Source organism: Neptuniibacter sp. 1_MG-2023 (assembly GCF_030547185.1).
Classification (GTDB): Bacteria; Pseudomonadota; Gammaproteobacteria; order Pseudomonadales; family Balneatricaceae; genus Neptuniibacter.
This window is the reverse complement of record NZ_JAUOQR010000013.1, coordinates 1-57,671: the sequence shown is the minus strand read 5'-3', so window position 1 is coordinate 57,671 and position 57,671 is coordinate 1. Positions and strand designations below refer to the sequence as shown.

Genomic DNA, 57,671 nt, shown 5'->3' with positions numbered 1-57,671 from the left:
TGCCTTGATACTAGATCGTCAATAATTGGACTGTTCATGGGGGTTCCTTGATATAAACCGGGTTTGAGATTAGAGGATTAACCCTCTCAAAAAACCTTTAACGATAATTAAGCGATAAGGGTTATTTCATTCAGTGATAGGGATCATAGGCTTTTTTTAATATTAATAAACAGGGTAGTTTTTGATTAATTATCAAATAATATTTGATAATTAAACGGTGAAGGGCAAGTCCCTGTAAGGTGCTATAGGGTGGGATTTGGTATTTTTGTAGAGAACTCAAAGGTATAAGATGAAAGATTATCGCGCATGGCTTGGCTTCCTGTAGAGAACGCTTCCAAATGATTTTTATAGTTCTGCTTTCCATACCTCTAGTGTCGTTTGCATATTTAACTCATTTTCCAGGCGGGTGTAGTGAGGCTTTCTAGATAAACTCCAAGTTTTTAATAGAGTGTGTCGATTAAGTTTCTGCTAAGTCGTTTAGTTTTATTATTCATTTCTTATTGGTTTTTCTGCGTTGGTGGCAATAGGTTGCCGCTTTGTGTGGTTATTCAAGGTGGTCTGAGTTACAGGTGTTGTTATTTTTAATGCTGGGTAGCTGTATTTTCTTCGTTTTATGTAAAGTTGTGTAAAGCTAAGTTAAGAAATATTAAGCAGTCAAAAGAACTGTATCTATAGAGTGATAGGGCATGGCCTTTGCAGATTTATCGAAGCTTTATACAAAATTATGTTTAAGGAGAAGGTTATGAACGTTACGGGTACACAGCCCATGGGATCTCCTCAGCAGATGGGGAAACCACCCTCTGCGGATGAGATGGCGCTCAATATGGTCTCTGCTGTTGAAGATGGGAATATTTCTGCTGAAGAGTTAGTGGAAAACCTTGAAAGCCGTTTTGGCGTCGATGCGAGTAGTGTATTGGCTGATGATGGCACCATCGATGAAACGGCGTTGACTGAATTGCTCAGTAGTTTTGACCCAGCAAACCAAGCGGCTGGAGCTGGTGCTATGCCACCCCCTCCGCCACCACCAGGTGGCGCTGTGTCGAGCGAAGAGCTCCAAGCAAAGTTAACTGAAGATTATGGTGAAGACGCAATTTCTGCTGTGTTTAATGATGATGGAACGGTTAACTTTGATGAGCTTATGACGCTGTTATCGTCGAATCAAGGTAGTACTGAAACGGGGTTACTTATCAACGCTAGTGCGTAGGTTAAAGTAACTTACGGTTGTTTTAACCGTCTAAAAGGCCTAAATCTCTATTTGGGCTTTTTCCCAAAAAAAAGCCCAGAACAGTGTCTGGGCTTTTTTATGCTTCAAATATCTAGTGCTTAATTAAAGCGCTTCAATTTTCGCATATTGCTCTTGTAACTTATCAAAAGAAGATTGAGAGGCCGCCATCTTTTCACGCTCTTTAGCGATAACCGCTTCAGGTGCGTTGGATACAAACTTCTCATTGCTAAGTTTGCCTTTGATTCGACCGATCTCTTTCTGTAGTTTGTCTAGCTCTTTTTGTAGACGAGCTAGTTCTGCATCTTTGTTGATCAGGCCAGCCATAGGGACTAACACTTCCATTTTGCCTACCAATTGAGTGGCAGACATTGGCGCTTCGTCATCGGCATTAAGCCAAGTGATGCTTTCCAGGGCGGCTAATTTACATAGGAAAGTACGGTTAGCGTTAAGGCGGGTTAAATCTTCAGGACCGCCGTTTTGTAGCAGTACCGAAAGTTCTTTAGCTGGAGAGATCCCCATTTCACCGCGAATGTTACGTACGCCAGTAATAACACCTTTTAGCCATTCGATCTCCGTTTCAGCGGCTGCATCGAACTTGTCATTGTTAGCAACAGGGTAGGGCTGGTTCATGATGGTCTCGCCATCTTTACCCGCTAAGCCTTTGACTTGTTGCCAGATCTCTTCTGTGATGTAAGGCATGATTGGGTGTGCTAAACGAAGGAGCGCTTCAAGTACGCGAACCAACGTGCGGCGTGTACCACGTTTTGCTTCTGCAGAGGCATTTTCGTCCCATAATACAGGTTTAGATAGTTCTAAGTACCAGCCGCAGTATTCATTCCAGATGAAGTCATACAGGGTTTTAGAGGCCATATCGAAACGGTATTCGTCGAAATGCTTGATCACTTCGGTTTCGACTTGCTGTAGACGGCTGCTGATCCAACGGTCTGCTAAAGATAGCTCGATACCGCTATCGTCAGTGGCGTTCTGACCGCAATCTTCGCCTTCTGTGTTCATTAATACGTAACGTGCTGCGTTCCAGATTTTGTTACAGAAGTTACGGTAACCTTCTAGGCGCTTCATATCCCAGTTGATGTCACGGCCTGTAGAGGCTAGGGCAGCAAGGGTGAAACGTAGGGCATCAGTACCGTGGGCAGAGATCCCTTCTGGGAACTCTTTCTCGGTACGTTTGCCGATCTTTTCAGCCAATTGTGGCTGCATCATGTTTCCGGTACGTTTCTCAAGTAGCGTTTGTAGCTCGATACCGTCAATCATATCCAACGGATCTAGTACGTTGCCTTTAGATTTAGACATCTTGTCACCGTTTTCGTCACGGATTAGGCCAGTAACGTAAACGGTTTTGAAAGGTACTTGGGGTTTGCCGTCTTCATCTTTCATAAAGTGCATGGTCATCATGATCATGCGGGCAACCCAGAAGAAGATAATATCGAAGCCGGTAACCAGTACATCGGTCGGGTGGAACGTTTGCAGGCGCTGGGTGTTTTCAGGCCAGCCTAGTGTGCCGAATGTCCATAGTGCCGAGCTGAACCATGTGTCAAGAACGTCATCGTCTTGGCGCAGTTCAGTTTCGGGATCTAGATTGTATTTCTGACGTGCTGCTTCTTTATCGTTAGCGACATAGACATTGCCTTCATTGTCGTAGAAAGCAGGGATGCGGTGGCCCCACCATAGTTGGCGAGAGATACACCAGTCTTGGATATCACGCATCCAAGCGTTGTACATATTTTCGTACTGCTGTGGTACAAATTTTATGTCGCCATTCTCTACCGCTTCGACCGCAGGTTTAGCCAGTGTTTTTGCATCAGCAAACCATTGGTCCGTTAGCATCGGCTCGATCACAACACCGCCGCGATCACCGTAAGGCACGGTCATATCGTTTTCTTCGATCTTAACCAGTAAACCGGCTTCTTCAAAATCCGCAACGATTGCACGACGAGCAGCAAAGCGTTCCATACCGCGATATTTTTCTGGAATAGCTGTATTAAGATCGCTGTTAGGCGTTCCGTCGGTATTAAATCCTTCACCTTCATCGCGAATATCAGCGTTGTAGGTCAGGATATTAATCATAGGTAGATTGCAGCGTTTGCCGACTTCGTTATCGTTGAAGTCATGAGCAGGCGTGATTTTTACACAACCGGTACCTTTATCCATATCGGCATGTTCATCGCCAACAATGGGAATACGGCGACCCACTAATGGCAGGATAATCTCTTTGCCGATTAGGTCTTTATAGCGCTCATCTTCTGGGTTAACTGCTACACCGGTATCGCCCAGCATGGTTTCTGGACGGGTTGTACCAACCACAAGGAAATCTTCACCTGCAGCTGTTTTAGCGCCATCCGCAAGCGGGTAACGTAGGTACCACATTTTGCCTTTGGTCTCTTTGTTCTCTACTTCAAGGTCAGAGATGGCGGTATGTAGTTTTGGATCCCAGTTTACAAGGCGTTTACCACGGTAAACTAGGCCTTCATCATAGAGGCGGATAAAGACTTCTTGTACGGCTTTGTAAAAGCCCGAGTCCATAGTGAAACGCTCAGTGTTCCAGTCAACAGAGTTGCCTAGGCGGCGCATCTGGTTAGTAATTGTGCCGCCGGATTCCTCTTTCCATTCCCAGATCTTTTCGATAAACGCATCGCGGCCAAGGTCATGGCGTGTTTGCTGACTTTCTGCGGCCAGTTTACGTTCTACAACCATCTGGGTTGCGATACCCGCGTGGTCAGTACCGACTTGCCACAATGTATTTTTGCCCTGCATACGCTTGTAGCGTGTGAGCGCATCCATGATCGTATGCTGGAAAGCGTGACCCATATGTAAGCTACCAGTGACATTTGGCGGCGGAATCATGATGCAGTAGGAGTCACCTTCGCCAGATGGGGCAAAGTAGTTGTTTTCTTCCCAGGTTTTGTACCAGGATTTTTCGATCTCTTGCGGCTGGTAAGTAGTTTCCATGGCGCTCTAGTTCTTCCGAAAAGTATTTTCTGAAAATCAGTCAGTTGTGGGCTTCCCTGAATGGTTGGGAGGCACAAATAAACCCGGCATTATACAGGTTAAAACTAATAAGTGGCGAGGGATTGGGGTAGATGTTTTGATCTATTTTTATGCTGCGCTTGGACGGACGGGATTTAGGGGAGGGTGGTGTGTTACGTGGGTTTTATTCTACAGGTTAGAGTAAGTTGCAGATGTTTAGCTCTCGATCATTGAATAAGACAGTCTATATCAGACTTTTTTACGCATATCATGCATATCTATTTGCACATTGTTTTTTTGATAGAGCTTGTAGTTGCTTCGTGTTGAGGTAAGTATGTCCTCACTTTGCACAACAATTTCAAGAATACGATCAAAGTTTAGCGCGTCTTCAGGGATCTCTAAATTAAGGTTAACGTAAACATCGTGATGGGCTGGGCGTTGTTCGTCCCAGCCTATCTTTACGCCTGCAGTATCTTCCTCATTTAATAAGCTGTGAGGGATAAAGGATTCAGGGCGATACTCCCAGAGGAGCTGATCTATACGTTGGGCTTCACTTTCGTCGCGAGTTTGGATAAATATCTCATGTCCAAGGGCGCGGATCTTTTCAACCAAACGGCAAAGAAAACGACCCCGAGCATCGGGATCGGTTGAAGGCAGTACGTAAAAATCAGCTTTGCTGGTCATCTATTTTAACTCTAGACTCTATTCTTCTTCCGCTGCTTGGTTAAGCAGGTATTGCGTCAACAAAGGAACGCAGCGACCTGTAGCGCCTTTCGCTTTGCCACCACTGTGCCATGCTACACCCGCTATATCTAAATGGGCCCAACGATACTCTTTCGTAAAGCGAGAGAGGAAGCAGGCTGCAGTAATAGTGCCGCCTGGGCGACCACCAATGTTCGCAATATCAGCAAAGTTAGAATCAAGTTGTTCTTGGAACTCGTCCCATAAAGGCAACTGCCAAGCTTTATCAGCGGCTTGATTACTTGCTTCGATAAGCTCTTGAGCTAAGTCGTCAGTATTCGTTAGTACGCCTGTTGCGTGATGGCCTAGGGCGATGATACAAGCACCCGTTAAGGTTGCAATATCAACTACAGATGCTGGCTCGAAACGGCCCGCATAAGTTAGTGCATCACATAGTACTAAGCGACCTTCCGCATCGGTGTTTAGGATCTCAACTGTTTGACCTGACATAGTCGTTACAATATCGCCAGGTTTAGTTGCGTTACCGCTCGGCATGTTTTCTGCTGCTGCAACAATACCTACAACATTGATTGGCAGTGCCATTTCACATACAGCAGTCATTGCTCCAAATACGCTGGCCGCGCCACACATATCATATTTCATCTCGTCCATGCCGCCGCCGGGCTTGAGGGAGATACCGCCGGTATCAAAGGTAACGCCTTTGCCGACTAATACATGTGGCTTTTCACCTTCAGGGCCACCTTTGTATTCCATAACAATTAGCTTTGAAGGCTGAACGCTGCCTGCGCCAACAGAAAGTAGGCAGTGCATACCTAGCTCAGCCATTTCCTCTTCATCAACGATGGTTGTTGTTAGGTCGTCAAATTCATCGTCTAACTCAAGGGCTTGTTCGGCTAAGTGAGTAGGTGTGCAGATATTGCCGGGTAAATTGCCAAGGTCACGAGCGATGCTCATGCCGTTTACAATTGCGGTGCCATCTAAAAGAGCAGTTTCTGCCAAATCGGCATTTTCTTCGGGAACAAGAATAGCGATCTGTTCTAATTTTAATGGGTCAGCTTTTGTGCTTTTAGTTTCATCGTAGGTGTACAGCTCAGCGCCGCTCCACTCAACTAAATGGCGAAGTTGGCGGTAGTGGTCAGTATCGTCTGTCAGTGTGCAATCTAAGGCAAAAGTTATATTGCTTACGCCTGTGCTTTTAACAACGCCCATTGCCGTAGTGATTGTTTTGCGGAAGTTTCGGTTGTTACGCTCATCTTCTTTGCCAAAGCCTAGTAGTAATACGCGTTTAGCGGCAAGCCCTGGTACTTTGTGTAGTAGTAGACTCTCAGCATTTTTACCGCTGATATCACCACCCTTTAAAATCTCGCTAATATAACCAGCGCTTGCTTCATCGGCTGCTTTAGCTGCGGGGGGTAGGGTAGAATCTGCTTCTACAGCGATGATTAGACATTCGGTTTCAAGTGATGCGATATCACCGTTTACAATTTCAAAATCCATATTGGCTCCAACTTGAGGCGTGTATGCGTCTGCACAAGACATTGTCCGCAGATTAAAGGATAATGTTGGCTACTATATAGGTGTGTGACCTGATACTAAATAGATTTTCCATATCGGTTTTTAAAATAAGTAGGCAATTTCTTGTGGCAATCTGCTTTATTTACTGTCAAAGCCTAATAATATAAACCATTTTTGGGTCAGTAACAGTTTTCATTAAGGACATAGAGTGATCGTTTTTCGCTATTTAGCACGTGAAGTTTTGTTCAGCATGCTTGCTGTGAGTTCTGTGCTGCTGTTTATTATTATGAGTGGGCGCTTTGTTCGGTATTTATCGAAAGCGGCTGTTGGTGAGTTAGATCCTAATGTTCTATTTTCCCTTATCTTTTATCGTTTGCCTGGTTTCCTTGAGCTAATCTTGCCTTTAGGTTTATTTTTAGGCTTTTTGTTGGGCTATGGACGTCTTTATCTTGAAAGTGAGATGACCGTGTTAGAGGCTTGTGGAATGAGCCGCCGACGCTTAATCGGTTACTCTATGGGGCCTGCGTTGCTTGTTGCTTTGATTGTGGGCGTCTTAGCTATTTTTATATCGCCTTACGGTGCATCAGAAACAAATAAGATTTTTGATGAGCAGGAAAGTCGCAGTGAGTTGGAGAGCTTAGTGCCGGGGCGTTTTCAGCGTCAAAATAGCAGTGCGCGAGTTACTTATACAGATTCCGTTACAAACGATGGTTTGCTCGGTATGACGTTTATCTCCGATAAGAATAAAAGTAACAACCGTACGCGAGTCACCTTGGCCGCTAGTGGTGATACATTACTTGATAAAGAACGAGATCAGCGTTTTGTTGTCTTGGAAGATGGTTTTCGTTATGAAGGTTCGCCCGGTTCTGGTGATTTTGTTGAGTTAGGGTTCCAGAAGTATGGTAGCGAAATCGCGCGGAAAGATAATGAAATTCGTTATGATAAAATTGAAGCCTTGCCAACATCGGTACTTTGGAATTCAGATGAGCCAAAATATCGTGCGCAATTAAATTGGCGCTTATCTTTGCCTGTATTAGCTATTGTTGTAACGCTTTTGGCTGTGCCTTTGAGTCGTGTGAATCCTAGACAAGGGCGCTTTGCCCGTTTGGTGCCCTCTATCCTTATCTATTTAGTTTACATCTCGGTTCTTAGTAGCATTACGAGTGAGGTGGGTGAGGGACAGAGTTCACCTATTATGATCTGGTTAGTACACCTTGTGTTTGCGGCCTTTGCTTTCAATATGATTTTGTTTGGTGCGTTCTGGAGTCGGTTATATAACCAGATACCTCTACCGACGATTCGTCTGCCTTGGAAAAAGAGCTCATGAAAATTTTAGACCTTTATGTAGCCCGTCATGTGCTGGGGGGCTTTCTAATTGTTCTTTTAGTGGTTGCTGGTTTGGATATGCTTTTCGCGTTAGTCGAAGAGATGAAAGACGTTGCGGGCGACTATACCTTTGCTGCCGCACTTAAGTACATTATGTTAACAGCGCCGCGTCGTTTCTATGAATTTATTCCTCTGTCTAGCTTAATTGGGTGTTTGTTAGGGTTAGGTATTTTGGCCTCTAGTTCAGAGCTGACGGTTATGCGGGCGGCTGGTATTTCAACATTCGGTATTATCTTATCTGTGATGAAGCCTGTACTGCTGATTATTGTGATGGCCTTAAGTTTGGGTGAGTTCGTTGTGCCACAAAGTGAGCAGAGTGCGCAAAGCCATCGTCAGGTGATGCTTACAGGGAATTCAGCGATTAGTGATGCAAGCCATGTTTGGCATAGAGATGAGATGACCTTCTTGCATATTAATGCGGTTATCCCTGATGGCTCTGTACGTGGCTTGACCCGTTATGAATTTAATGACGACTTGACCTTGGCACGTGCTAGTTTTGCAAAAGAGGCACGTTATGATGGCAAAGATTGGTTACTATCGGATATTAAAGAAACTCGTTTTCCAAACAAGGTTGATGACAGTGACCCCGCTACGGTACAGTTGGAAACATCCATACTTAAAGAAGAGGTTTGGCCGAGCGGTTTGACACCTGAATTGCTTAAAGTTGTGATGATTGAACCGACCAATTTATCTATGGCTGGGCTACTTTCTTACGGGGATTATCTGGATGAGCAGGGATTAGCTTCTTCGCAATATCGTGTTGCTTTCTGGAGTAAGTTATTACTTCCAGTTGCTATTTTTGCCTTAGTTATTGTTGCAGTGTCTTTTATTTTTGGTCCTTTGCGCAGTGTTACATTAGGGCAGCGCTTGATAACCGGTATTATTGTAGGTTTGACCTTTAAGCTAAGCCAAGATGTTTTAGGGCCAACCAGTGCCGTGTTTGGCTTTTCGCCTTTAGTTGCTGTGTTGTTGCCGATTCTGATCTGTATTGGGCTTGGTTTTTGGTTACTTAATAGAGCTAAGTAACTCACTTATGAGCTGTGGATTGTTTAGCTAAGCCACAGCTTATTCATGTTTATTCTAAAATCTTAGCGCGCTTAGGTAGTTCAATAACATGAGTGCCTGAGGCTATGTCGTGCCATGTCATTTTTTGTTTGTTGATGAACATCCATAAAAATCCTGCACCTCCCGCCAATAGGGAGAGTATACCTACGATATATCGAAGTAAGCATTGCTTTGCATTCAGGCGCTCTCCTTCTGTGGTTTGCACCCGTAAACGCCAGGCAAGCATGCCTAATGTTTGGCCGTTTCTCATCCAGAAAAAAGATAAAAACAGGTAGACCAAAATAAAAAGGAAGGATTGGAAGAGGGGGCCTTGGACGGACTCTCCCTGATTAAATCCCATAGTGATAATACCGGTGGAAACCATAAGTAACGCGATAATCAGTATCATGTCATAGACAAAAGCGCCTAAACGTTTGATTGGGCTGGCAACTTTTATATCGGAATATGTTTCTTTAAATGAACGTGACATCGGGGACCGCTTTAATCTTAATTATTTAAAAATGATAAGTGTTTTTAACACGAGCTACGCATTGATGTTTTTTTATCTAATTTAAACAAGGGGCGTAGGTGACTGCCTATATAACTCCCCGCAAAGGCTGCAATCAACCATAGCCAGCCATGTAAGCTACCAGAGGCTATGCCGCCAAAATAGGCGCCAATATTACAGCCAAAGGCTATAGTAGCGCCATAACCTAGCATCAATCCACCTAAAATGGCTGCGACCCAATGTAACAAAGGTAAGCGCCACTCGAAGGAAAATTTACCCGCTATTGCTGCAGCAAAAAAGGCACCGAGTAATACACCCGCGTTCATTACTGAATTAATATCGCTGGTAAGGGGTTGGCTTAGAGCGGTTTCCCTTCCCGGTTGTAGCCAGTAAGTCCAAAAATCGAATTCTAGTTCCATTTCGAGAAGCATCGCAAGTTTTGCACCCCAAAGCGGATAGGCTACTGCAACGGCCCATGGGCGGCCGGTTAGTGCCAGTGTGGCGAAGTTCAAACATGCTAAAGCGAGTGCTCCCCAAATAAAAGGCCATGGGCCTTGTAGGTAGCGCCGCCAATGATTGGTGTCGGCTAATGGGTTATCTTTTTCTATCTCCCCGTGGGTGCGTTTCTCTAACCAGATAGTAAGTCCTGAAATTGCAGCAAACAGGGCGAGGTTTAAGATGATGGCAGCACTAACACCGGTTTCTTCAATTAGGGATATAGGGGTGAACTGGGGAAGTTCCATCCACCATTCATAGTCTGCTGTTGCCCATAATCCACCTATTACAAAGCCGATCATGCTTGGTATAGCGCGTACTTGACCACCGCCTGCATGATAAAGGTTGCCCGATGCGCAGCCGTTACCTAGTTGCATACCAATACCGAAGATAAATGCGCCGATAAGGACTGAAGAGCCCAATGGGCGGATATAACCTCTAACCTCTTCGCCAAAAAGCTCACCTGCATTTAATGCAGGGAAGAACAGGCATACCGTCACGGCGAGCATAATCATCTGCGCTCTTAGACCGCGACCTCGACGGTTGATGATGAAGTTGCGCCAAGCTGTAGTGAAGCCAAATGACGCATGATAAAGAGAAAGGCCTAGCAGTCCGCCGATAAACATAAGCCACATAAGCTTGTTGGATTCATAGGTGTTTAGCCAATACAAACTATAGATAAACAAGCTTGCTGCAAAGATAACTACTGCGGCTTTGCGTGTACGATTAGAAGGTATATTTAACATAGTTGTAGAGGGCGTTTTCACGCTATTCATAAGGTTTATTCATCTTATAAGGGTGGCGGCTTGGGGTGAAAGATCGTACCTGTTTATCAAGGGGGTATCTATCAGTGTTGTTGATCATTATATCATCAATCAATAGTGATCTTGAATGAAATAAAATCAGCTTAGCGCTTCTTTAAAGTAAATAGGGTCTTATAAAATAATAAAGGCGATCATAAGATCGCCTTTATCGAATAAGTCGATATGAAGTTTATTTGCCGACGTACTCTTGGCGGTAAGTTGCCGCTAATTGTTTTGCATCGCTTAATTCACTTTCATTCAGCTTCATAACTAGGCGTTTCTCGATAGCCACCGCTGTGCGATTACCAAGCTCTGCTGCATTATGCATCCATGCGTAAGCTAAAACGTTAGTGTTCTGGTCAGCTTGTGCTCCATGATTATTGGAGTAAAGAGTACCTAAAAAGAACATTGCATCGGTATGGCCTTGTTCTGCAGCTTTACGATACCAATGTTCAGCTTCGGCAAAGTCCTGCTCTACGCCCGTGCCAAAATTGTAGCAGCGTCCGATATTATGTTGTGCAGCAATTAAGCCTTGGTCAGCGGCTTGTTTATACCACTGAATTGCTAAATTTGGATCTCGTTTCATGCCGTAGCCAAATTCCGCCATCTCTCCTAGACGGTTTTGTGCTGTAGCATCTCCCGCTTCTGCAGCAGGTAGGACTGTAACCAGTTCTTTTTTGTATTCTTGGTTTTTTAAGGCTCGCAGGCTGTTAACGGAGCCCATATGACCTAAAGCTGCACCGCGGCTATAAAAACGGCGGGCTTTTTTAATGTCTTTATCAACGCCCCAGCCATTTTCATACATTTGGCCAACCATGTTCATAGCATCTTGGTTGCCTTCTTTAGCCAACGAATTCAGCTCATTAAACGCAGTAGTGTAATCTTTGTTGTCAAAAGCTATCGTGCCTTTGCCTAGATCAGCTGCTATTAGTTGGGTTGTGCTAATGCTTAGCATCAAACCTGCAGCTAAAAGGATTTGTTTCTTCATCGAGTATCGCTCACTTTAAATGTCGTTAGGATTCGAGAGAGGTGGGTAATTATAACCCTATTGAAGACAAATTTTCATATCTTATGAAGATAAAGGTGAATTTTATATGCAATTTATAAAATCGCGGCCCTTGTTGTTTAGTGGATTCTAATATACATCGTTGCTATTGTCCTGATAATGATCCACGTCTAAAAATAAGGGTGTAATTACCGATGATTAAGGTTTTTCGGTATTTGAGGGGTGCTTAAATGCAGGTTTTGGTCCGTTAGGTGGAGTGTCAGTGAGGTGGGATTGCTCGGCGTTTCTTATCGGTGTAAAAGGTATTCTCTGCAGCGATAAGGCTGATCGCTGCAGAGTTGATATTTTATATCTGTTTGGAGGGGGGAGACTTAGTCGTTTCGTGTTTTGTCGAGTAGCTCAATCATGTAGCCATCGGGGTCTTTTGCGAAGGCAAGTATGGTTGTGCTGTTTTTCATAGGTCCAGCTTCACGAACGATCTCACCGCCCTTACTTTTTATTTTTTCGCAGGCTTTGTATACATCATCCACTTCAATCGCGATATGACCATAAGCATTACCTAAATCATAACTATCAGTGTCCCAATTATGAGTTAATTCTAATGCTGTGGTCTCAGATTCGTCACCGTAGCCTAAAAAGGTAAGGGAGAAACGACCTTCAGGGTAATCCTTGCTGCGTAAAAGCTGCATTCCTAATATATTGGTGTAGAAGTCTATTGATTTTTGTAAATCTGTGACACGTAACATAGTGTGTAATAGGCGCATTTTCTACATCCTTAATATTGTTATTTGGTATCATAAGGGCAAGATAAGCTTTGCCATTTCAATGATAGAGTGCTTTATTATAAGTGATTAAAGAAATAAATCATGCGTACATTATGTGAATTATAAACGGCGTTAAATTGTTGTGCTTCTGGCGGTAGGGTAGAGGAAGTTGTTATGTTCCAAGACATGAATAAGAAAATATCAGATTCAATAGAGCCTTTTAGAGAACTGGTTAATATACAAACGAAAATGTTGGAGGAGCTAACTCGGCAGCAGATGGCGTGTACTAAATCTTGTATTGAAGCCACTATACAGCAGACACAAGAGATGCAGAAATGCCAGTCGCCTACCGACCTTGTTGATCTTCAAAAGAGTTATGCACGAGATTTGGAAACAACAATTAAAAGCGCTAGTGATCAAAATTTGAAAGCTTTACAAGATGCAAGAATGGAAATTGAAGAGATTGCACATTCTGCTTTCGATGCTTTTAATAAGTAATTTGTTATCATTTATAAAAGCAGCCAAGGGCTGCTTTTTGTTTATTTGGGGTAAGGTATAAAGAATGGCAGCACCGATTGGTCTTTTTTATGGTTCGACAACGGGGAATACTGAAAGCGTTGCGGATCTTATCGCTGAAAATATAGGGTTTGATAAAATCGATCGGATCGATATTGCAGCGGATGGTTTAGACGGTCTCTCTGATTATCAATATCTTATTTTAGGCATCCCTACTTGGGATTTTGGGGAATTGCAGGAAGATTGGGCTGATTTATGGGAGATTGTAGAAAACGCTAATGTTGCAGGTAAGACCTGCGCTGTATTTGGTTTGGGCGATCAAATTGGTTACGGCGAATGGTTTCTTGATGCGATGGGATTACTCCACGATCTTCTGAAAGCACAAGGTGCTGAGATGGTCGGGTACTGGCCTATTGAAGGCTATAGTTTTGATGCATCTAAAGCGTTAACTGAAGATGGTCGTCAGTTTGTTGGTTTGGCAATCGATGAAGATTGTCAGCATGGTGAGACCCTTGCACGGGTTGAGCAATGGTCACAACAGGTCCTCGCTGAGTTTGATATGCTTTGACGTTGATTGTTATGCGTTATGGATGCTTCCTATATTAACCCGCTAATATACAGGTGGGTTAATATACCAAAGCTATAACCGATCAATATTGCCCAACTCCATTTCAGATGGCTCATAAAAGTGTAAACCCCTTGAGCTTGTCCCATGAGCGCTATCCCGGCTGCTGAACCTACAGAAAGAAGTGAACCACCAATGCCAGCAGTCAGTGTGACGAGTAACCACTGCTGTACGTTCATATCGGGTTTCATGCTCAATACTGCAAACATAACAGGAATGTTATCTATCAATGCTGAGGCGACCCCTACGAGTATATTGGCCGTTGTGGCACCTAAGCCGTTATACATAAATTCAGATAGGAGCGTAAGGTAGCCTAACGTCGCGAGCCCGCCTACACAAAGTACGACGCCATAGAAAAACATAAGTGTATCCCATGAGGAGCGCTCAACAACTTTGAATATATTGAAGCGGCGGATCACATCTGCGTTATCGCCTTTGCTCTGTTCGTGGCTTTGCATATTTTCGGCTTGAAAGTTGTGAATATGCCCTTGTTCTTGGACGATGGGGGCTTGTTTGCTGATGTAGAAGCCAAATAATTTCAGTATCCCTAACCCAGTCATCATGCCGAGTACGGGAGGCAAGTGTAAAATGCTGTGCGACAGTACGGACAGAACAATTGTGAAGAGGAAAATAAAGATAATTGTAATAGCACCTTTCTTCATATGAAGGAGGTTTGTTTCGCCGGATGGTGGGCCATCCTCAATCACTCTATTCATAATGAGTGCAGGTATAAACCAAGTAATTAATGCAGGGAAGAAAAGTAGTAAAAACTCCTCAAATTGAACCAGCCCCTTTTGCCAAACCATAAGTGTTGTAATATCACCGAACGGGCTGAATGCCCCTCCTGCATTGGCGGCAATAACAATATTGATACAACCGACAGTAACAAAATGATGGTATGAATTACCCACGGCTAGCACGACAGCACCCATGAGTAATGCCGTTGAAAGGTTGTCAGCTATAGGTGAGATAAAAAATGCGAGTAGACCCGTAATCCAATAGATCTTTCTTAAGGAGAAGCTTTGCACAACAAGCCAAGACCGGAGGGCTGCGAACACTAATCGCTCCTCCATTGTTGTGATAAATGTCATAGCGGCTAATAGAAATAGAAATAGCTCGGCATATTCGAGAATGTATTGCTTTACGGCTAATCCCGCTGTGAATTCGTCGCCACTAAGAGAGTAGGCGATACCTGTTAATAACCATATCAATCCTGCCGCCACCATAATCGGTTTTGATTTTCGAAGGTGGATAAACTCTTCACCGAGTACAAAAATATAACCGATAACAAAAATAATCAGTGCCAAAATACCAAAAATTGATCCGGTCATATCAGACAATATTAGGGGAGTGCCGCCTGTAGACGCGTATAGATGGGGTGTAAAAATAAGTGTGCAGAGTAATAGGATGGTTTTACTAAGCATCTTTGATTCCGTAGTTACTGAATAAACTTATTCTAAATCTTTGTTTCTGTGTGATGCTAGTTTGAGTCGAGAATTTCATTTTAAAGGCAATTAAAGCGTAGATAGGGTCGAAATTGGTAGTGTTATACGCTTAATTTCGATAAAATACCGCACTTTTTCAAACGGCCGTCTACGATTTTTATCATGGAAATTAACCCGATTCTCAATGCCTTAAAAGATATTAGCGAACGCGCGAACGAATTGCGCGGTTTTCTTGATTATGAAGGTAAAAAAGAGCGCCTAGAAGAGGTGACTCGTGAGCTAGAAGATCCCGCTATTTGGGATAATCCAGAAAATGCTCAACAGCTTGGTAAAGAACGTTCAGCACTTGAGATGGTTGTTGAAACAATTGACGATCTGACTGCGGGTGTTGAAGATACCCGTGACCTGCTGGATATGGCCGTCGAAGAAGACGATGAAGATACGGTCGGTGAAGTCGAAAATGATGTGGCGGCCATGATGGAACGTCTACAGAAACTTGAATTTCGTCGTATGTTTTCTGGTGAAGCGGATCCTAATAATGCCTTTCTGGATATTCAGTCAGGTTCTGGTGGCACAGAAGCTCAAGACTGGGCTGAGATGATGTTGCGAATGTATCTTCGCTGGGGCGAAGATAAAGGCTTTAAAACTGAATTGTTAGAGTGCTCAGCGGGTGATGTGGCAGGGATTAAATCTGCTACGATTCGCTTTCAAGGTGAATATGCATTTGGTTGGCTTCGTACAGAAACGGGTGTACACCGTTTAGTACGTAAATCACCTTTTGATTCTGGTGGCCGCCGTCATACTTCCTTTTCTTCGGTATTTGTTTCGCCGGAGATTGACGATAACGTAGAGATCGATATTAACCCTGCTGATCTACGTGTTGATGTTTACCGTGCCTCGGGTGCAGGTGGACAGCATGTAAACAGAACGGAATCTGCTGTACGTATTACCCATGAACCATCAGGTATTGTTGTGCAGAGTCAGAGTCAGCGTTCACAGCACCAGAACAAAGATACTTGTATGAAGCAGCTGCGTGCAAAACTCTATGAGATGGAGATGTTAAAACGCAGTGAAGCAGCGCAAGAATTAGAAGACTCAAAAGCGGATATTGGCTGGGGTAGCCAGATTCGTTCTTACGTTTTAGATGATCAGCGTATCAAGGATCTACGTACCAATGTGCAGAGTTCCAACTGTGACAAGGTACTGGATGGCGATCTAGATCTATTTATTGAAGCGAGTTTAAAAGCTGGTTTGTAAACAGATCTCTTGAGGTTATAGCGTTTGTTACAGGGATAGGTTTTGCGCCTTAAACTGTAACCGCTAAGTTCTTCCTTTCGGGTAGGGCTATTAGTTAACAAATTTAAAGGTTTACCACCGATGTCTGACAATAATCAGAAGCAAGATGAGAACCGCCTGATTGCAGAGCGCCGAGAAAAACTAAATGCGCTTCGTGAAGAGGGGAATGCATTTCCAAATAACTTCCGTCGTGATTCTTACGCTCAGGATTTGCAAGATCAGTATGGCGATAAGACTAAGGAAGAGCTAGAAGAAGCAGCGATTACCGTTAGTATTGCTGGTCGTGTAATGCTTAATCGTGGCGCATTTGGCGTGATTCAAGATATGACTGGCCGTGTGCAGTTTTATGTCAATAAAGAAGCGCGTAAGTTTGCTAAGCGTTTAGATCTTGGTGATATTATTGGTGTTACGGGTGTACTACATAAGTCAGGTAAAGGTGATCTTTATGTAGATATGGGTGAATACCAGTTATTAACTAAAAACCTACGTCCGCTACCGGATAAACATAAAGGTTTGCAGGATACCGAAATTCGTTACCGTCAGCGTTATGTTGATCTGATTACTAATCAAGATTCACGTAACGTGTTTGAAATGCGTTCTAAAATTGTATCCGGTATTCGTAACTTCCTTACCGAACGTCGTTTTATTGAAGCAGAAACACCAATGCTTCAGGTTATTCCAGGTGGAGCGACGGCACGCCCATTTATTACCCACCATAACGCGTTAGATCGTGATATGTATCTTCGTATTGCACCTGAGCTTTATTTGAAACGTTTGGTCGTGGGCGGTTTTGAACGTGTTTTTGAGATCAACCGTAACTTCCGTAACGAAGGTCTATCGACGCGTCATAACCCAGAATTCACTATGATTGAGTTCTATCAGGCTTATGCCGACTATCATGACCTGATGGACCTAACCGAAAATATGCTGCGCACTGTGGCACAAGAGGTGTTAGGTACAACAACGATCATCAATACGGTTCGTAATGATGAAGGTGAAGTCCTTGAAACCTTTGAATACGATATGGCTAAGCCGTTTCAGCGTTTAAGTGTGTTTGATTCTATCTTGCATTTTAATGAAGATATTACTGCTGAAGCTTTGGCTGATGATCATGCAGCGCGTCAAATAGCTGAGCGTTTAGATATTGCAGTTAAAGATAGTTGGGGCTTAGGTAAAGTTCAGATCGAAATCTTTGAGAAAACGGTTGAACATCGCCTTCAGCAACCGACCTTTATTACTGAATACCCAACTGAGGTCTCACCGCTTGCGCGTCGTAGCGATGATAACCCATTTGTAACAGATCGCTTTGAGTTCTTTGTTGCCGGCCGTGAGCTTGCTAATGGTTTCTCCGAGTTAAATGACTCAGAAGATCAAGCAGAGCGCTTTAGTGCTCAAGTGGCAGAAAAAGATGCAGGTGATGATGAAGCAATGCATTATGATGATGACTACATCAATGCTTTAGAATATGGCTTACCACCGACTGCGGGGGAAGGTATTGGTATTGACCGTTTGGTCATGCTATTTACTGATTCGCCTTCAATTCGCGATGTGATTCTGTTTCCTGCCATGCGCCCACGGACATAATTTAAAGTCTGTTATTTAAAAGATTAAAAAGCCCTCGTTGAGGGCTTTTTTGTGGTTGTTTGCCGCCTTTTGTTTTATTTAATGAGGGATATGATGGCTTGGCTCTTTCCTATAAAAAAACGGATCATCCCTGGGAAACGCTGGATAAGTATTCTTAGCCGTACTTTGCATCTGGTTGGTGTTTGTGGATTGGCGGGCGCTTATTTGTATCATCAGCCTATAGAGTCTTGGCAGTTGTTTCTCTATCTCACCGTTGTGAGTGGTCTGGTGATGAGCGGTTTGGAGATTTATACCGATGGCATCTGGCTTTTACAGCTTAGGGGTACGGCTATAGGTATTAAGCTGTTTTTGCTATCTACGATGATTTGGTGGTTTGAACAGCCGAATTCTAGTATATATTTTTTGGTCATTATTATTTCTGGTGTAGTATCCCATGCGCCCGGTAAAGTCAGGTATTTTTCGGTTTGGCATGGCCGTGTGGTTATGGATTCGTCTATGCGTAAAGGTAAGCAACTTACAGATTGTGGGGGATAGGTGGTTATGGTCTTAGAGCGTGCAAAAAGCTGGCAGAATGTATTGTCTGATGAGTTCGATCAGCCCTATATGCAGAAGTTGAAACAGTTTTTACAAGAGCAGAAAGACCTGCATAAGGTGATCTATCCCCATTCGTCTAATTGGTTCCATGCTTTGGAATCAACGCCGCTTGATGATGTGAAAGTCGTTATTTTAGGGCAGGACCCTTACCATCAGCCTGGACAGGCCCATGGTTTGTGTTTTTCCGTACAGCCGGGGGTGAAAATACCTCCCTCATTGGTAAATATTTATAAAGAGTTAAAGAGCGATTTGGGTGTTGAGCCTGTTTTCCATGGCTATCTAGAAAATTGGGCTAAGCAGGGTGTTCTGTTGCTGAATAGTGTGCTGACGGTAGAGGAGGGTGCAGCCGGTTCACATCAAGGCAAGGGCTGGGAGCATTTCACTGATAAAATCATCCAAGTTATCAATGATAGATGTGAACATGTTGTTTTTCTTTTGTGGGGAAGTTATGCGCAAAAGAAGGGGGGCTGTATTGATACAGATCGACATTTAGTGCTTAAGGCGCCGCATCCATCGCCGCTCTCTTCTTACCGAGGTTTTTTTGGTTGCAGGCACTTTAGTCAAGCGAATGAATATCTTAGGCTGCATAAGCGTTCGATTATAAGCTGGCAGCTCCCGCCTCAGGTTTAGTAATCTCAAGTGCTAACTCTTCTTGGTAGCTGTTTGTCTCACTGTAGTAATGATGCTGCCCGCGGCCATTTTTCTTGCTGTCATACATGGCAATGTCAGCATAATGAACTAGGGTTTCAAAATCAGTGGAGTTTGTTGGAGCGACGGCGGATCCTGCACTATATCTAACATGTATATCTACTGGTGTTGTTAAAATCGGTTGTAATAATTGCTGTTGCACACGTGAAATTATGCGATTTAGTGATTCGTGAAGCTGAGTTTCACTGTCTGCTTCGATAAGAAGAATAAATTCATCGCCCGCTAAGCGAGATAAAATATCTCCCTCTCTTAATTGAGCTTTGATGGCCTTAGTAAAGTTAACAAGAACTTTATCGCCTACATTGTGACCAAACTGATCGTTAATCGGTTTGAAAAAGTCTAAATCTATGAAGGTTACGGAGAGCCATTTATCCCCTCTGTTTACTTTGCTAAGCGCTTGATTAGCAAATGTTTCTAGCATTTTTCTATTAGGGATTCCCGTCAGTTGGTCTGTATGGGCAAGGGTTTTTAACTGGGTATATTGTTCTGATATCTGATTATGGGCGGAGGATAATTGTTTGAGATAACGTGTTCTGTTATCGGTAAAGCGCCAAACTGAATAAGCAGAAATAAAGCACATAGTGCATATCGCAATAAATAACATAAATAAAAGTGCATTTTGTGAATGGTTTTCAGATGCGATATGTTGTTTTAATTCGATTTCAAGCAGGTCTGCGTCTTCCATAATCTGAATAAATAGAGCATCGAATTGCTGATCTGATTTTGAATTTTTGTCAGGAAATTGGTAGCGAACGGTTGTTGTATTATGAAATTTTTGTAAAGAGTAGAGTAGCTTATTAACTTTGGCTCTTAGCTCTGTATTTTTTAGTGGGTAATAGGTGCCTTGATCATTTTTGCCACCATCGAGTATGGCTGTGGCATACCACTTAGCCATAGTGATGTGATGATAGACTGAGTCGATGGAGCGAACGCTATCACCTGATAGAATCTCTTCGAACCAAAGGTGGGCTAGGGCGGTTTCTAGTTTTATTTCAATGGAGGCATCAACCCAAGGAACATATTTTTGGCTGGTGCTTTTTGAGATGACATGAATATAGAGAAGCAGCAGAATACTAAGTATCGCGGTCATACCGATAAGTAGTAATGGTATGGTCGGGGTGTTCGTTGTACGCTTCATCCCCGCGCATCTCCCTTTGCGTTGTTTAATCCCATGCTGAGAAGTGTCTCGCTATTTGACGGCAAGGTCAACTGTTGGTATTTAATTGAGCACTTTTATTTGGGGAGAAAAAGCTTGGGATCTAATGTGTAAGGGAGTGTTTTTAACTCTACTGCTTGGTTGTGCAGTGATAAAACGCCCTCTTCAGCTAAACTTTTCACGATAACGGCTAATATTCTATATCTATTTTCACCGCATTGAGCGGAAAGTACAACGCGCCCCGCATTAGGTTTATTGGGCGCTGAGATTGATTCTCCTACTTGCGGCTCTTGATCAGTCGATACTTCTGCAAGATACATAGGCTTTTTTAGCTGTCCGCGATGTTGTAGGCGAGTAATGATCTCTTGGCCTGTATAGCAGCCTTTAGTGAAGCTAATCCCCGCGAAAACTTGGAAATTTGTCATTTGAGGAATAAAGGCTTCTTGGGTTTCAGCTCTAAGATCAGGGATACCAGCATCTATCTCACTGAGGATCCAGTCATTAGTTGAGCCAATCCCAACCTCTTCTGGTAACTGACGTACTATCTCTGTTACTGCATCATCGTCCATCCATATTTCAAAACGATCTCCAGGAACACGTACAATAAGGCCGTTACTTAATGAGATGATACTATTTGTTTCACTTGGGCTATTTCCAAACCAGCGTTCTATGAGTGTTTGAGCGCCTGGGCCGACTAAGCCTATTCCTGAGATTGTATGACTAATTTCTTGAGCTTCAGCTTTGGAAAAAATCATATATTTTTTCAGGTTCGCCGTCGCGCTTTCAAAAATATCCTGGCTCATACGTAGCCAGGCTTCTTCACTGCCTGCTTTAAGTAGACGAAATAGGCTTAACATATGCCCTTTGATGTTGCAGTGTGAGCCTAGTGAGCTGCCTGTCTTGAAAGCGTTGTTAACGTCACAGCTCAGTTGCCCTTGTAAGAATTTTTCAGTCTCAGGACCTTTAATGGAAAGGACGCGTTGGTGGATAAGAGGAACAACCTGCGTTTTTTTACCGCTACTACTTAATACGCGAGTTTTATCGGCGTTAAGTTGCATCTTTTTCTCTTCAAGTAAGGTTAGTAGGTTGTTCATTGTAACTCTTATACCTGTAGGTAATCGTTTAAGGTTCTCAGTCTACGCCAAAAAATAGTTGAGAACAGCAGACATATTTTAAGGTTATTTAATTCAGATTCTTTGATTCGCTGTTTTGTGAACCTATAGCTTCGCCCAGCTTTATGGGGCTGTTTGCATCTAGACCTGTTTGCCAGCTGATTTTGTCTTTACCGAATAATAATATAACCGTTGAACCTAGTTTAAAACGGCCCATTTCTGCGCCTTTCTCAAGCTTGATAGGTGGGATTGTTTCATTCTTGAATGATCTGTGTTCAGGCGCTTTTAGGCGGGGTGCTTCTTGGCCTGACCATACCGTCTCTATTCCAGCTACAATCATTGCACCTACTAATACCATTGCCATAGGGCCATGTTCGGTCTCAAAATGAGCAATCAGCCTTTCGTTGCGAGCAAATAGCTGTTCTACCCCTGCCGCCGTTGTTTGGTTTACTGAGAATAGATCACCAGGGACATAGGTTGTGTGGGTTAGTGTGCCAGCAATAGGCATGTGTACACGGTGGTAGTCCCGTGGAGAGAGGTAAATAGTGGCAAACTCGCCATCGATAAAAGGAGCTGCTATCTCGTGGTCACCACCTAAAAGGGTGGTTAAGCCGTAAGCGTGTCCTTTAGCTTGAAAGATTCGTCCATGTTCGATTTTACCTAATTGGCTAAATGCGCCATCGGCAGGACTTGTAATAACCCCCGGTGTTTGGTCAATAGGTCGAACATCATCTTTTAACGCTCGGGTAAAGAAAGCGTTAAAACTAGGGTAGTTTGTGGCAATCTCTTCCTGAGCTTCCGTCATATTGATCTGGTAGTTATTACAAAACCACTTTATAAAGCTGTTTTTTATCCAAGGGGTTGTACTGTCAGCGATTTTTCCGACCAGCCTAGATAAAAGGTGCTGAGGTACAATATGCTGAAAAAGAATAAACAGCGTCTCTTTTAGCTTTTTCATTATTTCTCCACAGGTGTTTCAGGTAGATTGCCCCATTCAAACCATGAGCCATCGTAGCAGCGAACATCGTTGAAACCTAAGTAGCGTGCCACGAAATAGGTTAAGCCAGAGCGGCGATGTGTTTGGCAGTGTGTAATGATTGTTTTCTCTGGGGTTATGCCCTGTTCTTTAAGTGCAGATAATAATGTATTAGCCGGTTTAATCCGAAGATTATCTTCGCTAATAAGGCAATCTGTCCATTCAAAGTGGTGTGCTCCTGGAATATGCCCTCCTTTTGCGGCATTGATCACCTTTTCACCAGTATATTCTGGGTAACTTCGGGCATCCCATATAGCTAGATTCGGGTCTTGTAGATGTTGGGTTATAAACTCGACGTCAGCGATTAGTTTTGGGTTGATACTAATTTTGTAAGTAGATGCTTTTGCTTGATTTGCTGTTGTTTCAAGCGGAAATGCTTCTGTTGTCCAGCTTGTTATCTGCCCATTAAGCATTGAGCAGTTGTTGTGGCCAATAACATTTAAACTCCATATGAATCTGCCTGCCAAAGCTCCTTTCTGATCGTCATATGCGACTACAAGGCTTTTCTCTGTTAAGCCTATTGCCTTACATAATTGTTGGAGTTGGTCGTTAGATGGCAGCTTGTTCGGAACGGGAGGCTGTCCAGAGAGTAAAGAGGAGGGTGATAGATTAATAGCGTTTGGAATGTGCCCTTTTAAATAATTCTCTTCACTAGAGAGATCGACAATTAATAAATCTGGATTATTGAGGTGTTGATGTAGTTCAGAAGCCTCAATCAATAGGGGCAGTGTCATTGTGGTCGCTCCAAAAACTGATTAGAAAAAAGGATAATACTGGGTTGGTTTAGCGCTGGAAAGCGGGTTATATGGATATTTATAACAAACCAACCTGATGTAATTATTGAAATTAGGTTTTTATTTTTTGTAAGTTGGCGGTTGCCGCAGAGCATAAGTGTTTGAATAGCTCATAATGAAATTCAGATATTTCGGTGCCTGCCATATCATAATCTGCATGGATAATAGCGAGTGGTGCTTTGTTAGAGAATATGGACATGAGCAAGAAACCGTTGGGACTTCCCCAGTTGTGATAAGTTTCCGGTAGCATCGGCAGCAGCTGTTCTTTGTTGGTTGGCTTTATCCAGATGCAGGCAGGCTTATCTCTTAGCTTTTTAAAAAGACTCGGGACTTCAAGATCATATTTAAAGTTATGGATAGGGTGCTCATCGGTAAAGCCAACGCTAAGTGCTGTCTTGAGAGAGTGGGTTCTATGGTTTATGAGTAATAGAGCCACACGATTAAATCCTAGCCCTTTGCTTAACCCCTGAGTAAGTGCGCGTAGAATGTGCTTAGGTTGAGTATAGGCATCGTACCCTTTTGAAAACCGTTCAGATATTTGGTCATAAAGAAATTTGTCTAAAAATTCGGGTTTTGTTGTTGTGTTAGGTACTGAAGTGTTGAGTTTTTTGGGAAGGGAAGGTTCGATAATAGTGGGGCTGGTGGTTGGCATTAAACTACAAAGTAGCTTTTCTTCTTTAGACGATATGCGGTAGTTGATCGTTTCGTTTGATGGAAGTAATAGCATCTCTGCAGCGAGAGCCATAGTACCTGCTACATGGAATGTGCGTGATGAATGGGCGCAGGTAATATGTAAACTATTGATCGTTTCTGCAATTTCAGCTTTTAAATAATCATTAATAATGTCGATTATTTTCATTGATTTGGTGCTGTTCCAGCCGAAACTTGTCGTTAATGCTATCCAGTTGGATAGTTTTACAGGGAAAAACTTCTCTTGTACTAGATGGTTGATTTCGCGAAGGCTCTCTGCACTTAAACGTGGATCGCCTAATGCTCTTTGATGGAGTTGAGCCAAGGTTTTCTTATTGGGTGACGTTTCATGCTCTAAGCTGGTGACAGCTAATTCTGAAATCCCCCAGCTCTCAATGAGACCGCGGGAAATCTCTTGCACAGTGCAGCCGAGAATGTCGGTTTCAGCCAAGACTACGTCAATCTGTTCCTCTCGTATCTTTATCTGAATTTGGCTCATATGTAAGGCAGCATGTTGCCAGAGAAACCAATGCCCTACGCCATAAAAGAGAGAAGCCAGATAGGTTTCTTCTGCAAACAATGTACTTTTCCGCGCTAACCAAGCTTGAGCTTGAGAGGCTGCATGGTGGCTAACAGATATGTAGCGGAAGTACATTTTTTGCGCCACGCTTGAAGGATTTAGCCTTAGCGGGGTGATTGTTTCGGAAACCGTTGAAATATTGTCGAGCCCCAATGAGTTAATCGCATGGTCAAGACTCGTGACTTTTGAGTCGACCTTATCATGGAGTTCAGCGGCTTTGCGTACCATGTGTAAAGAGAGGACAGGGTCTGACTTTATTATTTTTTTTAGGTCTTGTAAGGGGACTGAAGCATCACATAATTTGCGTTTTAGTCGGCGAAGTACACTGTTTCTTACAGGCAAAGGACGGTCTTTTAGGTAGCTAACCCAAGACTCTGCACCGTATGGAGAATTCGACATTTATACTACGCCTTTGTTCGCTGATTATTTATAATTCTAACTGCATTTAACTGTTTTGCTCCTCAATAGAGCAAAGAATATATTTGTAACTTTTCCAGCGTTGCTCGCTAATTGTGCCATCTTCGACCGCACTTTTCAGCGCACACCCAGGTTCTTTTTCGTGATTACAATCACGAAATTTACATAGACCTGCAAGTGGTTTTAACTCCCTGAAGCCACTTATAACGTCATCTAACTCAATGTGCCATAAACCAAATTCCCTGATGCCTGGGGAATCTATTAGGTCGCCACCATCGGGAAAGTGAAATAAGCGGGCGGTGGTTGTCGTGTGTCGACCTTTTTTGGTTTGTTCTGATAGATCGCCGACTTTTAGGTCTATACCGGGTAGGAGTGCGTTAATTAGTGAGGATTTACCTACACCTGACTGGCCAACGAATACACTGATTCTCTGGTCAAGTTTAGCTTTAAGTTCTGCAAGCCCTTGCTCTTTTGAGGTGGACGCAAGTAATACTTCGTAGCCTATATCTCGGTAGCGTTGCAGCATAGCTTCAATTTTATCTCGATTTTCAGTATTAAGAAGATCGGTTTTATTAAGCAAGATAACCGGTTCTATACCACTTAATTCTGCGGCAACGAGGTAGCGATCAATTAAATTTGCATGGGGCGTTGGCTCTACGGCTACAGTAATAACGATAAAATCAATATTTGCGGCTACAGGCTTCATCTCTCCGTATGGGTTGGGACGAAGTAGTTCGCTCTTTCTCTCTAGTTTGGCAACGACGACTCCGGTATCTTTACCTTGACGCCAGATAACGCGATCGCCAGTAACGAGCTGGCCTAAATTTGTACGCATATGGCAGCGGATTATATCGCCCTTATGCTCACCTTCAGACGCTTCTACATCTACAGTACGGCCAAAGTGGGAAATAATAAGCCCGTGTTGTTCTGGGCCTAGCTCGCTACTATCGAGTTGTTGCTCAATTGTGGAGTCTTTTTTGGACGCACGAGCAGTACGTTCGTCTTGGATCTTTTGAATGCGCCAGCTTTGACGGCGGGTAAGTTTACGTTTTGTCATAGGCTGTTAGTGACACGCCTTTAGTTGCTGTATGTTCTTAAAGAGTAGCGGCTGAATCACTAAATATCCCCGATTTTATGATTTTAATAGAATAATAAGGCCTGTTTACCTGCCCAAGGTAAGGTATTCTAAGGGAAAGTGCAGTGCCTGCGTCAACTTTGGAGGTTTTTAATGGAAAATAAGGGCAATTTGATCTGGATTGATCTAGAAATGACCGGTTTGGATCCTAAAAATGATGTAATTATTGAAATTGCGACTGTAGTGACGGATTCAGATCTGAATATTTTGGCTGAAGGTCCTATGCTGGCTATTCATCAAAGTGATCAACTATTAGATGGTATGGATGAGTGGTGCACTAATCAGCATGGTAAGTCTGGATTAACCCAGAGAGTAAAAGATAGCTCTGTCACTGAGGCTCAGGCTGAACAAGAAACTATTGCATTCTTGAAGCAGTATGTGGCTGCGGGTGAGTCTCCCATGTGCGGTAATAGTATAGGTCAGGATCGCCGTTTCCTTGATAAATATATGCCTGAATTAGAGGCTTTTTTCCATTACCGTAATTTGGATGTCAGCTCGCTGAAAGAATTAGCTAAACGCTGGAAACCTGAAGTTGCTGCTGGTGTTGTTAAAAAAGGCTCTCACTTAGCTTTAGACGATATTCGTGATTCTATTGATGAGCTGAAGTATTACCGAGAGCATTTTATTAAGCTGTAAATTTATTTTCTTAGAATTTGATCTTATTTCGACGGGAGTGGGTGTGGATTGGCAATGCCCCTTCAGTCCTTTTAGTCGCTAACCTGTTGAGAGCCCATAAGCTATGTTCTTGTACGATTTCTGAACTATGGGATAGCTTTGCTTTCAGTGCGTTAATAACATTCTCCCCGCCATCACTATTACCTAAAGCAACAGCAATGTTTCTTAGCCAGCCAATATGGCCTGTTCGACGGATAGCGGAGCCTTCAGTTTTTTTCAGGAATGTGGCTTCATCCCAGTTGAAGAGCTCAATTAATTCGCTTTTGTCTAACTTTTGTCGAGGATGGAAGTCTTGTTCGTGAGTGAAATCGGCAAATCGATTCCAAGGACAGATCAATTGACAATCATCACAACCAAAGATGCGATTACCCATTTTGGGGCGGAGTTCTTCTGGAATAGATCCGCTTAGCTCAATTGTTAAATAAGAGATGCATTTTCGTGCGTCAAGCAGATGCGGTTGGGGAAAGGCTTGTGTTGGGCATACATCTAAACAAGCCGTGCATTTCCCGCAATGCTCTTCCGTACTGGGCTGATCTATAGGAAGAGGAAGATCGATCAGAAGTTCGCCCAAGAAAAACATGGAACCCGCTTCGCGGTTAAGGATAAGTGTATGTTTTCCACGCCAGCCGAGACCCGCTTTCTCAGCTAAAGGGCGTTCCAATAGAGGGGCGCTGTCAACAAAGGCTCGAAAGACTGTTTCACCTACTTCATCATCTATTTTTTTGCCAAGCTGAGTTAGACGCTTACGAATGAGCTTGTGATAGTCTCGACCTAAAGTGTAACGAGAGATATAAGCATGTTTACCATCATCAAGCAGGTCTACGGCTGCAGTACCAGGTGGAAGGTAATCCATGCGTACGCAGATAATGCGTTGCGTTCCAGGGAGTAAGCTATCAGCTGAGAATCGTTTGTCTAAATGATTGTTGAGGTACCCCATCTCACCGTGATATCCCGCTTCGATCCACTGTTCATAATGGGCTCTTTCCGCACTCAGATCGCAATCGGTAATACCGCATTGTTGGAAACCTAGCTCTTTTGCCCAGCTTTTTATCTTCTGTGCGAGCGTTGCTAGTGTATGTGATGGTTTATCTGGCATATATTCAGGCTTGCCCTTTACGGGGAAGATTCCTCATAATGTTCTAAAAACATAACGTTACATAAATAATTGGTTCGAGCGATGTCTGTTAACAGAGCGGTTCTTCCGGCGACATTATACACAGCGGAACAAACTCGTGTGCTGGATAGTACGGCAATCAATGAGTTTGGTATTCCGGGTATCCGCCTTATGCAGCGGGCGGGTCATGCTGTTTTTGCTGAAATGCTAGATCGTTTCCCAAATGTAACTGCAATTACAATAGTCTGTGGTGCTGGTAATAATGGAGGGGATGGTTTTGTTGTTGCCTTGCTCGCTAAACAGAAAGGGCTTGATGTCCAACTGGTTTGCGTAGGAGATGAACGCTTTCCTTTAGCGCTTAAAGGTGAGGCGTTAGCGGCGTGGGAGCAACTGCAAGCGATCTATCCTAGCTATGAACTTTATAGGCCAGGTATGAGCTTTCGTGGCGGTCTATTAGTTGATGCTATGTTAGGCACAGGGCTTTCTGGTAAGGTTCGTGGTTTATTTTACACTGCGATTGAGCAGTTTAACGCTTCCTCTAAAGCTGTTATTTCAGTTGATACTCCCTCAGGACTTTGTGCTGACACTGGACGGGTTTTGGGTGTGGCGGTCCATGCTGATATAACCATAAGCTTTATTGGCATGAAGCGGGGCTTGTTGACAGGACAAGCGGTTGATTACTGTGGAACACTGTTGTTTGATGATCTCAAGGTACCTGATGAGGTTTATGAAGCGGTTCCTGTTAATCTTTTTAGAACAACAGAAGAGGATCTCGGTGAGTGTTTGCCGCCTCGATCAAAGTCATCACATAAGGGACGATTTGGTCACTTATTAGTTGTTGGTGGAGACCATGGTATGGGCGGGGCTGCTCTATTAGCTTCAGAAGCCGCCATTAGAAGTGGGGCTGGTTTAGTCACACTGGCTACACGTTCTGAACATGTGCTGGCTTCGTTAAGTCGCTGCCCAGAGATTATGGTTAAAGGGGTTGATTCAAGCGCCCAGCTGCAACCTTTACTCGATAAAGTAGATGTTATTGTTGTCGGGCCAGGGCTTGGTCAGAACGCTTGGGCTGAGCAGATGCTCTTAACCGCGTTAGAGGCTGGTAAGCCTATGGTGCTAGATGCGGATGCGTTGAATTTGATGGTAAGTAAGAATTTATTTAGTAAATTTGAGCTTAAGCAGCGTAATAAATGGCTATGTACACCCCATCCGGGCGAAGCTGCACGCTTACTGGGTGAAACCGTGAATGATATAGAACAGGACCGTTTTGATGCGGTTGAAAGGTTGCAGACTGTTTGTGGTGGCACTGTAGTTTTAAAAGGTGCTGGTTCGCTGGTGTCGGCGGGTGATGCGAGCTATTTGTGTTCTGCTGGTAATCCAGGGATGTCTGTTGGCGGAATGGGTGATGTATTATCGGGTATTTGCGGGGCATTTATGGCGCAAAAGATGAGTCCTGAAAATGCAGCCCGTATCGCTGTTTATGTGCATGCGACAGCAGCGGATTATATTGCTCAGTCTCAAGGGGAGGTTGGGATGTTGGCGTCCGATCTTTTTTTAACGATTCCTAAAGTGATAAATGGTCAATATGAGTAAAGAGTATCGGATTGAGTTGCCTGATGAAGATTCCATGGTCGCCTTTGGTTACAAAATAGCCCAAGCTACAGAAAATGGGGGAGTTATTTTTTTATTAGGTGATTTGGGTATGGGTAAGACCACCTTAAGTCGTGGTGTTATTAGAGGGGCCGGTCATCAAGGCTCGGTTAAGAGTCCTACCTATACGCTGGTGGAGCCTTATGAAATTAATGGTAAACATATCTATCATTTCGATCTGTACCGTTTATCGGATCCTGAAGAGTTAGAGTACCTTGGTATTCGTGATTATTTTGATGAGGATGCGCTGTGTTTAGTTGAATGGCCAGACAAAGGTCGTGGTATGTTGCCGAAGGCCGATTTAGTGTTGCAGATAGAGTTATTGGGGTATGGTCGGCAGTTAAGCTGGACGCCGAAGACTGAACTAGGCCAGATCATGGCCGATAAGCTTGTTGATTAAAAAATTAGATGTTGGGTCATAAGTTGGGTTAGGGTGTTTTGCTTTTTGTGAAGGGGTTTTTTTAGGCTTTATGCGAATAACGAAGTATAAGCGGGTTGTCAGTTGGTTGTTTTGTACGGCCCTGTCGCTTGGCAGTTTTTTTGTTCAAGGGGCGGAAGTCGAAAAGGTGCGTATCTGGCTTGCACCGGATCATGCTCGTTTGGTTTTTGATCTTTCGGGGCCTGCAACGCATAAGGTTTTCACATTAAATAACCCTGAACGTATCGTTTTGGATATTGAGAATACGACGTTAACGGCAGATTTAGAGCGCCTAGGTCTCGAAAAAAGTCCGGTTGAGCGTATTCGTTCCGGTAAAAACGGTAAAACACTTAGATTGGTATTAGACCTTAAACATGCGGTGCGTCCGAAGAGCTTTGAGCTTAAGCCTAATCAAAAATATGGTCACCGTTTGGTCTTGGATCTTTATGAAAAAGAATCCTTAGTTAAAGCGACTAAAACTGCTGAGCCGCAGGCGATAGCTGGCCGAGATATTGTGATCGCTATTGACGCGGGACATGGGGGCGATGATCCGGGTGCTATAGGGAGTGGGCGAGTTAGGGAGAAAGATGTCGTACTTGCGATGGCAAAAGAGTTGAAGCTACGTTTAGATCAAACGCCGGGCTACAAAGGCCAGATGACACGAACAGGTGATTACTACGTTAGCTTGCGTGGTCGAACGTCGGCGGCACGAAAATATAATGCAGATCTTTTTGTCTCAATTCATGCGGATGCGTTCAAAGACCCTCGAGCCAGAGGAGCTTCTGTTTGGGTACTTTCTTCGAGAGGGGCGAGTAGTGAAATGGGTCGATGGTTGGCAAGCAAAGAGAATAGTGCCGATTTGATTGGTGGTGTGGGCAGTGTCAGCTTAGATGATAAAGATAATGTATTAGCGAGTGTGCTGCTTGATATGTCGATGACGGCCAGTCGAGAAGATAGTCGCTCTATAGCGAAAGGCATTCATACTAATATTAAGCGCTTTGCGCGTATGCATAAGTCCCATGTAGAGCAGGCTGGGTTTGTAGTGCTTAAATCACCGGACATTCCTTCCATTTTGGTTGAGACGGGGTTTATCTCCAATCCGGGTGAAGCTGCGAACTTAAAAACCAGAAGTTATCAAAAGAAGATGGCTGATGCGATCTATAAAGGTATTGTGCAACATTTTGAACGGAAGCCGCCGGCTCTAACGCTTATAGCACAGCGTAAAGCAAAGGATACTCGTAGCTACAAAGTTGTACGAGGTGATACCCTCTCCGTTATTGCTTCAAAAAATGGTGTCTCATTGGCATCGCTTCGTAAGGTTAATAGCCTTAAAAATGATACGATCAAAATTGGTCAAGTTCTAAGAATTCCCGCAAGTTAAAGGATTTTTAATGTCACGTATTCATTTGCTATCACCGCGTTTAGCTAACCAGATAGCAGCGGGGGAGGTTGTTGAACGTCCTGCTTCAGTTATAAAAGAGATCTTAGAAAACAGCCTTGATGCCGGCGCTAATAAGGTCGATGTGGAGGTAGAGCAGGGCGGTGTTAAGTTAATGCGTGTCCGGGATAATGGCTCCGGTATAGATAAAGAGGATCTACCATTAGCGCTTAGTCGGCATGCAACATCGAAAATACAGGTGCTGGAAGATTTAGAGGCGGTGGGAAGTTTAGGCTTTCGCGGCGAGGCTTTAGCCAGTATTAGTTCCGTTTCTCGCTTATCATTGACCTCCCGGCAGGCCTCGCAAGAGAGTGCTTGGCAGGTACAGACAGAAGGGCGTGATATGGAGGCTACAATGGAGCCTGCAGCCCATCCTGAAGGGACAACGGTTGAAGTTAAGGATCTTTTTTTTAATACACCTGCCCGTCGTAAATTCCTTAAAACAGAGAAAACAGAATTTCGCCATCTAGATGAAGTGGTTAAGCGCCTTGCGTTAAGTCGTTTTGATGTGGCTTTTCAGTTACGACATAACGGAAAGGTGATCCATCAACTTCGGCAGGCAGATAGCCAGTTAGAGCAAGAGCGGCGAGTTGCTAATATTTGTGGTTCAGCCTTCATTGATAACGCTTTAAATGTTGATGTTGTTGCAGAGGCCTCAGGACTAAGGTTGTGGGGTTGGGTTGGCTTACCTACCTTCTCACGTAGTCAGGCGGATCTGCAGTATTTCTTTGTTAATGGCCGCATGATTAGAGACAAAGTGGTTGCTCATGCTGTGAGGCAGGCTTACGCTGATGTTCTTTATCATGGTCGTTTTCCTGCGTATGTTCTCTATTTAGAGCTTGATCCTTCCTTAGTTGATGTGAATGTTCATCCAACCAAGCATGAGGTTCGGTTTCGTGAAAGTCGCTTAGTTCACGATTTTTTATTTAGAACTTTACATAGATTAATTGCAGATATGCGGCCACAAGATCAGCTGGGTGGTGAACGAACGGCTGAAAATGTAGGTTTTGAGCAGGGATTGCAACCCGTTTCAGCTGTTCAAGAGCCGTTGCATGAGCAGGGGAGAATGGCGTTTACTCAGCGATCTGCGGTTCGTTATGGGGAGGGCGCCGCATCTCCTTCTGGGTATAGATCGAGTTATCCACAGCCACCATCGCAGGGGCAGGTTAATGATCAGTTGACCGGCTATGCTGCGTTGCATCCTGATAATACTCAGCAGGCCGCTGAAAATGATGATGCTCAAGAGCAATGCCCTCCGATGGGGTATGCCGTTGCTCAGTTGCATGGGGTTTATATTCTTGCAGAGAATGCACAAGGTTTAATTGTCGTAGATATGCACGCGGCCCATGAACGTATTGTGTATGAGCGTATGAAACAGTCTTACGAAGAAGATGTTGTGCGCTCACAGCCCTTGTTGGTGCCTTTGAGCCTTGCTGTAAGCGAGCGTGAAGCGGATTGTTCTGAAGAGTATGCAGATACATTTAAGCGTTTAGGTTTTGAATTAGCACGTATGGGTGAAGAGACAATCGTTGTACGCCAAGTGCCGGTTTCTTTAGCTAAAGGTAATGTTGAGCAGCTTATTCGAGATGTATTATCAGATATGCTCGTCTATGGTGAAAGTAAGCGAATAGAGCAGCATATTAACGAGTTACTTGGAACTATGGCTTGTCATGGTGCAGTGAGAGCGAATCGGCAGCTAACAATACCAGAGATGAATGCGCTGCTACGTGATATGGAAAATACAGAGCGTAGTGGGCAGTGTAATCATGGGCGGCCTACGTGGAGTCAAATGACGATGAGCGACCTTGATAAATTATTTATGCGTGGACAGTAGTTGAGGGTGATTTGAGTAATTTACCGGTTGTTTTTTTAATGGGGCCTACAGCTTCAGGCAAAACTGATCTTGCCATGCAGCTTTACGATAATATGCCTTGTGAAATAGTCAGTGTTGATTCTGCGATGATTTATCAAGGAATGGATATAGGCACGGCAAAGCCTGATGCTGCCACGTTGGCGCGTTATCCTCATAAATTGATTGATATATGCGATCCCCTTGATGCGTACTCAGCGGCTGAATTTCGTTGTGATGCTTTGGCACAAATTGAAGAAATTCGATCAGCGGGAAAAATTCCTCTTTTGACTGGGGGAACTATGCTGTACTTTCATGCCTTAAAGAATGGGTTGGCCACGTTACCGAAGGCTGATGCAGATGTGCGGGAGCGAATTCTTAAAGAGGCTGAATTGAATGGCTGGGAGAGTATTCATAGTCGTTTAGCTGAAGTCGATCCAGAATCTGCAGCTCGCTTAAATAAAAATGATTCGCAGCGTTTACAGCGTGCCCTTGAGGTGTATGAGATCACTGGTCGGCCTATGAGTGAACTCTGGGCAGAACAAAAAGCACAACAACCTGATTTTTCTATTATTCCTATGGCAGTAATGCCTAAAGATCGTTCTGAACTACATGAACGTATAGAAAAACGCTTTGATATTATGCTGGATCAAGGCTTTATAGATGAGGTTAGGGGGTTGTGGGATCGTGGTGATTTAACGCTGCAAATGCCCGCCGTACGCTGTGTTGGCTATAGACAGGTGTGGGAGTATTTTGCTGGAACTTGGGATTTTGAAACTATGAAATTCAAAAGTGTAGTAGCTACGCGCCAGCTAGCAAAAAGACAGGTTACTTGGCTAAGAAGTTGGGAAAATCTTACTTGGATGGACAGCCATGACTCAAAACTATTATCTAATGCCTTGAAATTAGTGGATGGTGGCATTATATAATGTCATGCTGGACTGAAAAAATGCCGTATATTAGTTGTAATTCGGCTACAGTGAGGCGAATTGTGCGCCGTCAGCAATACTATAACGACAAAATATAAAATATTTCTTGGGAAGGAGTTTGCAAAATGTCAAAAGGGCAATCGTTACAAGACCCTTATTTAAATGCGTTACGTAAGGAACGCATTCCGGTCTCTATTTTTTTGGTAAATGGTATTAAATTGCAGGGACAGATTGAATCGTTTGATCAGTTTGTCATTCTGTTAAAAAACACAGTTAGTCAGATGGTTTACAAGCATGCAATTTCTACAGTTGTACCTGCGCGCCCTGTAAAACTACCGGCGGCTGACGAAATGAAAGCTGAGGACTGATAATAATTGTTCTTTGAGCGACCGAAGAGTGGCGAATGCGCCATATTAGTACACATGAATTTGGCAGCTGCTGCTGACCAAGAAAGTCCAAAGGAACTCGAAGAGCTGGCATTATCAGCTGGTGCAGATCCGGTTGAATTTCTTACCGGGTCTCTTGGGCATCCGAACCCTAAGTTCTTTATTGGTCAAGGCAAGCTTGAAGAGCTAAAAGTATTGGTTGATCATCACAACTCTGAAGTTGTGATCTTTAATCATGCTTTGAGCCCTGCTCAGGAACGAAACATTGAACATGAAATTCAATGTAGAGTGCTTGATCGTACAGGGCTGATATTGGATATATTTGCTCAGCGTGCGCGTACTCATGAGGGTAAGTTGCAGGTTGAGTTAGCGCAGTTAGATCATATGTCGACTCGCTTGGTTCGAGGCTGGACCCACCTAGAAAGACAAAAAGGTGGTATAGGTCTGCGAGGTCCAGGTGAAACACAGCTTGAGACTGACCGGCGTTTGCTTCGGGCACGTATGAAGTCTATTCATAAGCGCTTAGAAAAAGTACGTAAACAGCGAGATCAAGGGCGGCGCTCAAGAAAACGTGCCGAAGTTCCAACGCTCTCGCTGGTTGGCTATACCAATGCTGGTAAGTCCACACTGTTTAATTCTCTTACAGCCTCTGAGGTTTATGCGGCTGATCAGCTTTTTGCGACGCTTGATCCTACATTGCGCCGTATAGAAATTGAAGATGTTGGGTCTGCGATATTAGCTGATACTGTTGGTTTTATTCGTCACCTTCCGCATAAGTTAGTTGAAGCATTTAGAGCAACATTGCAAGAAACGATTGAAGCAACGTTGCTGTTACATGTTATTGATTGTCATGATGATGACAGGCATGAGCATATAACTGAAGTTGAGCACGTTTTAAGTGAAATCGGAGCCGATGAAGTTCCTGTGCTTGAGGTTTATAACAAAATAGACCTGCTTGAGGGGCGTGAAGCAAGAATCGATCGTAACGAAGAGGGTAAGCCTATTCGTGTGTGGCTTTCTGCTGTTGCAGGCGTAGGTCATGACCTGTTATTTCAGGCTGTGAATGAGTTGCTTGCGGATGATGTTTATCATGATTGTGTCTCTTTACAGCCAGACGAAGGGCAGTTTAGAGCAAAGTTATATGAAAGTGGTGCGGTGCTTTCGGAGCAAATGGATGATAAAGGGTCTATTGTTCTTGAAGTGCGTATACAAAAGAAAGATATGTTACAAATTTTGAGTCGGTTGGGTATGTCTCGGGAACGTTGTTTCCCAATGGAGGTCAATCCTTATTGATTTAATTTGATTGCTGGAGCTGTTTTGTGAATACTTCGGGTATTGCGAGGGGCTGAGTAATATCAATCGAATAATACTTATTGAATTTGTGTGTTTTAATCTAGCTAACTAGTTGTTTATACGGAGTGGCATATGGCTTGGAATGAGCCTGGTGGTAATGGTGATAATAAAGATCCTTGGGGTAGTGGTAATAATAACCGAGGGGGAAATAAAGGGGGTGGTGATCAAGGACCGCCGGACTTAGATGAGGCATTGCGGAAATTGCAGGATAAGCTGAGTGGCATATTCGGTGGTTCCGGTAAAAATAATGCCGGAAATGGCGGTGGTTCAAGTACATCCTCTGGTGGTGCTGGCTTGTTCTGGATTATTGCGCTTATTGCTATCGTGATTTGGGCTGGTATGGGGGTATATACCGTCGATCAGCAAGAACGAGGTGTAGTGCTACGTTTAGGTAAGTATAACGATACTGTTGGCCCTGGTTTACAGTGGAATCCGCCGTTAATTGATCTGGTTGAAAAAGTAAACGTAACGCGTGTACGTACGCGTGATCATCGTGCACTTATGTTGACTAAAGATGAAAATATTGTGGATGTTGAAATGACGGTTCAGTACGTTATTACTGATGCCAAAGGGTTTGTGCTAACCGTTAGAGATCCTGAAGCGAGTCTTTCTAATGCTGCAGAATCTGCACTTCGTCATGTAGTTGGTTCTACCAATATGCATTCAATCTTAACCCAAGGTCGTGAACAGCTGTCTATTCAAGTGCAGGAACGCTTGCAGGGTTATATGACGGATTATGGTACAGGTCTACGTATATCTAAGGTCAATATTAAAGAGGCTAAAGCACCTAACCAGGTTCAAGATGCATTCGATGATGTGATCAAGGCGCGAGAAGATGAGCAGCGAGTTAAAAACGAAGCTGAATCTTATGCTAATGGTATTATTCCAGAGGCCCGTGGTCAGGCGCAGCGTGTGCTAGAAGAGGCGAGTGCCTATAAGGAGCAGGTTGTTGCCCGCTCTGAAGGTGATGCTAAGCGTTTTACGGCACTGTTGACTGAGTATGAAAAGGCTCCTGATGTTACTCGTGAACGTTTGTACTTAGATACAATGCAGGAAGTGCTTGCTGCTAACCCTAAAGTTCTTGTAGATGTTGAGGGTGGTAATAACATGATGTATTTACCGCTTGATAAAATCATGCAGAACCGTCCGGTATCGGCAGATGCTAATTCGCCAGTTCGTTTAGATAGTCAAAGCTTGAGAGAAGTGACTGATCAGGTGGTGGATGAGCTTCGTATAAGACAGAGTACGCGTAGGGAGGGTCGATAATGCAATCTAAATCTATGGTAGGCCTAGCTTTACTGGCTGTTGTTGTTTTGTTGGCTCAAAGCTCTCTTTATATAGTGAAAGAAACTGAACGTGCTGTATTGCTGAAGTTTGGTGAGGTTTCTGAGGCTGATGTTGCACCGGGATTGCATTTTAAAATTCCGGTTATGAACAAAGTACGAAAGTTTGATTCTCGTATTTTGACGTTGGATACGCGTCCGCAAGCTTATTTGACACTAGAGAAAAAGCGTTTGATCGTTGATTCTTTTGTGAAATGGCGTGTATCAGATGTGCAAAAGTTCTATACGGCTACCTCGGGTGATGCACTGAAGGCCGCTCAATTGTTATCTGACCGTGTTGACACGGGTTTACGTAATCAATTTGGTGAACGTACTGTTACTGAAGTTGTGTCAGGTGAGCGTGAAGAATTGATGCGTGAGCTGACTAATAAGCTAAGTGCAATTGCGATCCAAGAGTTCGGTGTTGAAGTGGTTGATGTGCGTGTTAAGCGTATTGATCTACCGCAAGAGGTATCTGAATCTGTTTATGGACGTATGCGTTCAGAGCGTGAGCTTGAAGCCCGTGAACTTCGTTCTCGCGGTAAAGAGTTAGCGGAAGGTATTCGTGCGGATGCCGATCGTCAGAGAACGGTTATTGAGGCTGAAGCTTATCGTGAATCTGAAGAGCTTCGTGGTGAAGGTGATGCGGTTGCAGCAAATAATTATGCTAAAGCCTATTCTGCTAACCCTGAGTTCTACTCGTTTTACCGTAGTTTGCAGGCGTACCGCGAGTCATTTTCTCAAAGTGGCGATGTGCTAGTCTTAAAGCCTGACAGCGATTTCTTTAAGTACATGGGGCAACCTGGTGTACGTTAAGAAATGTTGATGTGAAAATGCACAAAAAAACGGTTCAGGGGAAGGCATTCCCCTGATTCCGTGATAGAATACGGCAGCCGGGTTAAAGCCCGGTTTTTTTGTGTGATAAGATTGGGGATATTAAGTAGTGTCATCTGAATTAGTTGATGGTTTGGTGATTGGTTTCTGCTTGATGCTTATACTCGAAGGTATTATTCCATTCCTCTATCCACAGCGTTGGCGCAATCTTGTTCAGCAGCTTGCGCTTGTCAGTGACCGGTCTCTACGTTTTATCGGCCTTGGCAGTATGCTACTAGGGGTTTTTCTTCTCTACGTAGTTCATTAAAGATTTATTGAAGTATCGGGTGTTTGCCCGGTGTGATGTTTTTTTGAGATATACGGAGTACCACATGGCATTGGCAGATCGTTGGCTGCTACCGGAAGGTGTGCAAGAACTTCTTCCTTCGCAAGCCCGTCGCGTTGAAATTTTACGTAGGCGTCTATTGGATCTGTACGAACATTGGGGTTATGAGCTCGTTATGCCGCCTTTGTTTGAACATCTAGAATCTCTGCTTACCGGTGTTGGTCGTGATTTAGAACTCAATACGGTTAAAGCTACGGATCAGATGAGTGGTCATTTGATCGGTGTACGTGCAGATATTACGCCTCAAGTTGCACGTATAGATGCTCACCGTTTGCGTGAATCGGGGGTAACACGTCTTTGTTATGCCGGTCCTGTTGTTCATGCTATGCCGGCACAGCCTTTAGCTTCACGTAATCCTCTGCAAATTGGTGCTGAACTTTATGGTCACTCAGGTATTGAGAGTGATGTAGAGGTTATCTCTCTGATGGTTGAGACCATGCAAATGGTAGGCCTTGAGCATGAGTTGAGTATAGATTTAGGTCATGTTGGTGTGTTTACTGGGTTGATGGAAATAGCTGAGCTGACTGACCAGCAGCAAGATCAGTATCTAGATATATTAAGCCGTAAGGCTTTGCCAGAATTAGAAGTGTTTGTAGCCTCCTTAGATGCGCAGCCTATCATTGCTCAGTGTTTATTAGCGTTGCCACGTTTAAACGGTGGTGTTGAAGTACTGTCTCGTGCTCGTACATTATTTGCTGAAGCGCCGAAGCGTGTACTCGATGCAATTGAGTATTTGCAGCAATTAGCTGATCGTATTGCGTTACGTTTCCCCGATTTGGATCAGTATTTTGATCTGAGTGAATTACGTGGTTATAACTATCATACGGGTGTTGTTTTTGCTGCATATACTCCTGCGTTTGGGCAAGCGATTGCTAAAGGCGGCCGTTATGATGAAATTGGCCGAGATTTTGGTCGTGCACGCCCTGCAACGGGTTTTAGTGCGGATTTGCATAGACTGGTTGAGCTCTCTAAAGAGGTCGCTCCAAGTCTTGAAGTAGTTTTGGCGCCAGCTGAGGAAGATGCTTCGCTTTTAGATAAAGTGAAGCAGCTTCGTTCCGAGGGTGTTTGTGTGATTTATGCGTTGTCTGGTGTTGAATCGGCAGCAAAGTGTACCGCTCAGTTAGTGCGGTGTAATGGTGAATGGATCGTTAGCGATCTGTAACTTGTATTAAATTTATTAAGTAATCTCAAGTAGGCAGCAATGGGCAAAAACGTAGTCGTTCTGGGTACCCAATGGGGTGATGAAGGTAAAGGCAAAATCGTTGATTTGCTAACAGACCAAGCATCAGCAGTCGCTCGCTTTCAAGGCGGACATAATGCTGGGCATACGTTGGTTATAGACGGTGAAAAAACTGTTTTGCACCTGATTCCATCGGGGATATTACGCGACAATGTCGTGTGTATGATTGGTAATGGTGTAGTGCTTTCGCCGGAAGCGCTGTTGAAAGAGATTAAAGGTCTTGAAGATGCAGGGGTTCCTGTACGTGAGCGTTTGCGCTTAAGCCCTGCTTGTCCTCTTATTCTTCCTTATCATGTTGCATTAGACCAGGCACGAGAGCTTGCGCGTGGTGAGGCAAAAATTGGTACAACAGGTCGTGGTATAGGTCCTGCGTATGAAGATAAAGTTGCTCGTCGAGGTTTGCGTTTGGCTGACCTTATGGATAAAGAGCGCTTTGCGATTAAGCTAAAAGAGGTTGTGGAGTATCACAATTTCCAGCTTGAGCATTATTACAAAGTTGAGCCGGTTGATTACCAAACCGTTCTTGATGAAGCGTTAGCGATGGGTGAGCAGATTGCGCCTATGGTTGCTGATGTAACAGCAATGCTTCATGACCTGAGAAAAGCAGGTAAGAACATTATGTTTGAAGGTGCTCAAGGATCATTATTAGATATTGATCACGGCACTTATCCATATGTTACCTCTTCTAATACTACGGCGGGCGGTGCGTCTACAGGTAGTGGTTTTGGGCCGTTATATCTGGATTATATCTTAGGTATCACTAAGGCCTACACTACGCGTGTGGGTGGTGGACCGTTTCCGACTGAGTTGCATTGCAATGTAGGCGAAGGTCTTGCAGAACGTGGTCATGAATTTGGTTCGACTACAGGGCGTGCGCGTCGTTGTGGTTGGTTTGATGCGGTTGCTCTAAAGCATGCGATTCAAATCAACTCTGTATCGGGTCTTTGTTTGACTAAGTTAGATGTTCTGGACAGCATGGATGAGATTAATATCTGTGTAGGTTATAAGGACTCTGAAGGTAATTTGGTTACTTCTCTAAGTGGTAGTGAAGACTACGAAGTAGTAGAGCCTGTTTACGAAACTATGTCGGGTTGGAGTGAAAGTACGGTTGGTGCTCAATCAATTGATGAGCTGCCAGCAGCTGCTGTCGCTTATATTAAGCGTATTGAAGTTCTGGTTGAGGCGCCTGTAGATATCATCTCTACTGGGCCTGATCGTATTGAAACGATTATTTTACGCAACCCTTACGAAGTGTAAGGGTTCGTTTAGATATAAAAAAACCGGCATTAGCCGGTTTTTTTGTATCTAAACGAAGCTTATTTCAAATCATCAGTCAGTGATGGTTGAAGTGCTTTGATTAGGGCTTTAAACATTTTCGGGTTGCCCGCAATTAGATTGCCGTTCTTGCGGAAATCATTGCTGCCTTTGAAATCGCCTATAAGTCCGCCAGCTTCTTGGATAAGGAGTAGGCCTGCTTCAATTTCACTGTAGTTTAGGCCAATTTGATAGTAGCCATCGATTCGGCCAGCAGCGATATAAGCCAAATTAAGTGCTGGGGAGCCGCCGTTATAGATGGTGCCGCCAGTAGAGGTGATGTCACGAAAGATATTTAAGTAAGTGTCTAGGTGGTCTTTGTCGCTTTTGCGATTAAAGAAGCCTGTGCTAATCAAGGCATTTTCTATGCCTTTATGGTTACTTACGCGTAATCGCTTGCCGTTTAGCTGAGCACCGTGGCCTCGGCTTGCGGTGAACTCTTCATTTGTGATTGGATTCAAAATAAGCGCATGTTCGATGCGGTTATTTTGTTGACCCGCAATGCAAAGCGCAAAAGTAGGCAAGCCATTGGAGAAATTGGATAGGCTATCAATTGGGTTTATAGTCCAAGTAAATTCAGGGCCTTCGCCGATAGGTGCATGCTCCCCCGTATACTCCCCAATCACTTTGTGATTTGGGTAGGCTTTATGAATCGCCTGAGTAATGCTTAATTCAGCTTTTTTACATGTTTCGCTGATTAATTTTGCTGCATCCGCTTGTTCTGATTTTACAAGATCTAAGCGTTCGACGGCGCGGGTAATCTGTTCTCCTGCGACGCGAGCAGCGCGCAGTGCAATGTTAACCATAGGTTGCATCTGATGGGGACCTAAAGACTGTACAAAATTGAAGCGAGCATTATACCTGAGGATGAGGGTGTCGTGAATAAAAGCTTGTATTAAGTCGTCGATTAGATGTGCTTAATAGCTGAATTGATATCGCTAGGTCTGTTAAAATAGAGTATTTCCTACTTTTAAGGTTAATTTGATGTCAGTTAATGTTCGTATCGTGCTTGTTAATACGACCCATCCTGGAAATATTGGTGGGGTGGCACGTGCAATGAAAAATATGAAGTTTGAAGAGCTGCATCTTGTTGCCCCTAAAAAGTTTCCTCATCCTAATGCTGATGCTCGCGCTTCGGGTGCTACTGATCTTTTAGAGCGTGCTGTTATTCATGAAACCTTAGAAGATGCGATTGCTGATTGTCAGTTGGTAGTTGGGACAAGTGCGCGAGGGCGTCATATTCCTTGGCCTGTTGTTGATCCTCGTGAATTGGCGTCAATCGTCTCTCCTATAATGACAGATAAAAAAGTCGCGATTGTTTTTGGTAGAGAGGATCGAGGCTTGACTAATGAGGAGTTACACTTATGTCATCATCATGTGCATATCCCATCTAATGAGGCGTTTAGCTCCTTAAATCTTGCGGCTGCAGTTCAAGTTATCACTTATGAGTTACGTATGGCTTCTTTGTATGCTGAGCAAAATGAAGCGCATAAGCCTCAATGGGGTACAGAGTGGGATATGGATTTAGCAGAAAGTGCTGATTTAGAACGGTTGTTTGAGCATATGGAGCAGACGTTGATTGATATAGAATTTTTAGATCCGGAACGTCCGCGTCAATTAATGCCTAGGCTTCGTCGACTTTATCTTCGCTCTTTAATGGATAAGGTTGAGGTGAATGTGTTGCGTGGTATTTTAACAGCGACTCAGAAGCAGCTTAAAAAGTAATCTTTGATTTGGGGCGTGGGGTTGTTCGCTATTCGTGTTAGAATTTGCGCACAAAGTAGGTAAAGCCCTACCAAAGAGGTTGGTTATTTAATTGACCTTTTTAGTCGGGTATTGCATAATGAACTCAAATGCTAACTCGCATCGGGGTAAAGAATATGCGACTGACGACTAAAGGGCGCTATGCTGTGACAGCAATGCTTGATTTGGCTCTTCATGAAGGTAAAGGGCCTATTAGCTTGGCTGATATATCAGAAAGGCAGGGAATCTCTTTGTCATATCTAGAGCAGTTATTTGCAAAACTGCGTAGAAATGAATTAGTGCGTAGTGTACGAGGCCCGGGTGGCGGCTATCAGCTTAATCGTGAACAATCGATTATTAATGTTGCTGAAGTTATCGACGCAGTAAATGAATCGGTTGATGCGACAGGCTGTCAGCGTCATGGCGATTGTCAGAATGGCGAGATTTGCCTCACCCACCATTTGTGGTGCGATTTAAGTGACCAAATTCATGGTTTTTTAAGAAGTATATCTTTGGCTGATTTAGTGGCTAGAAAAGATGTGCAAAATATTTCAGAACGTCAGAATCGAGTCAATTTAGATCAGATTATGACGGGATCAGATACTCTGGCGCTTTCAGATAAAGCGTCTGTATAAGTAGGCTCGGAGAGAATAAATGAAAACACCGATTTATCTGGACTATTCAGCTACAACACCTGTGGATCAACGCGTCGCGAATAAAATGATCGAGTGTTTGACTGTAGATGGTAACTTTGGGAATCCGGCTTCTCGCTCACACCTTTTTGGTTGGAAAGCAGAAGAAGCTGTTGAGATTGCACGTCGTCAAGTTGCTGATCTGATTAATGCTGATCCGCGTGAAATTGTGTGGACTTCGGGTGCTACAGAATCTGATAACTTAGCTATAAAAGGCGCAGCACACTTTTATCAAAAGAAAGGTAAGCACATTATTACCTCGAAAATTGAACATAAAGCTGTGTTAGATCCTTGCCGTCAGCTTGAGCGTGAAGGGTTTGAAGTAACCTACTTAACGCCTAATTCTGATGGTTTAATTGAGCCGCAAGCGGTTGCAGATGCTATTCGTGAAGATACAATTTTAGTATCTCTGATGCATGTAAATAACGAAATCGGCACTATTACTGATATAGAAGCTATTGGCGAGCTAACACGTCCTAAGGGCATTATCTTTCATGTAGATGCGGCTCAGAGTGCAGGAAAAATTGAGATTGATTTAGCTAAAGCAAAAGTTGATCTAATGTCCTTCTCTGCGCATAAAATGTATGGGCCAAAAGGGATCGGTGCTCTATTTGTACGCCGTAAACCGCGTGTTCGTTTAGAAGCACAAATTCATGGTGGTGGTCATGAGCGTGGTATGCGTTCAGGCACATTGCCTACCCATCAGATTGTTGGTATGGGTGAAGCTGCTCGTATCTGTAAAGAAGAGCTAGCGGCAGATACTAAAGCAATTATTGCACTACGTGACCGCTTTCTAGCCGGTATTGAGGGTATGGAAGAGGTTTACCTGAATGGCTCTAAAGAGCAGCGCATTCCAGGTAATCTTAACATTAGCTTTGCTTTTGTTGAGGGTGAATCATTACTGATGTCATTAAAAGATCTAGCTGTTTCGTCTGGTTCTGCTTGTACATCTGCAAGTTTAGAGCCTTCCTATGTGCTTCGTGCTTTAGGTTTAAATGATGAGTTGGCGCACAGTTCTATTCGTTTCTCATTCGGTCGTTTTACGACAGAAGAGGAAGTGGACTATGCAGCGGCACAGATTGAAGAAGCAGTGAGCAAATTACGTGAGCTTTCACCGTTGTGGGATATGTTTCAAGACGGTGTTGATTTGAGCAAAGTTGAATGGGTTCATCACTAATTCAACGCTGAAAGTTTTTTGGAGGTCGTCATGGCTTATAGTGAGAAAGTTATTGATCATTACGAGAACCCTCGTAATGTTGGCAAAATGAATGATAAAGATGCAAACGTTGGTACAGGTATGGTTGGAGCACCTGCTTGTGGCGACGTTATGCGCTTACAAATTAAAGTAAGCGATGATGGCATTATTGAAGATGCTAAATTTAAAACTTATGGTTGCGGTTCTGCTATCGCTTCTAGTTCTTTGATCACTGAATGGGTCAAAGGGATGTCCTTAGAAGAAGCGTCAGAATTGAAAAACACTGCTATTGCTGAAGAGTTGGCTCTGCCACCAGTGAAGATTCACTGCTCTGTTTTAGCTGAAGATGCTATTAAAGCAGCAGTGGCTGACTATAAAGAAAAAAAGAGCAAGTAGCTGTTTAGTTATTTGTTCGGGAGAAGTAGGCGTTTATGGCAATTACCATGACTGATGCAGCAGCAGAACATGTTGCGCGTTATATTGAGAAGCGTGGCCACGGTGCGGGTATTCGTTTAGGTGTGCGTACCTCTGGCTGTTCTGGTATGGCTTATGTCCTTGAATTTGTAGATGAAGTTCAGGATGAAGATGAAGTGTTTGATGGTCCGCAAGATGTTCGAATTGTTATTGATCCGAAAAGCTTGTTGTACTTGGATGGCACTGAATTAGATTTCGTTAAGGAGGGATTAAATGAAGGTTTTAAATTCAATAATCCTAATGTTTCTAGCGAATGTGGTTGCGGTGAAAGCTTCAACGTCTAAACTCTCTTGTCGGCAGAATGATGGATATCAGTAAAAATTTCTTTGAGTTTATCGGTCTGCCGGTATCTTTCGATATAGATCAGTCAGAATTGGCTGATCGTTCTCGCGAATTACAAAAAACACTTCATCCTGATCGTTACGCTCACCTATCTGATCGTGAACAGCGTATGTCTGTGCAGTATATGTCCTTTCTTAATGAGGGCGTGGCAACGCTGCGATCACCGCTGTTGCGAGCGCAATATCTTTTGTTGTTGCAGGGAATCGATACGGAAAGTGAATCTTCTACACCTATTGCGCCGATGTTTTTGATGCAGCAGATGGAGTTGAGAGAGCGACTTGAGGAGATTCCTGATCAGGATGACCCTTATGCAGAGCTAGAAGATCTACTAGCTGAAGTTGAGGGTATGTTAAAGACTTTGCGCGAACAGTTTGCACAGGATTATCGGGAAGGAGCATTAACTGCTGCTACTGAAGCTGTGCGTAAAATGCAATTTTTAGAAAAGCTTGTTGTTGAGATAGAACGTCTTGAAGACAGGCTGGATGGTTAACGCAATACTATGGCGCTATTACAGATAGCAGAACCGGGGCAGAGCGAGGCTCCGCATCAGCATAAATTGGCAGTGGGTATCGATTTAGGGACAACCAATTCTCTTGTCGCATCAGTTAAAAGTGGCGAAGCTGTTACTATCCCCGATATTGATGGTCAGCATTTATTGCCTTCCGTTGTGAGGTATATGCCCTGCGGGAATCATTTAGTAGGTGCTGAGGCTCGTACTTATGCTGCTTCTGATCCTGATAACACGATTATCTCCGTTAAGCGATTAATGGGGCGTGGGGTTAGTGATCTTAAGACGCTTGGAGATGAAGCGCCTTACCAGTTTGATGTTAATGATGGTGGTATGCCTTACATTAAAACAGCGGCTGGAAATAAAAGCCCTGTTCAGGTCTCTGCTGATATATTGAAAACGTTGGTGGCGCGTGCAGAAGAAGCATTAGGCGGCGAGCTGACCGGTGCTGTTATTACGGTGCCTGCCTATTTTGATGATGCACAGAGGCAAGCGACTAAAGATGCGGCTACCTTAGCGAATATTAAAGTGCTTCGCTTGTTAAATGAGCCTACGGCTGCGGCTGTTGCTTATGGTTTAGATCAAGGTAAGGAAGGGGTTATTGCTGTTTATGACCTTGGTGGTGGTACCTTTGATATATCTATACTTCGTCTAAATAAGGGCGTGTTTGAAGTGTTGTCGACCGGTGGTGATAGTGCACTGGGTGGAGATGATCTTGATTTGGCTTTGGCCGACTGGATAGCGCAACAGTTAGATATAGATATTGATGGTAACTCGGTATCTCGCTATTTGATGGAAAAATCAAAACAAGCAAAAGAAGTGTTAAGTGGCGCTGACGAAGCGACCATTGATCTTGAAATTAAAGGGCGTAAGCAGTCCATTACCGTGACGAGAGCAAAGTTTGATGAATTGGTCTCGCCTCTGGTTAAGCGTACTATCCGTGCTTGCCGTAGGGCGTTGAAAGATGCATCGGTTGAAGCTGAAGATGTGCTTGAGGTTGTGATGGTGGGCGGCTCAACTCGTGTGCCATTGGTGCGGGAAGAGGTAAAGCAGTTTTTTGCACGTGAACCTCATATAAAAATAGATCCAGACTGCGTTGTTGCGGTTGGTGCGTCTATTCAAGCAGATGTGCTGGCAGGTAATAAGCCTGATAGCGGTATGTTGTTGCTGGATGTTATTCCTCTCTCTCTAGGTATTGAGACTATGGGGGGGTTAACGGAAAAGATTATACATAGGAATACATCTATTCCTGTTGCGCGCGCTCAAGAGTTTACCACGTATCAAGATGGCCAGACGGCTATGGCGATTCATGTTGTTCAGGGTGAGCGTGAGTTGGTATCGGATTGTCGTTCTTTAGCGCGGTTTGTTTTGCGGGGTATACCGCCGATGGCAGCAGGTGCTGCTAAGATTCGTGTTACTTATCAAGTGGATGCCGATGGTTTGTTGGGTGTGCATGCTAAAGAGCTTACCTCAGGTGTTGAAAGTAGTATTCAGGTTAAGCCTTCTTATGGTTTAGGCGATGTTGAAATTGCTGAGATGTTAAAAGCGTCTTATTTGAATGCAGCTGAAGATAAAGATATGCGTGCATTGCGTGAACAGCAGGTGGATGCAGATCGGTTAATTGTTTCTCTTCAGGATGCGTTAGTAGCAGATGGCAAGCAATTATTAAGTCCTGATGAATACAAGTTACTAGAAAGTGAAATTGAAAAGTTAATTGAGCTACGTAATGGTAGTGATCTGGTGGCTATTGAGCGAGGTGTTGCTGCCTTGTCAAAAGCTTCGGATGAATATGCCTCGCGTCGTATGGATCATAGCATTCAAAAAGCGTTGCAAGGACACAGTATTGATGAACTTGGGGAGAGTGAGTGATGCCGCAGATTATCTTTCTGCCACACGATGAATTATGTCCTGAAGGTAAGGTGATTGACGCTGAGCCAGGGGTTACGGTCTGTGATGCTGCGCTTGCTCATGGAATTGAGATTGAGCATGCTTGTGAAAAGTCTTGTGCTTGTACAACTTGTCACGTGATTGTGCGTGAGGGGTTTGATTCCTTAGAGGAATCTGATGAGCTTGAGGATGACATGCTAGATAAAGCTTGGGGGTTAGAGCCTGAGTCTCGTTTAAGTTGCCAAGCGGTTGTAGCTGATGAAGACTTAGTGGTCGAAATTCCTAAGTATACAATTAATCAGGTTTCTGAACGTCACTAAAGGGATTGATATGAGTCTTAAGTGGGTAGATGTATTAGATATCGCGATTGAATTATCAGAGAAATATCCTGAGCAAGACCCTATGGCAATTGGCTTTCCTGACCTTTATCAGAAGGTAATGGATCTTGAAGATTTTGATGATGATCCTGATCGTTGTGGAGAGAAAATTCTAGAAGGGATACAAATGGCCTGGATAGAAGAGATGGATTAATTTCCAACTTATTGTGAAAACCCGGTTATGCCGGGTTTTCTTGTTTTTTAATGGCTGTTTTCTGGCGCCGCTCTAGCGTATAATTGCGCGCTGGATTTTTGTAGGGGTCATCCGAAAGCCTTATTGCAGTTTGTCGATTGTTTTATATCGGTTAACTATGCGGTGTAACAGAACTGTAAGGGTTTTCAGATAATTCTTTTTGTTTTATTTTATTTTGGAGCTTTAAACATGGCACTTGAACGTACGTTTTCAATTATTAAGCCGGATGCAGTTGCTAAGAATGTTATTGGCAAAATCGTTTCTCGTTTCGAGTCTAACGGTCTTAAAATTGTTGAAATGCAACTAAAACAGCTTTCTAAAGAAGAAGCTGAAGGTTTTTATGCAGAGCATAAAGAGCGTCCTTTCTTTGGTGATCTTGTTGAATTTATGACTTCAGGTCCTGTTGTTGTTCAGGTTCTTGAAGGCGAAAATGCAATTGCATTAAATCGTGAGCTTATGGGTGCTACTAACCCTCAAGAAGCTGCTGAAGGTACTATTCGTCGTGATTTTGCACAGTCTATTGATGCAAATGCGGTACATGGTTCTGATTCTCCAGCGTCTGCTGAGCGCGAAATCGCTTACTTCTTCGGTAAGTAATTACCGTCCAGGCCGCTTATGCCTTTGGATATGAGCGGTCTATTGATCTACCCCAATTATGAGCACTGTCATCTATGACTGAATCCACCAAAAAAGTTAATTTACTGGGCATGTCACCTGCAAAGCTGGAAGCTTTTTTTGAAGAAATAGGCGAGAAAAAATTCCGTGCAACTCAAGTGATTAAATGGATTCATCAGCTTGGAGCGTCTAGCTTTGAAGAGATGACTAATATCAGCAAGGCTTTGCGCATCAAGCTTGAAGAAGTAGCGGAAATTCGCGAGCCTGAAGTGTTGTTAGAAAAAGTTTCGAAAGATGGCACTAAAAAATGGATCATCCGTACAGAAAGTGGCTCTAGTGTCGAGGCAGTATTAATACCCGATGGTGAGCGAAAAACACTTTGTGTATCATCTCAAGTTGGTTGTTCCTTAGATTGTAGTTTCTGCTCGACGGGTAAGCAGGGGTTTAATAGTAACCTCACCGCTGCAGAAATTATTGGGCAGCTGCGTATAGCTATTCGGTCATACGGCGATTACAACACTACGTCTCAGCGTGTTGTGTCTAACGTGGTTATGATGGGTATGGGCGAACCTCTAATGAACTTTGACAACGTAGTTGATGCTATGACGTTGATGATGGAGGATAATGCTTACTGCTTATCGAAAAGACGTGTCACTTTGTCAACCGCAGGCGTTGTTCCCGCAATAGATAAGCTGGCTGAAGTGACTGATGTTTCTTTAGCTGTTTCTATACATGCGCCGAATGATGATTTACGTGATATTCTCGTGCCTATTAATAAGCGTTATCCTATTAATGATTTGGTTGATGCATGTAATCGTTATTTAGGTAAACTTAGTGATAAAAGGGTTATCACTGTTGAATATACATTGATTAATGGTGTGAACGATAAACCGGAGCATGCTAAGCAATTGTTGAAAGTTTTGCGCCGTATGCCATCGAAGTTAAATATTATACCGTTTAACCCATTCCCAAATTCAGGCTATGAGCGCCCAACAGAAGAAAGAATTCTGGCATTTAAAGAGATAATCGTTCATGGTGGCATTGTTACAACGGTAAGACGCACACGTGGTGATGAAATTGATGCTGCTTGTGGTCAATTAGTCGGTCAAGTTGTAGATAGAACGCGGCGTAGCCAGAAATATATACCTGTAGTGCAAGAAGGGCGTGAGTAAGCGTCATCGATAACAATAAGAGGGAAGAAAAGCGTGAGAGGAATCAAACTGGTACTCGCTCTATTTATGGTGCTAGTCGTCGTAGGTTGTACGACAAAAGGTTCCCAACCAGAGAGTAATAATACGGTTGCTCATGAAGCTTATTCTCGATTGGGATTTCAGTACCTTCAAAATGGCGATACGGCAACTGCAAAACAATCATTTCAGCGTGCTATAGAGCTTAATGGTGGTTACGCTGAAGCATATAATGGATTAGCTCTGACCTTCCAGTTAGAAGGTGATAGTGAGCTGGCCGAGACATATTTCCGCAAAGCCATTGCTGTCGCGCCAGATTCGGCAATGGTTCATAATAATTTTGGTGCTTTTCTCTTTTCGAATGAGCGTTACGCTGAAGCTTGTGAAGAGTTAGCAAGAGCGACTGAAGATCCTTTCTATAACTTACGATCTCAAGCGTTTGAGAATTTAGGCCGTTGTTATCGTCTGTTAGATCGCAAAGAAGCCTCTGTTCATGCGTTTAAGCGTGCCCTTCAAGTCACAGCAAATCGGCCGGTATCCTTAGTTGAGCTATCAGAGCTGTATCTGCTTGAAGGTAATTACTTAGAAGCTGAAAATTACTTTGATCGATTTCTTACTTTAGTAGAGAATCGACGTGTTGATCATTATGCAAAAAGTCTTTGGGTGGGTATTCGTTTGGCTCGTCATAATAGAGAGGCAACCCGTGCGGCGACTTTTGCTTTAATCCTTAAAAACCTTTATCCGAATTCAGAAGAGTATCGTCAGTATGAGGAGTCTGCGCGTTGAACAGTGAAGAACAAGAGTGTCAACCTGAATTACTGGCAGAAGAGTGGGGTGCGCGCCTGACATCTGCTCGTGAATCTCGTTCTGTTTCTATAGAGCAAGCGGCTGCAGATTTGAACTTGCCTGCCGATTATCTTCGCTGCATCGAAGCTGGGAGTTTAAAAGGCTTACCAAGCATGGTGTTTGCTAAAGGTTATATTCGTGCTTATCTCAAAATGCTTGGCATGGAAGATATAGATGCGCGAGTTGCAGAGTTTGTCGCGATTCATGGGGAAGGTTCGAGTAAAGGGGCTATTCGTCCTGTTAGTCGTGTTCGTCAGCAGGTTAAAATGGGCGACCCTTTGATGAAACTCTTCACATGGGTTTTTGTCTTGGCTATCTTAGGTGTCTCTTTTTGGTGGTGGCAGACCCAATATGGTGGCTCGTTAGACTTAACATCATCTACAGAAAGTGAAACGACAGAAATGACGGATTCCTCTTCACAGGCGGGTGATGTCACTGTGCTGGAAGATGGTACGGCTACATTAGCGTTACCTATGTTAGATGATAGACCTTTAGATGAAAGCGTAGATAATAAGCCTAGTGCTGCGCAGGATGGGGAAACTCAGCCAGAGCTTTCTGCAGAGGAGCAAGAGAAACTGCAGCAAGCTATAGATGAAAATAAAGCCTCTACTGAGGCGAGTGTTGAAAGCGCTGATAGCAATGCTGAAATTACAGTCTCTGCTGATTTTGTTGCGGAGTGTTGGGTATCTATACAAGATGGCGACGGTAAAAAGTTATTTAATAACTTAAGGGGTAAAGGTCAGAGTGTTAATGTGACCGGTAAGCCTCCTCTGAGCGTTCTTATCGGTGCAGCCGATGCGGTAGGTAACTTCACCTACAATGGTAAGTCGTTTGATCTAACGCCCTATAGTAATAAAAATGTAGTTCGTGTGAATCTTCCTGTTTCTGAATAAATTATAGTCGTGTGAGTTGTTGTTTTGGCCAAAATTAAAGCCATTCGTGGGATGAATGATATCCTGCCTGATCAGTCGCCAGTGTGGCAGTATCTTGAAAGCACCGTTAAAAATGTACTTTCCGCTTATGCTTATAGTGAAGTTCGTATGCCTATTGTTGAGCAAACGAGTTTGTTTAAGCGCTCTATAGGTGAAGTGACTGATATTGTTGAAAAAGAGATGTATACCTTTGAGGATCGAAACGGAGAGAGTTTAACGCTTCGTCCAGAAGGAACTGCCAGTTGTGTACGTGCGGCGGAAGAGCATGGTCTGCTATTTAATCAGATGCAGCGTTTCTGGTATCAAGGTCCTATGTTTCGTTATGAGCGACCTCAAAAAGGTCGATATAGGCAGTTTCATCAGATTGGTGTTGAAACGTTCGGTATGCCTAATGCAGATATAGATGCCGAAGTGATTTTGTTAAGTGCGCGCTTATGGAAAGAGCTAGGTTTATTGGACTCGGTTACTCTTCAATTGAATTCGTTGGGGAGTAATGAGGCGCGTGCTGAATATAAAGAGGCATTGGTTGTATTTCTTAGTGCGCACAAAGATCAGTTAGATGAAGACAGCCTTCGTCGCTTAGATTCTAATCCACTACGTATTCTTGATAGTAAGGCGCCTCAGACGCAGGCGCTTTTGAATGATGCACCCGTATTAAGTGATTATTTGGATGCTGAGTCACGAGAACATTTTCAGGAATTAACGTCGATATTAGATGCGGCGGGTATTGCGTATGAGGTTAATCCTCGTTTAGTGCGTGGGCTGGATTATTATTGCAAAACTGTATTTGAGTGGGTGACTGATAAATTAGGTGCCCAAGGTACAGTGTGTGCTGGCGGTCGTTATGATGGCCTAGTGAAGCAGTTGGGTGGTAGACCAACGCCTGCTGTTGGTTTTGCTATGGGTGTTGAACGCCTAATTTTATTACTTGAGACATTGGAACTTATACCTGAAAAGGTGCGCTTGCCGTTTGATCTTTATGTGGCAGCAGAAGAGAAAGGGTTGCAGTCTCAGGTTGTACTTTTAGCTGATCGCTTACGCGATCAGTGCCCAAGTTTAAGGGTGCGGGTCCATTGTGGTGGATTGAAAAATATTAAGCAGAAAGCACAACAATCAGGTGCGCCTATTGTTCTGTTAGTAAAAGAGTCTGATAATCAGCAGCTTTGCGGTACAATCTGGCACCAAGAAGAACCAGTGTTTGATCTAACTGAATCTCAAATGCTAGAAACGATTATTAAATGCCATAGCGCATAATCTTAATTTATTGAATTTGAACATAGGCACAGGAGTTTAAGGTGGCAGAGCTACGCACCGAAGAAGAACAAGTCCAGGCGCTAAAGTCGTGGTGGGATGAGAATGGAAAATCCTTGATTCTAGGGATTGCAGTAGCGTTAGCGGCCGTTCTTGGCTGGAAAGGTTGGCAGCAGCAAGAAGCTGTTCAGGCTGAAAACGCATCTATTCTATATCAGAATCTTTTAGACTCTGTTGTCGGTGCAATAGGGCCTCAGCAGGATGAAGCAAAGCTAGCAACAGCTAATCATCTCAGTGGTCAGCTTAAGTCAGAATACGATAGCACTGCATATGCTAATTATGCTGCTCTTATCATGGCTCGTGTTGCTGTTGAGCAAAGTCAGTTAGATAAGGCGGTCGAAGAGCTAGATTGGGTTTTAGCTCATCAGCCAACAGAATCAATGTATGTGTTAGCTAGTATGCGCAAGGCGCGTGTTATTGCTGATCAGGGCGATGCTGACAAAGCAATTAGCATAATCGATAGCATTCCAACGGCGGGTTATGATGTCAGTTTGAATGAGTTGAAAGGCGATCTTTATCTCTCTAAAGGCGATATAGCTAAAGCTAAAGCAGCGTATGAAGCGGCATTGAGTGCTTCCGCTGCAAACAGCCGTCCGTTGTTAGAGATGAAGTTGAATGATCTCGCTGCACAGGAGAGTTAAATGAAAAGTCTATGTCGTCTAGCTGCAGTTAGTATCGCATCTATTCTTATCGCTGGTTGTGGCTTTTGGGGCGATGATGGCGAAGAGGTTGAAGCAAATCCTTTGGTGTCTTTTGATGCTGAAAAGAAAGTATCTGTTTTGTGGTCTGCTTCCGTAGGTTCCGGGTTAGGTGAAAAATATCATCAAGTTAGGCCTGTGATCGATGGAGAGCATATATTTGCTGCCGACAAAGATGGTTCTGTTTTTGCCTTTGATCTGGAAACGGGTAAGAAGGTTTGGGAAGTTGAATTAGAGACTACAGTGATTGGCGGTGTCGGCGCTGGTTTTGGTCGAGTTGCTGTTGCTAATGATGAGGGCGAAGTTGTTGTCCTTTCTGGTGATGATGGTGCTGAATTGTGGCGTGCAAATGTCAACTCTGAAGTGAGTGCAGCAGCCCAGTTCAATGAAGAGTTAGCCGTATTTCAGCTAATTAATGGCAAGGTTATCGCGTTTGATATTTCAACAGGCGAGCAGCGCTGGTTGTATGATAGTCAAATTCCTCGTTTAACCTTGCGTGGTACAAGTTCACCTATTGTTGCGAGTGATGTTACTTTTGCTGGTTTTGCTAGCGGTAAGCTTGTTGCTATCGATAATGCTAAAGGTGTAGCGATCTGGGAAAGCCGAGTGGCTTTACCGCAGGGTCGCTCAGAATTAGAGCGTATGGTGGATATTGATGGGCGTCCATTGTTAGTTGACCGTATGCTTTACGTATCTAGTTATCAAGGGCGTTTGGTTGCGATCAATCCATTCCGTGCTCAGGTTGTTTGGGCTCAAGATGTATCGAGCTATCATTCATTGGCGGCAGGTTTTGGTAATATCTACGTCAGTGAGGCTGATGATGCTGTACAGGCCTTCGATCGTGCAAGTAGTGCGAGTGTTTGGCGTCAAGCTGAACTGGCTAATAGAGGTATTACTGCGCCGGCAACTGTAGGTAATGAAGTTGTAGTGGCTGATTTCGAAGGCTATCTGCATTTTATGTCCCAGACCGATGGGCATTTTGTGGCAAGGCATAAAGTAGATTCTTCTGGTGTTTATGGCGATATGATCGTCAAAGACGATGTTTTGTATGTGCTGACAAACAGTGGCCGCTTGGCTGCGTTGAGCATACAGTAATTTAAATTGTTCGATTCGGGCGGCTACTTGCTTTGCATTTAGCCGTCGTTTTGTTTTTACCTGCATAGTGCAGGAGTAGGGTTCATGCTTCCGGTAATTGCTCTCGTTGGTCGACCGAATGTCGGCAAATCTACATTGTTTAATCGTCTAACTAAATCAAGAGATGCGTTAGTGGCTGATTTGCCAGGACTGACGCGTGATCGAAAATATGGCGAGGGCCAGCTAGGCGAAGATCAAGATTACATCGTGATCGATACAGGTGGCATCACAGGTGATGAGCAAGGTATCGATTATGAGATGGCTAAACAATCTCTTCAAGCTATTGATGAGGCCGATATAGTCTTGTTCTTGGTAGATGGTCGTGCCGGTTTGAATCCTGCGGATGAAGTTATTGCTAACTATTTACGAAAAATAGATAAACCATGTCATTTGGTTGTTAATAAAACAGATGGTTTGAATCCGGATGTTGTTATTGGTGATTTCTTTTCTATAGGTTTAGGTCATCCGTTAGCGATTGCAGCTGCGCATGGTCGTGGCGTTACCTCTTTGATTGAGTATGTACTAGAAGAGCTTCCTGAGTTGACTGAAGAGTCGTTGGAGATGATGGCTCAAGTACAAAAAGGGATCAAAATTGCTGTAGTTGGTCGGCCAAATGTTGGTAAATCAACCTTAGTGAATCGCTTGCTAGGAGAGGAGCGTGTAGTCGTTTTTGATAAAGCGGGGACTACACGCGACAGTGTTTATATACCTTATGAGAGAGATGGTCGAAACTACACACTAATTGATACGGCAGGTATACGCCGTCGTAAGAATATTCGTGAGGCGGTAGAAAAATTCTCTATAGTTAAAACGCTGCAAGCGGTTAAAGATGCCCATGTGGTTGTTATGGTGATTGATGCTCGAGATGGTATCACTGAGCAAGATATGCATATGCTTAGTTTTGTTATCGATACTGGGCGCTCATTAGTTATCGCGTTGAATAAATGGGATGGTATGAGTGCTGATGAGAAAGAAGAAGTTAAGGAACAGATTGAGCGTAAATTAGAGTTCGCAGAATTTGCTCGTATGCACTTCATCTCAGCGCTTCATGGTAGTGGCGTTGGCAATATGTATGACTCTGTGGAAGAGGCTTATGATTGCGCAATGGCTAAGTGGTCGACCAGTAAGTTGACACGCCTTTTAGAAGATATAGTTGCGGATCATCAACCACCGGCCATTAATAACCGACGTATTAAACTACGTTATGCTCATCAGGGCGGTTCAAACCCTCCGATTATTGTTATTCATGGTAATCAGACGAAATCACTTCCTGGTTCTTATAAGCGTTATTTAGAAAATAAGTTTATTAAAGTGTTAGGGATTAAAGGTACACCTATTCGATTTGAGTTTAAATCGAGTGATAACCCATTTGAGGGTAAAGTGAACCCATTAAGTTCGCGACAGCTTGCGAAGAAGGAACGCTTCAGGGATCACGTTAAGCAGTTGAAAAAAATGAATAAGAAGAAAAAAGCTAAACGATGAGTTTAGTGCATAATGCCCATTTACCTATAGGTGTTTTTGATTCGGGTGTGGGCGGATTAACGGTTCTCAATGCTATTCGTCAGCGTTTACCTAATGAGAACCTTATCTACTTAGGTGATACTGCTCGAGTTCCTTATGGCACAAAAAGTGCCTCGTCTGTGACGCGTTATGCGGAGCAGGCAGCTAAGGCTTTAATTGAGCGTAAAATAAAGATGCTAGTTATTGCTTGTAATACTGCATCCGCGGTGGCTATTGAACCTCTTCAATATCTATATCCAGATATCCCTGTTATCGGGGTTGTGGGGCCGGGTGCGGAGGCTAGCTGTGATGCTACACAGAGTCAACATATAGGTGTTATTGCTACCGAAGGTACTGTTAATAATCAAGCGTACCAAAATGCAATATTGAAACGCCTCCCTAGTGCTTCTGTTGTTGCTCATCCTTGTTCATTGTTTGTTGCTCTGGCTGAAGAAGGTTGGCACACAGGTGATCTGGTCAAGCAAATAGTAGAGACCTGCCTTGAGCCGTTCAAGCGTGAAGACCACTCTTTGATCGATACGCTTGTTCTTGGATGTACACATTTCCCTGCATTGAAAAATGTAATTGCAGACGTGATGGGTGATGCAGTAAGTCTGGTTGATTCTGCAGAGACGACAGCAAATGCGGTGGCGAGCAGATTAGAGGCAGGCCAGCTATTAAATATGAAAGCGCTTAAAGGGGATGTGCAATTCCTCGTAACTGATGGGCCTACCCGTTTTGCGCGTGTCGCGCAGCATTTTTTCTCCGATCCTATTCCTACCTCAGAAATACAATTAGTCGATATACAGCACTTTGCTCATTAAGTTGTGTTTATGTGTTGATGGTGCTTCTAGTCTCCCGCTTTATGTAATGTTTGGTTGCTTTTTCTCCGTCTCTGGGGCGTTCTGATCTTAGATTGATTACTCCATAATCAATTCCGCCCCGATTTCCGCTTAATGTCGCTTTTTTGCCTTTATTTTGCAGTTTTTTAGTTTTGCCTGTTGACCTT

General features: G+C 43.7%; 57 protein-coding genes (1 of these 57 running past the window's edge). 40 read left to right on the top strand and 17 right to left on the bottom strand.

What is annotated here, in order from left to right; genetic code table 11:
* Positions 1-38, bottom strand: partial view of a nitroreductase family protein gene (locus tag Q4492_RS13575; RefSeq protein WP_303418931.1) — the 5' end (the start) only. It extends 619 nt beyond the left edge of the window; only the first 38 of its 657 coding nucleotides appear in the window; its start codon is at positions 36-38; its stop codon lies off the left edge, out of view.
* Between the two features lie 704 nt (positions 39-742).
* Here Q4492_RS13575 and Q4492_RS13570 point away from each other — a divergent pair.
* Positions 743-1,204 carry a hypothetical protein gene (locus Q4492_RS13570; protein WP_303418928.1) on the top strand — a complete coding sequence of 154 codons (462 nt, stop codon included), beginning with the start codon at positions 743-745 and terminating at the stop codon, positions 1,202-1,204.
* A 123-nt stretch (positions 1,205-1,327) separates the two neighbouring features.
* Here the strand turns inward: Q4492_RS13570 and Q4492_RS13565 are convergent, their stop codons facing one another.
* The 3 genes from Q4492_RS13565 to Q4492_RS13555 form a co-directional block, all read right to left on the bottom strand.
* Positions 1,328-4,192 carry a valine--tRNA ligase gene (locus tag Q4492_RS13565; RefSeq protein WP_303418926.1) on the bottom strand — a complete coding sequence of 955 codons (2,865 nt, stop codon included), beginning with the start codon at positions 4,190-4,192 and terminating at the stop codon, positions 1,328-1,330.
* A 267-nt stretch (positions 4,193-4,459) separates the two neighbouring features.
* On the bottom strand, positions 4,460-4,894 hold the full coding sequence (locus Q4492_RS13560; RefSeq protein ID WP_303418923.1) for a DNA polymerase III subunit chi: 435 nt from the start codon (positions 4,892-4,894) through the stop codon (positions 4,460-4,462).
* A gap of 18 nt (positions 4,895-4,912) precedes the next feature.
* A complete protein-coding gene (locus Q4492_RS13555) occupies positions 4,913-6,409 on the bottom strand; it encodes a leucyl aminopeptidase (protein ID WP_303418920.1) in 1,497 nt (498 codons plus the stop codon).
* 226 nt (positions 6,410-6,635) lie between these two features.
* Between Q4492_RS13555 and lptF the strand changes: the two genes are divergently transcribed.
* Positions 6,636-7,754: an LPS export ABC transporter permease LptF gene (lptF, locus tag Q4492_RS13550; protein WP_303418917.1), complete on the top strand. Its 1,119-nt coding sequence runs from the start codon at positions 6,636-6,638 to the stop codon at positions 7,752-7,754.
* Positions 7,751-8,839 carry an LPS export ABC transporter permease LptG gene (lptG, locus tag Q4492_RS13545; protein ID WP_303418915.1) on the top strand — a complete coding sequence of 363 codons (1,089 nt, stop codon included), beginning with the start codon at positions 7,751-7,753 and terminating at the stop codon, positions 8,837-8,839. Before lptF ends, lptG begins: the two co-directional genes overlap by 4 nt.
* Positions 8,840-8,888: 49 nt before the next feature.
* Here the strand turns inward: lptG and Q4492_RS13540 are convergent, their stop codons facing one another.
* From Q4492_RS13540 to gloA, 4 genes are all read right to left on the bottom strand, one after another.
* Positions 8,889-9,347, bottom strand: a complete 459-nt coding sequence (locus Q4492_RS13540) for an RDD family protein (protein WP_303418912.1) — start codon at positions 9,345-9,347, stop codon at positions 8,889-8,891.
* A gap of 44 nt (positions 9,348-9,391) precedes the next feature.
* Positions 9,392-10,636, bottom strand: a complete 1,245-nt coding sequence (locus Q4492_RS13535) for a YeeE/YedE family protein (protein ID WP_303418910.1) — start codon at positions 10,634-10,636, stop codon at positions 9,392-9,394.
* A 217-nt stretch (positions 10,637-10,853) separates the two neighbouring features.
* Complete coding sequence (locus tag Q4492_RS13530) at positions 10,854-11,651, bottom strand: tetratricopeptide repeat protein (protein ID WP_303418907.1); 798 nt, start codon at positions 11,649-11,651, stop codon at positions 10,854-10,856.
* Between the two features lie 389 nt (positions 11,652-12,040).
* Complete coding sequence (gene gloA / locus Q4492_RS13525) at positions 12,041-12,433, bottom strand: lactoylglutathione lyase (protein WP_067865885.1); 393 nt, start codon at positions 12,431-12,433, stop codon at positions 12,041-12,043.
* Positions 12,434-12,607: 174 nt separating this feature from the next.
* On the opposite strand from gloA, the gene Q4492_RS13520 reads away from it, so the two are divergent.
* Together Q4492_RS13520 and fldB are read left to right on the top strand one after the other, a co-directional pair.
* Complete coding sequence (locus Q4492_RS13520; protein WP_303418903.1) at positions 12,608-12,931, top strand: phasin family protein; 324 nt, start codon at positions 12,608-12,610, stop codon at positions 12,929-12,931.
* 64 nt (positions 12,932-12,995) lie between these two features.
* The gene (gene fldB / locus Q4492_RS13515; RefSeq protein ID WP_303418900.1) at positions 12,996-13,517 is read left to right on the top strand and encodes a flavodoxin FldB; all 522 of its coding nucleotides are present in this window, start codon (positions 12,996-12,998) and stop codon (positions 13,515-13,517) included.
* A gap of 29 nt (positions 13,518-13,546) precedes the next feature.
* Here the strand turns inward: fldB and nhaD are convergent, their stop codons facing one another.
* Positions 13,547-14,998: a sodium:proton antiporter NhaD gene (nhaD, locus tag Q4492_RS13510; RefSeq protein WP_303418897.1), complete on the bottom strand. Its 1,452-nt coding sequence runs from the start codon at positions 14,996-14,998 to the stop codon at positions 13,547-13,549.
* A gap of 183 nt (positions 14,999-15,181) precedes the next feature.
* Here nhaD and prfB point away from each other — a divergent pair, with 183 nt between their 5' ends.
* The 4 genes from prfB (at position 15,182) to ung (ending at position 19,123) form a co-directional block, all read left to right on the top strand.
* Positions 15,182-16,276, top strand: coding sequence for a peptide chain release factor 2 (prfB, locus tag Q4492_RS13505; protein ID WP_303418894.1), 1,095 nt, complete (start codon positions 15,182-15,184; stop codon positions 16,274-16,276).
* Between the two features lie 120 nt (positions 16,277-16,396).
* The gene (lysS, locus tag Q4492_RS13500) at positions 16,397-17,899 is read left to right on the top strand and encodes a lysine--tRNA ligase (RefSeq protein ID WP_303418892.1); all 1,503 of its coding nucleotides are present in this window, start codon (positions 16,397-16,399) and stop codon (positions 17,897-17,899) included.
* A gap of 90 nt (positions 17,900-17,989) precedes the next feature.
* Positions 17,990-18,433: a hypothetical protein gene (locus Q4492_RS13495; protein WP_303418889.1), complete on the top strand. Its 444-nt coding sequence runs from the start codon at positions 17,990-17,992 to the stop codon at positions 18,431-18,433.
* A 6-nt stretch (positions 18,434-18,439) separates the two neighbouring features.
* A complete protein-coding gene (gene ung / locus Q4492_RS13490; RefSeq protein WP_303418887.1) occupies positions 18,440-19,123 on the top strand; it encodes a uracil-DNA glycosylase in 684 nt (227 codons plus the stop codon).
* Here the strand turns inward: ung and Q4492_RS13485 are convergent.
* The 6 genes from Q4492_RS13485 to rsgA form a co-directional block, all read right to left on the bottom strand.
* Positions 19,092-20,339 (bottom strand): GGDEF domain-containing protein, encoded by a 1,248-nt coding sequence (locus Q4492_RS13485; RefSeq protein ID WP_303418884.1) that lies wholly within the window; start codon positions 20,337-20,339, stop codon positions 19,092-19,094. The two genes, ung and Q4492_RS13485, sit on opposite strands and share 32 nt — an antisense overlap.
* A gap of 95 nt (positions 20,340-20,434) precedes the next feature.
* Complete coding sequence (locus Q4492_RS13480) at positions 20,435-21,451, bottom strand: folate-binding protein YgfZ (protein ID WP_303418881.1); 1,017 nt, start codon at positions 21,449-21,451, stop codon at positions 20,435-20,437.
* An 88-nt stretch (positions 21,452-21,539) separates the two neighbouring features.
* The gene (gene asd / locus Q4492_RS13475; protein ID WP_303418879.1) at positions 21,540-22,427 is read right to left on the bottom strand and encodes an archaetidylserine decarboxylase; all 888 of its coding nucleotides are present in this window, start codon (positions 22,425-22,427) and stop codon (positions 21,540-21,542) included.
* Positions 22,427-23,239 (bottom strand): sulfurtransferase, encoded by an 813-nt coding sequence (locus tag Q4492_RS13470; RefSeq protein ID WP_303418876.1) that lies wholly within the window; start codon positions 23,237-23,239, stop codon positions 22,427-22,429. Before Q4492_RS13470 ends, asd begins: the two co-directional genes overlap by 1 nt.
* Before the next feature lie 112 nt (positions 23,240-23,351).
* Positions 23,352-24,968 (bottom strand): HDOD domain-containing protein, encoded by a 1,617-nt coding sequence (locus Q4492_RS13465; RefSeq protein WP_303418874.1) that lies wholly within the window; start codon positions 24,966-24,968, stop codon positions 23,352-23,354.
* Positions 24,969-25,014: 46 nt separating this feature from the next.
* Positions 25,015-26,043, bottom strand: a complete 1,029-nt coding sequence (gene rsgA / locus Q4492_RS13460; protein WP_303418871.1) for a small ribosomal subunit biogenesis GTPase RsgA — start codon at positions 26,041-26,043, stop codon at positions 25,015-25,017.
* 171 nt (positions 26,044-26,214) lie between these two features.
* Between rsgA and orn the strand changes: the two genes are divergently transcribed.
* A complete protein-coding gene (orn, locus tag Q4492_RS13455) occupies positions 26,215-26,757 on the top strand; it encodes an oligoribonuclease (protein ID WP_303418868.1) in 543 nt (180 codons plus the stop codon).
* A 10-nt stretch (positions 26,758-26,767) separates the two neighbouring features.
* On the opposite strand, the gene queG is transcribed toward orn, so the two are convergent.
* A complete protein-coding gene (gene queG / locus Q4492_RS13450) occupies positions 26,768-27,892 on the bottom strand; it encodes a tRNA epoxyqueuosine(34) reductase QueG (RefSeq protein WP_303418865.1) in 1,125 nt (374 codons plus the stop codon).
* An 81-nt stretch (positions 27,893-27,973) separates the two neighbouring features.
* Between queG and Q4492_RS13445 the strand changes: the two genes are divergently transcribed.
* The 12 genes from Q4492_RS13445 to Q4492_RS13390 all read left to right on the top strand — a co-directional run bounded on the left by Q4492_RS13445 (position 27,974) and on the right by Q4492_RS13390 (position 40,971).
* Entirely contained in the window at positions 27,974-29,503 is a 1,530-nt protein-coding gene (locus Q4492_RS13445; RefSeq protein WP_303418863.1) for an NAD(P)H-hydrate dehydratase, read from the top strand.
* Positions 29,496-29,960: a tRNA (adenosine(37)-N6)-threonylcarbamoyltransferase complex ATPase subunit type 1 TsaE gene (tsaE, locus tag Q4492_RS13440; protein ID WP_303419031.1), complete on the top strand. Its 465-nt coding sequence runs from the start codon at positions 29,496-29,498 to the stop codon at positions 29,958-29,960. Before Q4492_RS13445 ends, tsaE begins: the two co-directional genes overlap by 8 nt.
* A gap of 70 nt (positions 29,961-30,030) precedes the next feature.
* Positions 30,031-31,359: an N-acetylmuramoyl-L-alanine amidase gene (locus Q4492_RS13435; RefSeq protein WP_303418861.1), complete on the top strand. Its 1,329-nt coding sequence runs from the start codon at positions 30,031-30,033 to the stop codon at positions 31,357-31,359.
* A gap of 10 nt (positions 31,360-31,369) precedes the next feature.
* Positions 31,370-33,250 carry a DNA mismatch repair endonuclease MutL gene (gene mutL, locus Q4492_RS13430; protein ID WP_303418858.1) on the top strand — a complete coding sequence of 627 codons (1,881 nt, stop codon included), beginning with the start codon at positions 31,370-31,372 and terminating at the stop codon, positions 33,248-33,250.
* Positions 33,251-33,261: 11 nt separating this feature from the next.
* Positions 33,262-34,194, top strand: a complete 933-nt coding sequence (gene miaA, locus Q4492_RS13425) for a tRNA (adenosine(37)-N6)-dimethylallyltransferase MiaA (protein WP_368389443.1) — start codon at positions 33,262-33,264, stop codon at positions 34,192-34,194.
* Positions 34,195-34,319: 125 nt separating this feature from the next.
* Positions 34,320-34,562, top strand: a complete 243-nt coding sequence (gene hfq, locus Q4492_RS13420) for an RNA chaperone Hfq (RefSeq protein WP_067865939.1) — start codon at positions 34,320-34,322, stop codon at positions 34,560-34,562.
* 6 nt (positions 34,563-34,568) lie between these two features.
* Positions 34,569-35,873, top strand: a complete 1,305-nt coding sequence (gene hflX, locus Q4492_RS13415; protein WP_303418853.1) for a ribosome rescue GTPase HflX — start codon at positions 34,569-34,571, stop codon at positions 35,871-35,873.
* A 132-nt stretch (positions 35,874-36,005) separates the two neighbouring features.
* Complete coding sequence (gene hflK, locus Q4492_RS13410) at positions 36,006-37,199, top strand: FtsH protease activity modulator HflK (RefSeq protein WP_303418850.1); 1,194 nt, start codon at positions 36,006-36,008, stop codon at positions 37,197-37,199.
* Positions 37,199-38,071, top strand: coding sequence for a protease modulator HflC (gene hflC / locus Q4492_RS13405; protein WP_303418847.1), 873 nt, complete (start codon positions 37,199-37,201; stop codon positions 38,069-38,071). The genes hflK and hflC overlap by 1 nt, the downstream gene beginning before the upstream one ends.
* Before the next feature lie 127 nt (positions 38,072-38,198).
* Positions 38,199-38,396, top strand: a complete 198-nt coding sequence (locus Q4492_RS13400) for a DUF2065 domain-containing protein (RefSeq protein ID WP_303418845.1) — start codon at positions 38,199-38,201, stop codon at positions 38,394-38,396.
* Between the two features lie 64 nt (positions 38,397-38,460).
* Positions 38,461-39,636: an ATP phosphoribosyltransferase regulatory subunit gene (locus Q4492_RS13395; protein ID WP_303418842.1), complete on the top strand. Its 1,176-nt coding sequence runs from the start codon at positions 38,461-38,463 to the stop codon at positions 39,634-39,636.
* Between the two features lie 39 nt (positions 39,637-39,675).
* Entirely contained in the window at positions 39,676-40,971 is a 1,296-nt protein-coding gene (locus tag Q4492_RS13390; protein WP_303418839.1) for an adenylosuccinate synthase, read from the top strand.
* A 59-nt stretch (positions 40,972-41,030) separates the two neighbouring features.
* On the opposite strand, the gene Q4492_RS13385 is transcribed toward Q4492_RS13390, so the two are convergent.
* Positions 41,031-41,843 carry an inositol monophosphatase family protein gene (locus tag Q4492_RS13385; protein ID WP_303418837.1) on the bottom strand — a complete coding sequence of 271 codons (813 nt, stop codon included), beginning with the start codon at positions 41,841-41,843 and terminating at the stop codon, positions 41,031-41,033.
* Between the two features lie 169 nt (positions 41,844-42,012).
* Between Q4492_RS13385 and Q4492_RS13380 the strand changes: the two genes are divergently transcribed.
* The 18 genes from Q4492_RS13380 to murI all read left to right on the top strand — a co-directional run bounded on the left by Q4492_RS13380 (position 42,013) and on the right by murI (position 57,486).
* Complete coding sequence (locus tag Q4492_RS13380) at positions 42,013-42,753, top strand: RNA methyltransferase (RefSeq protein ID WP_303418834.1); 741 nt, start codon at positions 42,013-42,015, stop codon at positions 42,751-42,753.
* Between the two features lie 155 nt (positions 42,754-42,908).
* Positions 42,909-43,406: a Fe-S cluster assembly transcriptional regulator IscR gene (iscR, locus tag Q4492_RS13375; RefSeq protein ID WP_067869944.1), complete on the top strand. Its 498-nt coding sequence runs from the start codon at positions 42,909-42,911 to the stop codon at positions 43,404-43,406.
* A 19-nt stretch (positions 43,407-43,425) separates the two neighbouring features.
* Complete coding sequence (locus Q4492_RS13370) at positions 43,426-44,640, top strand: IscS subfamily cysteine desulfurase (protein WP_303418829.1); 1,215 nt, start codon at positions 43,426-43,428, stop codon at positions 44,638-44,640.
* Positions 44,641-44,670: 30 nt separating this feature from the next.
* Positions 44,671-45,054: a Fe-S cluster assembly scaffold IscU gene (gene iscU / locus Q4492_RS13365; protein WP_303418826.1), complete on the top strand. Its 384-nt coding sequence runs from the start codon at positions 44,671-44,673 to the stop codon at positions 45,052-45,054.
* Between the two features lie 35 nt (positions 45,055-45,089).
* A complete protein-coding gene (iscA, locus tag Q4492_RS13360; protein WP_303418823.1) occupies positions 45,090-45,416 on the top strand; it encodes an iron-sulfur cluster assembly protein IscA in 327 nt (108 codons plus the stop codon).
* Positions 45,417-45,436: 20 nt separating this feature from the next.
* Positions 45,437-45,964: a Fe-S protein assembly co-chaperone HscB gene (gene hscB / locus Q4492_RS13355; protein WP_303418820.1), complete on the top strand. Its 528-nt coding sequence runs from the start codon at positions 45,437-45,439 to the stop codon at positions 45,962-45,964.
* 9 nt (positions 45,965-45,973) lie between these two features.
* A complete protein-coding gene (gene hscA, locus Q4492_RS13350; protein WP_303418817.1) occupies positions 45,974-47,851 on the top strand; it encodes a Fe-S protein assembly chaperone HscA in 1,878 nt (625 codons plus the stop codon).
* A complete protein-coding gene (gene fdx, locus Q4492_RS13345) occupies positions 47,851-48,189 on the top strand; it encodes an ISC system 2Fe-2S type ferredoxin (protein ID WP_067869926.1) in 339 nt (112 codons plus the stop codon). Before hscA ends, fdx begins: the two co-directional genes overlap by 1 nt.
* Before the next feature lie 10 nt (positions 48,190-48,199).
* Positions 48,200-48,400, top strand: coding sequence for a Fe-S cluster assembly protein IscX (gene iscX / locus Q4492_RS13340; protein WP_303418814.1), 201 nt, complete (start codon positions 48,200-48,202; stop codon positions 48,398-48,400).
* Between the two features lie 228 nt (positions 48,401-48,628).
* Positions 48,629-49,036 carry a nucleoside-diphosphate kinase gene (gene ndk, locus Q4492_RS13335; RefSeq protein WP_067869919.1) on the top strand — a complete coding sequence of 136 codons (408 nt, stop codon included), beginning with the start codon at positions 48,629-48,631 and terminating at the stop codon, positions 49,034-49,036.
* A 74-nt stretch (positions 49,037-49,110) separates the two neighbouring features.
* Positions 49,111-50,226 carry a 23S rRNA (adenine(2503)-C(2))-methyltransferase RlmN gene (gene rlmN / locus Q4492_RS13330; protein ID WP_303418812.1) on the top strand — a complete coding sequence of 372 codons (1,116 nt, stop codon included), beginning with the start codon at positions 49,111-49,113 and terminating at the stop codon, positions 50,224-50,226.
* A gap of 33 nt (positions 50,227-50,259) precedes the next feature.
* The gene (gene pilW / locus Q4492_RS13325; RefSeq protein WP_303418809.1) at positions 50,260-51,027 is read left to right on the top strand and encodes a type IV pilus biogenesis/stability protein PilW; all 768 of its coding nucleotides are present in this window, start codon (positions 50,260-50,262) and stop codon (positions 51,025-51,027) included.
* Positions 51,024-51,980: a RodZ domain-containing protein gene (locus Q4492_RS13320; RefSeq protein ID WP_303418806.1), complete on the top strand. Its 957-nt coding sequence runs from the start codon at positions 51,024-51,026 to the stop codon at positions 51,978-51,980. Before pilW ends, Q4492_RS13320 begins: the two co-directional genes overlap by 4 nt.
* A 51-nt stretch (positions 51,981-52,031) precedes the next feature.
* Positions 52,032-53,273: a histidine--tRNA ligase gene (gene hisS / locus Q4492_RS13315; protein ID WP_303419025.1), complete on the top strand. Its 1,242-nt coding sequence runs from the start codon at positions 52,032-52,034 to the stop codon at positions 53,271-53,273.
* 41 nt (positions 53,274-53,314) lie between these two features.
* The gene (locus tag Q4492_RS13310; protein WP_303418804.1) at positions 53,315-53,971 is read left to right on the top strand and encodes a tetratricopeptide repeat protein; all 657 of its coding nucleotides are present in this window, start codon (positions 53,315-53,317) and stop codon (positions 53,969-53,971) included.
* Positions 53,972-55,123, top strand: coding sequence for an outer membrane protein assembly factor BamB (gene bamB / locus Q4492_RS13305; RefSeq protein WP_303418801.1), 1,152 nt, complete (start codon positions 53,972-53,974; stop codon positions 55,121-55,123).
* Between the two features lie 84 nt (positions 55,124-55,207).
* Positions 55,208-56,644 (top strand): ribosome biogenesis GTPase Der, encoded by a 1,437-nt coding sequence (gene der / locus Q4492_RS13300; RefSeq protein WP_303418798.1) that lies wholly within the window; start codon positions 55,208-55,210, stop codon positions 56,642-56,644.
* Positions 56,641-57,486: a glutamate racemase gene (gene murI / locus Q4492_RS13295; RefSeq protein ID WP_303418795.1), complete on the top strand. Its 846-nt coding sequence runs from the start codon at positions 56,641-56,643 to the stop codon at positions 57,484-57,486. The genes der and murI overlap by 4 nt, the downstream gene beginning before the upstream one ends.
* Positions 57,487-57,671 lie beyond the last annotated feature (185 nt).

Bases quoted from the DNA above. Each gene is read 5' to 3' on its own strand.
- rsgA (WP_303418871.1), bottom strand. From the start codon at position 26,043: ATGACAAAACGTAAACTTACCCGCCGTCAAAGCTGGCGCATTCAAAAG.
- fdx (WP_067869926.1), top strand. From the start codon at position 47,851: ATGCCGCAGATTATCTTTCTGCCACACGATGAATTATGTCCTGAAGGT.
- Q4492_RS13535 (WP_303418910.1), bottom strand. From the start codon at position 10,636: ATGAATAGCGTGAAAACGCCCTCTACAACTATGTTAAATATACCTTCT.
- hisS (WP_303419025.1), top strand. From the start codon at position 52,032: ATGAATGATATCCTGCCTGATCAGTCGCCAGTGTGGCAGTATCTTGAA.
- nhaD (WP_303418897.1), bottom strand. From the start codon at position 14,998: ATGCTTAGTAAAACCATCCTATTACTCTGCACACTTATTTTTACACCC.
- hflK (WP_303418850.1), top strand. From the start codon at position 36,006: ATGGCTTGGAATGAGCCTGGTGGTAATGGTGATAATAAAGATCCTTGG.
- Q4492_RS13370 (WP_303418829.1), top strand. From the start codon at position 43,426: ATGAAAACACCGATTTATCTGGACTATTCAGCTACAACACCTGTGGAT.
- hscB (WP_303418820.1), top strand. From the start codon at position 45,437: ATGGATATCAGTAAAAATTTCTTTGAGTTTATCGGTCTGCCGGTATCT.
- hfq (WP_067865939.1), top strand. From the start codon at position 34,320: ATGTCAAAAGGGCAATCGTTACAAGACCCTTATTTAAATGCGTTACGT.
- Q4492_RS13385 (WP_303418837.1), bottom strand. From the start codon at position 41,843: ATGCAACCTATGGTTAACATTGCACTGCGCGCTGCTCGCGTCGCAGGA.
- mutL (WP_303418858.1), top strand. From the start codon at position 31,370: ATGTCACGTATTCATTTGCTATCACCGCGTTTAGCTAACCAGATAGCA.
- bamB (WP_303418801.1), top strand. From the start codon at position 53,972: ATGAAAAGTCTATGTCGTCTAGCTGCAGTTAGTATCGCATCTATTCTT.
- hflC (WP_303418847.1), top strand. From the start codon at position 37,199: ATGCAATCTAAATCTATGGTAGGCCTAGCTTTACTGGCTGTTGTTGTT.
- Q4492_RS13380 (WP_303418834.1), top strand. From the start codon at position 42,013: ATGTCAGTTAATGTTCGTATCGTGCTTGTTAATACGACCCATCCTGGA.
- murI (WP_303418795.1), top strand. From the start codon at position 56,641: ATGAGTTTAGTGCATAATGCCCATTTACCTATAGGTGTTTTTGATTCG.
- hscA (WP_303418817.1), top strand. From the start codon at position 45,974: ATGGCGCTATTACAGATAGCAGAACCGGGGCAGAGCGAGGCTCCGCAT.
- lysS (WP_303418892.1), top strand. From the start codon at position 16,397: ATGTCTGACAATAATCAGAAGCAAGATGAGAACCGCCTGATTGCAGAG.
- ung (WP_303418887.1), top strand. From the start codon at position 18,440: ATGGTCTTAGAGCGTGCAAAAAGCTGGCAGAATGTATTGTCTGATGAG.
- iscX (WP_303418814.1), top strand. From the start codon at position 48,200: ATGAGTCTTAAGTGGGTAGATGTATTAGATATCGCGATTGAATTATCA.
- lptG (WP_303418915.1), top strand. From the start codon at position 7,751: ATGAAAATTTTAGACCTTTATGTAGCCCGTCATGTGCTGGGGGGCTTT.
- Q4492_RS13530 (WP_303418907.1), bottom strand. From the start codon at position 11,651: ATGAAGAAACAAATCCTTTTAGCTGCAGGTTTGATGCTAAGCATTAGC.
- iscR (WP_067869944.1), top strand. From the start codon at position 42,909: ATGCGACTGACGACTAAAGGGCGCTATGCTGTGACAGCAATGCTTGAT.
- Q4492_RS13520 (WP_303418903.1), top strand. From the start codon at position 12,608: ATGTTCCAAGACATGAATAAGAAAATATCAGATTCAATAGAGCCTTTT.
- Q4492_RS13540 (WP_303418912.1), bottom strand. From the start codon at position 9,347: ATGTCACGTTCATTTAAAGAAACATATTCCGATATAAAAGTTGCCAGC.
- Q4492_RS13555 (WP_303418920.1), bottom strand. From the start codon at position 6,409: ATGGATTTTGAAATTGTAAACGGTGATATCGCATCACTTGAAACCGAA.
- Q4492_RS13495 (WP_303418889.1), top strand. From the start codon at position 17,990: ATGATGGCTTGGCTCTTTCCTATAAAAAAACGGATCATCCCTGGGAAA.
- tsaE (WP_303419031.1), top strand. From the start codon at position 29,496: ATGAGTAAAGAGTATCGGATTGAGTTGCCTGATGAAGATTCCATGGTC.
- Q4492_RS13465 (WP_303418874.1), bottom strand. From the start codon at position 24,968: ATGTCGAATTCTCCATACGGTGCAGAGTCTTGGGTTAGCTACCTAAAA.
- iscU (WP_303418826.1), top strand. From the start codon at position 44,671: ATGGCTTATAGTGAGAAAGTTATTGATCATTACGAGAACCCTCGTAAT.
- Q4492_RS13470 (WP_303418876.1), bottom strand. From the start codon at position 23,239: ATGACACTGCCCCTATTGATTGAGGCTTCTGAACTACATCAACACCTC.
- Q4492_RS13390 (WP_303418839.1), top strand. From the start codon at position 39,676: ATGGGCAAAAACGTAGTCGTTCTGGGTACCCAATGGGGTGATGAAGGT.
- Q4492_RS13480 (WP_303418881.1), bottom strand. From the start codon at position 21,451: ATGAACAACCTACTAACCTTACTTGAAGAGAAAAAGATGCAACTTAAC.
- Q4492_RS13395 (WP_303418842.1), top strand. From the start codon at position 38,461: ATGGCATTGGCAGATCGTTGGCTGCTACCGGAAGGTGTGCAAGAACTT.
- gloA (WP_067865885.1), bottom strand. From the start codon at position 12,433: ATGCGCCTATTACACACTATGTTACGTGTCACAGATTTACAAAAATCA.
- queG (WP_303418865.1), bottom strand. From the start codon at position 27,892: ATGCCAGATAAACCATCACATACACTAGCAACGCTCGCACAGAAGATA.
- prfB (WP_303418894.1), top strand. From the start codon at position 15,182: ATGGAAATTAACCCGATTCTCAATGCCTTAAAAGATATTAGCGAACGC.
- orn (WP_303418868.1), top strand. From the start codon at position 26,215: ATGGAAAATAAGGGCAATTTGATCTGGATTGATCTAGAAATGACCGGT.
- fldB (WP_303418900.1), top strand. From the start codon at position 12,996: ATGGCAGCACCGATTGGTCTTTTTTATGGTTCGACAACGGGGAATACT.
- der (WP_303418798.1), top strand. From the start codon at position 55,208: ATGCTTCCGGTAATTGCTCTCGTTGGTCGACCGAATGTCGGCAAATCT.
- Q4492_RS13570 (WP_303418928.1), top strand. From the start codon at position 743: ATGAACGTTACGGGTACACAGCCCATGGGATCTCCTCAGCAGATGGGG.
- Q4492_RS13445 (WP_303418863.1), top strand. From the start codon at position 27,974: ATGTCTGTTAACAGAGCGGTTCTTCCGGCGACATTATACACAGCGGAA.
- ndk (WP_067869919.1), top strand. From the start codon at position 48,629: ATGGCACTTGAACGTACGTTTTCAATTATTAAGCCGGATGCAGTTGCT.
- Q4492_RS13565 (WP_303418926.1), bottom strand. From the start codon at position 4,192: ATGGAAACTACTTACCAGCCGCAAGAGATCGAAAAATCCTGGTACAAA.
- Q4492_RS13485 (WP_303418884.1), bottom strand. From the start codon at position 20,339: ATGAAGCGTACAACGAACACCCCGACCATACCATTACTACTTATCGGT.
- iscA (WP_303418823.1), top strand. From the start codon at position 45,090: ATGGCAATTACCATGACTGATGCAGCAGCAGAACATGTTGCGCGTTAT.
- rlmN (WP_303418812.1), top strand. From the start codon at position 49,111: ATGACTGAATCCACCAAAAAAGTTAATTTACTGGGCATGTCACCTGCA.
- Q4492_RS13435 (WP_303418861.1), top strand. From the start codon at position 30,031: ATGCGAATAACGAAGTATAAGCGGGTTGTCAGTTGGTTGTTTTGTACG.
- asd (WP_303418879.1), bottom strand. From the start codon at position 22,427: ATGAAAAAGCTAAAAGAGACGCTGTTTATTCTTTTTCAGCATATTGTA.
- Q4492_RS13560 (WP_303418923.1), bottom strand. From the start codon at position 4,894: ATGACCAGCAAAGCTGATTTTTACGTACTGCCTTCAACCGATCCCGAT.